Origin of the sequence: Streptomyces buecherae (assembly GCF_014295035.1) — a bacterium.
Classification (GTDB): Bacteria; Actinomycetota; Actinomycetes; order Streptomycetales; family Streptomycetaceae; genus Streptomyces; species Streptomyces youssoufiensis.
In genome coordinates, this window is sequence record NZ_CP060404.1 from 8,214,244 (window position 1) to 8,271,229 (window position 56,986).

Consider the following 56,986-nt stretch of genomic DNA (forward strand, 5'->3'; position numbering starts at 1 on the left):
CCCGGCCAGATGGTCGCCCTGGTCGGCTCCTCCGGCGCGGGCAAGTCCACCATCGCCCAACTCCTGCCCCGGCTGTACGACGCGGACGCCGGCGCGGTGCGCGTCGACGGCGTCGACGTACGGGACCTGACCGCCGCGTCCGTCCGCGAGACCATCGGCATGGTCACCCAGGACGGCCACCTCTTCCACGAGTCCATCCGCGCCAACCTGCTCCTCGCCCGCCCCGACGCCACCGACGAGCAGGTGTGGGAGGTGCTGCGCCGGGCCCGGCTGGACGGGCTGATCGCGGCGCTGCCCGACGGGCTCGACACCATCGTCGGCGAGCGCGGCTACCGGCTCTCCGGCGGCGAGCGGCAACGCCTGACCATCGCCCGGCTGCTGTTGGCCAGGCCGCAGGTGGTCATCCTCGACGAGGCCACCGCGCACCTGGACTCCACGTCGGAGGCGGCCGTGCAGGAGGCCCTGGCCGAGGCGCTGGAGGGCCGGACCGCCGTGGTCATCGCCCACCGGCTGTCCACGGTGCGCGCCGCCGACCTGATCCTCGTCATCGAGGAGGGCCGGGTCGTCGAGCGGGGCACCCACACCGAACTGCTGGCCCAGCACGGCCGGTACGAGCAGCTCTACCGCACCCAGTTCGCCGACACCGACACCGAAGCCGTGGCCGTGGCCGCCGACGGACCGACCACGCCGGCGGGCCCCGACGCGGCCGAGCCGCTGGCCACGGCGGCCCCGTGAGCGCCCGGCCCCGCCCGCCGCGCGGGCCACGGTCGCGTGGCCCGCGCGGTCGGCCCCACGAAGCCGGCGCCCTCCCCGTCACCGTGACGCGGAGGGCGCCGGCGCGTTCACGCCCGTACGCTCCCGGCGGTCCGCCCGCGCGAGGGCCGCACCGCCAGGAACCGTCCCACCAGGAACCGTCTCACCAGGGGTCCTCCCGTCACGGGGCCTCCCGTCACAGGCCCGCCAGTTCGGCCAGCGCCGCGGCCTGCGCCATCTCCTCCGCGCCGTCGGCGACCTCGCCCATCGCCGCGAACCACAGGGCGCTCTCCACCGTCCGCGCCACCGACCAGGCCAGCAGCCGCCGCGGGTCCTCACCCACCGCGTCCGCGACCAGGGCGTACCGATGGGCCAGCACCGGGGCCGGGTCGTCGCGCTCGAACGGCTCGTCCAACTGGGTGAGCAGCGGCCACGGGTCGTAGCCGGGGTCACCGACCATGGGCTTCGGGTCGATCGCCAGCCAGGGCCGGCGCTCGCTGGCCAGCACGTTGCCGGGGTTGAAGTCGCCGTGCACCACGACCTCGCGGGTCGCGGACCGTGGCAGCGTCCGCAGCAGGTCCACGCCGATGGCCACGAGCCCCGGGTCGTAGTCGGGCCGCAGCCGCGCCATGCGCTGCTCCACCAGCGTGGCCCACTCCCGGGTGACCGCCGCGAGCCGTTCGAGCCCGGCCGCGGGCGGCGGTGCGGACCACAGCCCGTTCAGCAGCTCCGCCGCGGCGGCGAGGCGGGCGTCGGGGGAGTGGCGGCCGTCCTCGCCCAGCTCGGTGCCCGGCACGCAGCGCTCCACCAGCAGCGCGTGCCGCCGCTCGTCGGCGGCCAGCAGGTGTACCGCGCCGTTGCCGCCCCAGGTGCGCAGCCCCGCCGCCTCGCCGGCCGCCTCGCGGTGCGGCCAGGTCAGCTTGAGCACGGCCGAGCCGCCGTCGGGCAGCGCGGCCGGCGCCACCCACGAGCAGCTTCCGCCGTGGATCGGCGGGCCGAGCCGCAGCGACCAGCGGTCCCGGAACTCCGCGATGAGCGCCGGCAGCTCCGCGAGCCAGGCCCGTCCGGACGCGGTCCTGGACATCTCGGTGACGACCGGCAGGTCGGCCGGTACCAGCGCGGACCCCGCGGCGTCGCCGGCACGGCCGCCCCGCGACCGGGCGACGGGGCCCGAAGCCGTGGACGGGGCCGTGGGTTCGGGGGCCGTGCCGGCGGGGGCGAGCGGGCAGGCGGGCCCGGCGGCCGGCGCCGTGACCGGCGGCACGGCCGGGCCGGCGACCGGGAGGATGGGGCCGAGGGAAGCGGAGGGTAAGGGAGGCGGTATCGACGCGGGCGACATGGGAGCAGGGTAAGCCGGCCCGGGGGAGGAGTTCGCGGGAGTTTTCGGCGGCGACAGCGTCGGCTTTCGACACGCGCACGAACCGCTCGTCGCCCCGCCCGCTGCCCACCCGGCCCGGCACACGGCTGTGCCTGCCGCGTACGGCCGCTCCCCGGTGACGTGCGTTTCGCCGCATCAGCGGAGTGCGTGCTCGCGCCTGCGAGGGCTCTCCCCAACGACGCCCATGCCACGGTGATCGGCATGCGGGCGGCGGAGCAGGTTGTCAGGGGTTGTGCTTGCGGTAGTGGTAGATCGACAGGGCGGCTGTTCCTCCGTCGCCTACCGCGGCGGCGATCCGGCGGGTGGCGCCACCGCGCACGTCGCCCGCGGCGAAGACACCGGGGAGGTTGGTGGCCAGGGGGGCCTGTTCCTTGCCGAGGGTGATGGTCGTGGTCTGCACGTAACCGCCAGCGTCGAGGTAGAGACCGAGTTTCTTGTCCCTCAGCCACTCGGTGTTGGGTTTGCCGCCGATGAGCACGAAGGCGGCATCGACGTTGATCGGAGTGCTGCTCGATGTGAGCGTCAGCTTTTCGAGGTAGGTTCCCCCCTCGTATTTCACGACTTCGGTGTTCTCCCGCATGTCGACCTTGTTCGCGGCCTTGTGTTTTTCCACCAGCTTTTTGATGTCCTTGAGCATGGGGGCGTTCGCGAAGGTGCCGCGGAGGATCAGGTAGATCTTCGTCGCGCCGCTGGTGGCGAAGATGTCGACCGCGCGCCCGGCGGTGTCGCCTCCTCCGATGACGGCCACGGTTTTTCCCTTGTAGTCGGGGCCGTCCGCGGGTAGTGCGTCGTAGTAAACGCCCTTGTACCGGAACTTCGCCTCGTTCTCTCCGCCTTGCTTCGGTGTCTGCATGCCGCAGGCGATGAGTACCGTCTTCGCCTTCACCGTTGTCGAAGTCCCGGCCTTATCCGAGTTCGCTGTCAGGGTGTACGGCTCGCCGTCGCCGGTGGGCTTGGCCAGCTTGGTGGCGGTATAGGTGTGCAGCCACGCCACCTTGTACTTCTCCGTGTGCTTCAGCCACTCCTGGGAGAGCTTGTCCGGCCGGATGCCGTCGGGGAAGCCGAGGTAGTTCTCGATCGTGTTGTTCGCGGTGGCGGCCGTGCCGCCGGGGGCGAAGTTCTCCACGATCACCGTTGACATGCCGTACAACGCGTGGGCGTTGACGGCCGCGCACATCGCCGCCGGGCCCCCACCGACGACCGCAAGATCATACGTCTTGCCGGGGACGTGAGCCGTGTAGTCGAGCAGCGCCTGTGCCAGATCGCTCAGCGTTGGTTTCACCAGCTTCGTGCCTTGTACGCCTTTCTTCGTGGGAACCACCTCGTACGCGGTGCCACCTTTGGGATAGACAGCGACGTGATTGAGAAGGAGGAACCGCTTCGCGCGAAAGACCACATCCGTCTTGGGGTCCCCGAACACTTCGGCCTTTGTCTCGCCGGGTGGGGTCGCGAGGTAGAGAACCTTTTCCGCTTGCTCCCAGAATGGGTCGTCCGAAGGCTCCTGCGGCGAGGTGGACGGAGACCGGGGAGCTACGACGACTTCCGCTGCCCCTTCCTCGTCGGCAAGGTCACGCAGTGCCCGCTCAGGCTCGTCGGCCAGCAGCAGACGCCCCTGTGCGACCCCTGCCAGGCTCTCGTCACGCAGCAGCTCCAGCCCCGAGAAGCCCCCGGGAAGTGCTTCTTCGGCGAACAGGACGACCGTTCTCCCCGAGACGTCGGCGAGGTCGCCCAGCGTCTCGCGGGCCTCCTGCGCGGTCGAGGCCCGTACGACGCGATAGCGGTGGTTGAAGTACTCGCCCAGTTGCGCGGCCAGTTTCTCGCCCCGTGGTAGGTCGGACAGCGCCAACACGATGACGTCGCGCTCATCGGTGGTCGTGAAGGGGTCCCTCGCCATGCCGCCACGTTCCCTTTGTCATGTCTTCCACGGTGTGCGCCTTCCCACCACCGATGCTCGGCCGCGGCCTGCGTCACGGCGAGCCAACCCGAGCCGTGTGAGTGACCGAGGCCCGTGCCGGCCTTCCTCTCCGCCGTGGTCACGACGGGCCGCACGGTCGTCGCCCGGATCGATCCGCGAGCGGTGCCTCGACCCCGTTGGCCGGGCGGTCTCCGGCCCCGCCCCGCCCGGCGCCCACGCCCGGCGCACCGGGTGGGGTGGCCCGGCGTGGCGACGGGCGGGGCGGGGCTGATCATGGAGGGATGACTGACTCGTTTGTGCGGGTGCGCGGCGCCCGCGAGCACAACCTCCGCGGCGTTGACGTGGACATTCCGCGTGATGCGCTGGTCGTCTTCACCGGCGTGTCCGGCTCCGGCAAGTCGTCGCTGGCCTTCGCGACCGTCTACGCCGAGGCCCAGCGCCGCTACTTCGAGTCCGTCGCCCCGTACGCCCGACGCCTGATCCACCAGGTCGGCGCGCCCAAGGTGGAGGAGATCAGCGGGCTGCCGCCCGCGGTCGCGCTGGAGCAGCGTCGCTCCGCGCCCACCACCCGCTCGTCCGTCGGCACCGTCACCACCCTGTCGAACTCGCTGCGCATGCTCTTCTCCCGCGCCGGCAGCTATCCGGAGGGCGTCGAGCGGCTGGACTCCGACGCGTTCTCGCCCAACACGGCCGCCGGCGCCTGCCCCGAGTGCCACGGCCTCGGCCGGGTGCACCGCGTCACCGAGGAGTCGCTGGTCCCCGACCCGGACCTGAGCATCCGCGAGGGCGCCATCGCCGCCTGGCCGGGGGCCTGGCAGGGCAAGAACCTCCGCGACATCCTGGCCGCGCTCGGCCACGACGTCGACCGACCGTGGCGCGAACTGCCGGCCGAGGATCGCGAGTGGATCCTGTTCACCGACGAGCAGCCGGTGGTGACCGTGCACCCGGTGCGCGACGCCGGCCGCATCCAACGCCCCTACCAGGGCACCTACATGAGCGCCAAGCGCTACGTGCTGCACACCTTCGCCGACTCCAAGAGCGAGACCCTGCGCCGCCGGGTGCGCCAGTTCCTGGTCAGCGCCGAGTGCCCGGCGTGCGGCGGGCGCCGGCTGCGGCCCGAGGCGCTGGCCGTCACCTTCGCGGGCCACGACATCGGCGAACTGGCCAGCCTCCCGCTCGACCGGTTGGCCCAGATCCTGCGACCGGCCACCGAGGCCGGTACGGCCGCCGGGCCCGGTGACGGCGCCGGCATCGCCGCCGAGGTCGCCGCGACTCTCGCCCGCGACCTGGTGGCCCGCATCGAGGTCCTCACCGAGCTGGGCCTCGGCTACCTCAGCACGGACCGCCCGACTCCCACCCTCTCCGCCGGCGAGCTACAACGGCTGCGCCTGGCCACCCAGTTGCGCTCGGGCCTGTTCGGCGTCGTCTACGTACTGGACGAGCCGTCCGCCGGCCTGCACCCGGCCGACAGCGCCGCCCTCCTCACCGTGCTCGACCGGTTGAAGGAGGCCGGGAACTCGCTGTTCGTGGTCGAGCACCACCTGGACGTGGTGCGCCGCGCCGACTGGGTGGTCGACGTCGGCCCACGGGCCGGCGAGCACGGCGGTCGCGTGCTCTACAGCGGCCCGGTCGCGGGCCTGGCGGACGTGCCCGAGTCCGTCACCCGCGACTACGTCTTCCCCACCGCGACACGGCCCGCCCCCCGCGCCCCGCGCCAGCCCGCGCGGTGGCTGACCCTGCGCGGGGTGCGCCGGCACAACCTGCGCGACCTCGACGTGGAACTGCCGCTCGGCGTGTTCACCGCCGTGACCGGGGTGTCGGGCTCCGGCAAGTCCACCCTGATCACCCAGGTGCTCGCGGAGGTGCTGACCGACCACCTGGGCGGCGCGGGCGACGCGGCCGACCCCGCCGCCGACGAGCCGGGCGCCGACGCCGACGACGCGCGGGACGCGGACGCGGCGACCTGGGCCCGGCCCGCGGCGGTCGAGGGCCTCGCGGCCGTCGACCGCCTGGTCCGCGTGGACCAGCGCCCCATCGGCCGTACGCCGCGCTCCAACCTGGCCACCTACACGGGCCTGTTCGACGCCGTGCGCAAGGTGTACGCAGCCACCGACGAGGCCCGCGCCCGTGGCTACCGCGCGGGCCGGTTCTCCTTCAACGTCGCCGGCGGGCGCTGCGAGACCTGCCAGGGCGAGGGGTTCGTCGCCGTGGAACTGCTCTTCCTGCCCGGCACGTACGCCCCCTGCGCCGACTGCCACGGGGCCCGCTACAACCCCGAGACCCTGGAGATCACCTATCGCGGGGCGAGCATCGCCGACGTCCTGGAGCTGACGGTCGACGCCGCGGCCGACTTCCTCGCGGACGTGCCCGCCGCCGTGCGCGGGCTGCCCGCGCTGCGCGAGGTCGGCCTCGGCTACCTGCGGCTCGGCCAGCCCGCGACGGAGCTGTCCGGCGGCGAGGCCCAACGCATCAAGCTGGCCACGGAGCTGCAACGCGCGCACCGGGGCCACACGGTCTACCTGCTCGACGAGCCCACCACCGGCCTGCACCCGGCCGACACGGCGTTGCTGCTGCGGCAGTTGCACGGCCTGGTGGACGCCGGCAACTCCGTCTTCGTGGTGGAGCACGACATGGCCGTCGCGGCCGGCGCCGACTGGGTCGTCGACCTCGGGCCCGGCGGCGGCGACCGCGGCGGACACGTCGTGGCCGCCGGCCCGCCGGCCACCGTCGCCGCCTCCCAGACCAGCGTGACGGCCCCCTACCTGGCGACGGCGCTGCGGAGCTGACCCCGCGCCGGGCCCCCGGCGCCCCCTCCGTACGGCGCTGGCGGCCCGTCAGCGTTCGATGGGCCAGCGCCCACGGCGCCGCCCGGCCGCCCAGCGCGGCGTGAACGCCCGTCACCAGGCGCGCGCCGACCGCTCCGTGCCCGCCTCATCCACGGCGACGGACGGATCGACCCTCCGTCACGCGGTGTCGGTATGAGAGGAAGGGAGATGAAGTGACCCAACAAAATGAGCCATGTGGCGCGTTATAGCATGATGTCCGTTATGAAGAGAAAACGAATAAGACCACTGGGCGCGGGAGCGACCGTGCTCACCGGTGTGGCCCTCGCGACGGTGCTGGGCCTCGGCTCCACCACGGCCTCGGCCGCGCCGCTGCCGGGCGGCCTCGGTCCCTGCGCGGGCCCGTCCTGCCCCGGCTCGGCGCAGGACCCGAACAACGGGCCGGTCGCCGGGTACGACGAGAACATCAACGTGTTCGTGGGCGGCGACTTCCGGGTCGGCGGCTCCGCCGCCGAGACCGAGGGGAAGATCGTCACCCTGGGCGACTTCTCGATGCACAAGACCGCCGGGTCCAGCGTCTACAACGTCGGCGTGGTCGGCGTCGGCTCGCGCGTCCCGCCGCCCAACGGCTCCGACTTCCTCACCGTCGGCGGTGACCTCACCGTCGCCGACGGGCAGCGGCTGCTCGCCGAGGAGGGCTCGATCTCCGGGAAGGTGACGTACGCCGGCGAGCGCAGCGGCAGGACCGAACCCGATGCCGTCCACGTCTCCGACGCGGCGGCCCCCTACGCGGGTCTGCGCGGCGCCCTGACCACGTCCAGCGGCTGCTACGCGCGCGTCGACGGCGCGGCCCGCCCGGCGACCGGCACCGCCGTCAACCAGGGCCACCAGACCCTCTTCCGCGGTGACGGCAGCTCCCGGCTCCAGGTCTTCAACGTCGACTTCGACCTCGTCTCCGCGAACGGCGGCGACCAGGGCATGGCCTTCGAGGGCATCCCCGACGGCGCCACCGTCCTGGTCAACATGGTCGGCGACAGCCGGACCATCAGCAGCTACGTCGGCCACGACGTCGGCCCCGAGGGCTTCCGCGAGCGACTGCTGTGGAACTTCCCCGACGCCTCGTCGATCACCATCAAGGGCAGCGCCCAGTTCCAGGGTGCCGTTCTGGTCGGCTCGCCGGGGAGCACCACGAAGGTCTCCGTACCGGGGATGAACGGGCGCTTCTACACGGCCGGTTCGCTGGACCACACCGCCTCCTCCGGCGCGGAGTTCCACGGCTACCCGTTCACCGGCGACCTGCCGTCCTGCGGCACCCCACCCACCCCGACGCCCACCCCGACCGGGCCGACGACGGAGCCGACCGGACCGACCGACCCGACCGGGCCGGGCGAGCCGGGCGAGCCGGGCCCGACGGAGACCGCGCCGACCACGGGGCCGACCGCCCCAACCGTCGAGCCGAGCGCGTCGGTCACCGGTCCGACCGGTCCGACCGGCGCTCCCGGCGGGACCGCCGATCCCACCGCGCCCGCCGGGGCCGGCGGCTCGTCCTCCGCCGGCGGGAGCGGCGGAGGCGACGGCACCGAGAGCGACGACGGGCAACTCGCGCTCACCGGCGCCCTCGGCAACCCCTGGGTGCTGGGCGCCGCGGTGTTCGCCATCGCCGCGGGCACGGCCTTGACGGTGCTGGTCCGCCGGCGGCGCCTGGGCTGAACCCGCCCCCGGGCCCGCCGAGCGGTGCCCGGGTGACGGACAGCGCGCGGGCGCCCGGCCGGAGTCCCACCTCCGGCCGGGCGCCCTGGTCGCGCGCGGTCGTACGGGTGAACGCCCGTCAGCCCGTCAGCCCTTCTCGCTCTTCCCGCCCGACCCGGTGGGGCCCTCCCCGGGCCCGGCCGGGGCGACCGCGGCCGACCTGGCCAGCTCCGAGTGCCGGTAGGAGTAGGCGAAGTAGACGATCAGACCGAGGCCGAACCAGGCCCCGAAGCGCACCCAGGTCTGCCACTGGAGGTAGGTGGTGAGCCAGATGGAGGCGCCCACGCCGATCAGCGGCACGATCGGCATGCCGGGGCAGCGGAAGGTGCGCGGCAGGTCGGCGCGCCGGTAGCGCAGCACGATCACCGCCACGCAGACGACGACGAACGCCAGCAGGATGCCGATGTTGGTCAGCTCGGCCGCCTCGCCGATCTCCACGAAGCCGGCGATCCCGGCCGAGGCGACGCCCACGATCCAGGTGACCCGGGTCGGCACGCGCCGCGTCGGGTGCGTCTTGGCGAACCACTTCGGCAGCAGGCCGTCCCGGCTCATGGAGAACCACACCCGCGTCACACCCAGCATGAAGGTGAACATCACGGTGAGGATGCCGATGATCGCGCCCACCGCGATGACGTCCGCGATGCCGCCGAGCCCCACGGACTTGAACGCCGTGGAGAAGCCGCTCTCAGCGTCCACCTCCGTGTAGTTCTGCATGCCCGTCAGGACCAGGCAGGCCAGCACGTACAGCACCATCGAGATGGCCAGCGAGTACAGGATCGCCTTCGGCATGTGGCGCTGCGAGTCCTTGGACTCCTCGGCCGCCGTGCTCATCGCGTCGTAGCCGAAGACCGCGAAGAAGACCGTGGCCGCCCCGGTGAAGGCCCCGCCGACGCCGTACGGGAAGAACGGCGAGTAGTTGCCGGTGTCGACGTGGAAGAAGCCCACGACGATCACGAGCAGCACCACCAGCACCTTCAGCGCCACCACGACCATCTCGAACCGGGCCGCGCTCTTGATGCCGAGGTTCAGCAGGTACGCCACGAACAGGCACAGGACCAGCGCGAACAGGTCCACCTTGTGACCGTCGCCGGTGCCCGGCGCGCCCAGCATCCAGTTCGGCAGGTCGGCCCCCATCTCTCCCACCAGGAAGGAGAAGTAACCGGAGATGCCGATGGCCACGACCGCCACGATGGCCGTGTACTCCAGCAGCAGGTCCCAGCCGATCAGCCACCCCACCAGCTCGCCGAGGACCGCGTAGCCGTAGGTGTAGGCCGAGCCCGCCTTCGGGATGAGCCCGGCGAACTCCGCGTACGAGAAGGCCGCCGCCGCGCTCGCCACCCCCGCGATCAGGAACGAGATCAACACGGCGGGCCCGGCCGTCCCGTTCGCGACGGTGCCCGCCAGGGTGAAGATCCCGGCCCCGATGATGCCGCCGACGCCGATCGCCGTCAGGTGCCACAGGCCGAGGCTCCGGCTGAGCTGCTCGCTCGCGGCGCCCTCGGCCTCCTCGATGGTCGCTATGGGCTTGCGTCGCAGTACGCCGTGCCCTGGTCGGAGTCTGGCCATGGTGTCCTCCCCGCCGACAGTTGACGGCGGATCATGATGGCCCAGCGCCGGGGAGGAAGATAGACACCGCTCCGTGGCAATTTCCGGTCTCCACCGGATGCCACGGCCCGCGCCGTCCGCACGCCACCACCCCGCGCCCCGGCCGCTGCCCCACCCCTCGCCGCGTACCGGATCGCGCCGCGCCGAGCCACCCACCCTCGCCCACCCGGCACCGGCCCGCCCACCGCCCGGAAAGCGGAACCGGCCCCGACCGGTCGCCAGGGGCCGCGACCCGGCCCCGCCGGGGGCCGCCGGCTGCCCGCCCTCCGGCGACGGATCGGCGTCCCCCGGCCACCCGCGCGTCACCGCACCCACCTCGGGCAGCCGTGCCGCCGCCATCGCCGGCCGACACCCGCCACCGGAACCCGCGCCGATCCCGCCCCGTCCCCGCCCCGGGACCACATCCGGGGACCGGTGCACGCGGGCGCCGGGCTCAGCGGCGCGTGGCGGGCGGCCAGACCCCGGGGGTCAGCACGCCCAGGACGTACGCCCGGGCCACCAGCGCCGTGCGGTTGGGCACCCGCCAGCGCCGGGAGAGCCGGGTGAGGTGGTAGTTGACGCCGTCGACCGTCAGGCCCAGGGCCTTGCCCATGGCCGCCGTCGTCGCCCCGGAGGCCGCCAGCGCCAACACCCGCTCCTCCACCGGGCTCACCTCGGCCCCCTCCGGCCGCGCGGGGCACTCGTCACCGACGCGCAACAGCACCAACAGCGCCGGCCGGTTGGGCGCGGCCTCACCCACCGGGTCGATGCTCAGCTCCCCCTCGCGCGCGGCCCCGTCCCCGCCCATCCGCCAGCACACCCGCACCAGGTAGCGGGACCGGTAGCCACGTCGCAGCGCCTCGCCCAGCCGCTCCAACTGCGCCCTGTCCCGCGGCCGGAACAGGTCGAGGAGGTTGCGCCCGTTGAGCCGGCCAGGGACTTCGCCCCACTGGTTGGCCATGGCCGGGTTGGCGATGAGTACCTCACCGTCGGACCGGCACACCGCGACCGGTAGCGGCAGCCGATCCAGCAGCGTCAGGAAGTAGTTGCCCCAGCCGCCCGTATGCTCCACCCCACCGCCCGTACCACCCGCGCCCCGCGCACCACCGGCACCACCCGCGCCGTCCTCGGCCATCGCCCCGCTCCACGCCTCGTTCGCAAGTGCGGCCCGTGAGAAACCACTGCACAATCATGCAGTGACCACGCGGTAGCCGGGCAACCGGGCTGGTGACGCTGGAGATATGACCGACACACACCTGCTCAGCACCGCAGGCCGCGCCGCGACGCCCAGCACCCAACCCCCGGCGCCAGCCGCGCCCCGACCCGCCGACACCATCCCGCTGGTGGACATCTCGGCGACCGGCCTCGGGCCGACGCCCCTGCAACAGGCCATGGAGCTGGCCCGCCACCACGGACCGATCTTCCGCCGCCGGCTGCACGGCCGCGACGTGCTGTTCGTCTCCTCCCTCGAGCTGGTCGCCGAGCTCGCCGACGAGGAGCGCTTCGCCAAGGGCATCTCACCCACCCTGCACAGCGTGCGCGAGTTCGCGGGAGACGGCCTGTTCACCGCGTACAACGACGAACCCAACTGGGCCAAGGCGCACGACATCCTCATGCCCGCCTTCGCGCACGGCTCGATGCGGACCTACCACGCGGCGATGCTCCGGGTCGCCCGCCGGGTCGTCGAACGCTGGGACCGGCACGCCGCCGCGGGCGCCCCGGTCGAGGTCGCCGACGACATGACCCGGATGACGCTGGACACGATCGGCCTGGTGGGCTTCGGCTTCGACTTCGACTCGTTCGCGCGCGAGACCCCGCACCCCTTCATCGACTCGATGGTGCGTTGCCTCCAGTGGAGCATGACCTCCGTCGGCCGCGCCCCGGGCGGCGACCACCGGGCCGTGGACGAGGCGTTTCGCGCGGACACGGACTACCTGGCCTCCGTCGTGGACGAGGTCATCGCCGCCCGCACCGCGTCCGCGTCCACGCGGCCGGCCGGCCAGCACGGCGCCGAGGACCTGCTCGGGCTCATGCTCACCGCCCGGCACCCGGCCGACCAGACCCCGCTCGACCCGGCCAACATCCGCAACCAGGTCATCACCTTCCTCATCGCCGGCCACGAGACCACCTCCGGCGCCCTGTCCTTCGCCCTGTACTACCTGCTCAAGGACCCGCTCGCGCTGCGCCTGGTCCAGCGCGAGGTGGACGAACTGTGGGGCGACGACCCCGACCCCGATCCGACCTTCGAGGACATCGGCCGGCTGCGCTTCACCCGACAGGTGCTGAACGAGGCGCTCCGGCTGTGGCCCACCGCGCCGGCCTTCACCCGCCAGCCCCGCGCGGACACCGTCGTCGGCGGCCGGTACCCACTCGCCGCCGACCAGCGCGTCACCGTCCTGATCCCGATGCTGCACCGCGACCCGGCCGCCTGGGGCGACAACGTCGAGCTGTTCGACCCCACGCGCTTCACGCCGGAGGCGGAGCAGGAGCGCTCACCGCACGCGTACAAGCCCTTCGGTACCGGGCAACGCGCGTGCATCGGGCGGCAGTTCGCGCTGCACGAGGCGACCATGCTGCTCGGCCTGCTCGCGCACCGCTACCGCCTGGTCGACCAGGCCGACTACCGGCTACGCGTCAAGGAGACGCTCACCCTGAAGCCGGACGGCCTGACCCTCACCCCCCGCCCGCGCACCGCCGCCGACCGGCGCGCGAACCGGTCCCTGTTCGGCCCCACCTCCGCCACCGGCCTCGCCGCACAGCCACCGGTCGAGACCACCCCCGAGCCCGGCGCCGGCCTGCCGCGCCGCGTGCGCCAGGGCACCGGCGCGCTGCTGCTGCACGGCAGCAACTACGGCACCTGCCGCGAGCTGGCCCACCACCTCGCCGACGAGGCCACGGCGCTCGGCTGCACCACCGAGGTCGCCGCGCTCGACGCGTACGCGGGCGAACTGCCCACCGACCGCCCCGTGGCCATCGTGGCGGCCTCGTACAACGGCAAGCCCACCGACGACGCGGCGCGTTTCGTCGGCTGGCTCACCGACGCCCCGGCCGGCGCCGCGCGGAGCGTGACGTACGCCGTGCTCGGCGTCGGCGACCGCAACTGGGCCGACACCTACCAGCACGTGCCCGCCCACGTCGACGACCGACTGGGCGCGCTCGGCGCCACCCGCCTGCTGCCCCGCGCCGAGGCCGACGCCTCCGGCGAACTCGCCGACGCCGTACGGGTGTTCACGAGTGGGCTGCGCGCCGTCCTGCTGGAGCGGTACGGGGACCCGGCGGCCACCGGCCAGGACGAACCCGCGGCGCGCCCCGGCTACACCGTCGCCGAGGTGCGCGGCGGCCCGCTGGACGCGCTGGTCGAACGCCACGGCCTGACCCCGATGACCGTCACCGAGGCCCACGACCTGACCGCGCCCGACCACCGCAAGCCCAAGCGCTTCCTGCGGCTCGACCTGCCCGCCGGTACGGGCTACCGCACCGGTGACCACCTCGCGCTGCTGCCCGCCAACGCGCCCGAGGCCGTGGACCGCGCGGCGCGCGCCCTCGGCGCCCGCCCCGACACCCTCCTCGACGTCCGCGCCACCCGCCCCGGCCGCACCAGCCTGCCCGTCGACCGTCCCATCACCGTCCGCGAACTCCTCACCCACCACCTGGAACTCGGCGCGCGAGCCACCCCGGACCAGCGCGCCACCCTCGCCGCGCACCATCCCTGTCCGCCCGAGCGCGCGGCGCTCACGGCCCTGCCCGCCGACGACCCGAGCACCGTCATCGACCTGGTGGAGGCCAACCCCGCGCTGCGCGGCGCGCTACCGTGGCCGGTCCTGCTCGACCTGCTGCCGCCGCTGCGCCCGCGCCACTACTCCATCTCCTCCGCGCCGGCCGAGCACCCGGGCAGCGCCGACCTGATGGTCTCCCGCCAGGCCGCCGGGGTCGGCTCCGGCTACGCCCACCGGCTGCGGCCGGGGGAGCGGGTGTGGGCGCGCGTCCAACCCTGCCGCGACGCCTTCCGGCTCGACCCGACCGACCCCACGCCGGTGATCATGGTCGCGGCGGGCACGGGCCTGGCTCCGTTCCGCGCGGCCATCGCCGACCGGGTGGCGGCCGGGCAGCGCACCCCCGCGCTGCTCTACCTCGGCTGTGACGCGCCCGATACGGACCTCCTGCACGCCGAGGAGTTGCGCGCGGCCGAGCGGGCCGGGGCGGTGGCCCTGCGCCCCGCCTTCAGCACCCGACCCGAGCTCCACGGCCGCTACGTCCAGCACCGCATCGCCGCGGAGGCGGAGGAGGTCTGGTCGCTGCTCGCGGCCGGGGCCCGGGTCCGGGTGTGTGGCGACGGCCGGGCGATGGCGCCGGGGGTGCGCGCCGCCTTCCGCGACGTCCACACCGCCCACGCGGGCGGCTCGGCCGCCGACGCCGAACGGTGGCTCGGCACCCTGATCGCCGAAGGGCGGTACGTGGAGGACGTCTACGCCGCCGGCTGAGCCCGCCCGGCCCGCCGGGGTCGGCTCAGTCGACCACGCTGGTCCGGCCGAAGATGGCCGCGTGCTCCAGCACGTCCTCCATCGGGTCGTCGATCTGCCCGGTGGAGATCAGCGCCACGACCGGCGCGTTGTGCGAGTCGGTGTGCGTCTCGTCGGCGTGCGCGACCCCGGCCGGCATCGCGGACACCAGCAGCGTCGCCCCCACGGCGGACAGCTTGAAGTTCATGTCGTCTCCTCGTCTTGACTGTTCATCGGACCATGCGTCGACCTGCGTATCCACTCGAACGGCCGCTAGGTCACGGCCGGACGCGCAACATCATCCGAACGATTGCGGTACCGACCGCGGACGAGGGCCGCTCGGGGCGCCCCGCCTTCGACGTCGAGCGGCGGTGCCACGCGGTGCGCGGCGAACGACAACGAGCCGCGCACCGCACCGGCGTGCGACGCCGTCGCGGTGCGCGCGGGGTGGGGCCGAACGGCGCGAGGCCCGCGCCCCCGCGCCGTCGGCTCAGCTCACGGCGGGACCGCTCAGCGCGGCGGACGGGCCTCATCGGCCAGCTCCCGCGGCCGGGTCGGCAGGTGTGTCACCAGCAGGGCCAGACCGGCCAACACCACCACGCGCAGCGCCGCGTCCAGACCGTTCCAGTCCGCCGACTGCCACATCGCGAACCACTCGCCGCCGATGGCCATGAAGCCCCCGCCGAACAGCAGCAGCACCATCACCAACCCGACCGTGCCCGCCCACCGGGCGCGCTCCGCCGCGCCGCGCCGCACGCCCACCGCCCACAGCGCCGTGGCCCACAGCAGCACGAGCGCCGTCACCACCTCCCAGCCGATGATCGCCACGTACGCGGCGTCCTGTATCGCCCGCGACTCGATCGCGCGGCCCATCAGGTCCTCGTCGCGGAAGGTGGTGTCCATCGCCAGCACGTGCCGGACGAACTCCCGGTTGGTGTCGAAGTCGACGATGTTTCCCACGGCGACCAGCGTCATGTACAGCGCGGTCACCCCGGTGAGCGCGGTCGCCGCGAGCGGCACCGGTCGGAGCCGGGTGGTGATGGCCATCGAATCCTCCCCTTGGTCTACCTCCTCAACTCCCGCCCCAGTGTGCGTCCGTGAGCTATCCCACGACACGCGGGCCCGCCTTCCCGGAGCCCCGCCGCCCGCTGTCCACCCACCACGGCGGGGACACACCCACCGTGGTGGCCGTGGGGCCCGTCCCGTACGCTGGCGCGCGGTTGCGACGGCAGGCGTGTCGGGCGGAGTCGACGAGGGTGGGGACATGAACAGGACGGCACTGCGGAGCACGGTCACCATCGCGGCGCTCGCGGCCCTGGTCGCCGGCGCGGCCCCGGCCGGAGCGGGCGAGCGCGCCGACGCGGACACCGCGTACTCGGCGACGACCTCGGTCGGCGTGCACAACGCGTACGAGAAGGACGCCTACCCCTACTTCGCGGACGCCCTCGACTCCGGAGCCGGACTGCTCGAACTCGACGTGTGGACCAACGCGTTCGGGCCCGGGTGGCGGGTGTCGCACAGCAACCCGCTCGGCAACGACAACAACTGCGCGGGCGCGGCCTCCCCGGCCGAGCTGCGCGGCGGCAAGCGGGACCAGAGCCTGCCGGGCTGTCTGGCCGACATGCGAGCCTGGCACGACGCGCACCCCGGCCACCGTCCGCTGCTCATCAAGGTCGAGCTGAAGGACGGGTTCAACGACAAGCGCGGCCGGGGGCCCGACGAACTCGACACGTTGCTGGGCGAGACCCTGGGCGACGCCCTGTTCCGGCCGGGCGACCTGGCCGCGGGCCACGCCACCCTGGACGAGGCGGTCCAAGCCCGGGGCTGGCCCGCGCGCGGCGCGCTGGCGGGCAGGTTCATCGTGGAGCTGATCCCCGGCACCGTCGAGGAGAACAACCCGCTGGACACGCTGTGGACCGACCGCGAGTACGCCACCCACCTGCGGGACCTGGCCGCCCGTGGCGAACTCGGCCGCGCCGCAGCCTTCCCCGCCGTGCACGGCGCGGCGGCGGGCGACCCGCGCGAGCGCTACCGCGACCCGGCCATCCGGCCGTGGTTCGTGCTCTTCGACGGCGACGCGACCGGCTACGCGGGCGATGCCATCGACACCGCGTGGTACGACCGGCGCCACTACCTGCTGATCATGACGGACGCCCACCGGGTGCCGCCCGCCATCGACGGCACCCGCCCCACCGAGGAGCAGGCCCGCACCCGGGTCGGCGAGTTGGCCGCGCGACACGCGAGCTTCGCCACCGCCGACTGGTACCCGCTGCCGAGCGTCCTGGCCACGGTCACCCCGCGCGGCTGACGGCACAGCACGGCCGGTGGCCAGCCACCGGCCGGCCCCGGTCCGTGTCGCGCGCGGTGGTTCGGCTACTCGCCCGGCTCCTCCAGGCGGAAGCCCACCTTGAGGCCGACCTGGTAGTGCTCCACCTTGCCGTCCTCGATCTGCCCGCGTACCTCCTTGACCTCGAACCAGTCGAGGTTGCGCACGGTCTGCGCGGCGCGGCTGATGCCGTTGCGGATCGCGGCGTCCAGGCCCTCGTGCGACGTGCCGACGATCTCGGTCACCCGGTAGGTGTGGTTGGACATGCTGATAACTCCCCGGTCACTGGGGTGCTGCTCGGTCTCCACCACCGTGCCCCACCCGCCCGCCCGGCGCGAGCCGGGACCCGCGCCCGGCACCATCCCGGCGCCGCGCGCGCCGGATCCCGTGGGACCGAGCCCGCTCCCCTCGCGGCCCGTGACCCGCCAGCCCCGGGTCGGCAACCCGGTCAGGGAACGACGGTCACCGGCCACCGCCCGGCCTTGACCAGCCGAATCGCCACCGAGCCCACGATCCGGTGCCCCGCCTGCTCCGAGGCGCCCACCACCACCGCGTCGGCCTTGAGCTGGTCGGCCACGGAGACCAGGCCGCTGTACGGGTCGCCGACGTGGGTGTGGAACTCCCAGCGCACCTCGAAGACGCCCCGCAGCCGCTCGGTGGCCTCCCGCATCTCCGCGACGAGTTCCTCCGCGACCTCGCCCGTGGTCTCGGCCACCGGCGCCCCGAAGGCGGCGCTCGCCGGCAGCACGGGCTGCACGTACACGACGGCGAGCAGCGCGTTCTGCCGCCTGGCCAGCCCCGCCGCGTACGCCACCGCGCGCCACGAGGACTGCGAGCCGTCGAGGCCGGTCACGATGACCTTCGGGCCGTCCGTACCGCGTTCGAATTCTCCGGGAGTCTTGTCCACCACGGGTGTGAGGTTAACGGTCGGTACGCCGCCCCCGATGGCCGGCCGGCGCGTGCGGCTCATCCGTGGGGCGCGGCCAGGCCCGCGACCACGCCCGAACACCACGCCACGCCCCTCACCCGGCACGCCCGCCGGCCTCGTACGCACCAGCCCGGGGCGCTCGGACTGGGCCGGGCGCGCGAGGGTGGGGAGGCGGCGCGTGAGCGCGGCGGGGGCTGCGGCCGGGCGCCCGGGGGCAGGAACAAGTGGGAGAGAGCGGCGGATGTCGCTCTCGTTCGCGATTTTGAGTTGCCTCAGCGCACCGACTCTTGTCAGCGTTGCCTTACGGGCGTGCCGCTGTCGTCGCGGCACCCGACGAGAGGTGGCCGCATGGACACCGCACCACTGGCCCACTCCCTGACACCCCTGGTGGGCCTCGTCGGCCCCGACGTCCCGTACGCCACCACGGTGGCCGCCTGGCCGGCCCTGGCCGGGGGCCTGGAGCAGGAGCTCACGCACGGCGCGGCCTGGGCCTACGCGCTGCTGGTCATCACCACCCTGCCGCCGCTGGTCCCCAACTCGGCCCTGCTGGTCACCAGCGGGGTGCTCGCCGCGCGCGGCAGCCTCGACATCGCGCTGGTGCTCTGTGTCGTCGCCGGCAGCGCCCTGCTGGGCGACGGGCTGCTGCACTGGTTCGGCGGCCGGTTCAGGGACCGGGTCAGCCACTGGGCCGCCCGCACGCCCCGGCGCAAGGCGCTCCTCGGATGGTCGGCCAGCCAGATACAGCGACACGGGGTGCCGTTCGTCATCGCCGTGCGCTTCCTGCCCAGCGGCCGGCTGGTCGGCGCGCTCGGCGCCGGCGCCGTCGGCTACCCGCTGTACCGCTACCTGATCGGCGCCGGAATCGCCGAGTCCATCTGGGCGCTCTACTCGGTCGGCCTCGGCTACCTGGGCAGCGCGGCGGCCCACGGCGAACTCCAGGCCATCGCCATCGGCTGCGGCATCTCCCTCCTGGTGGCCCTCGGCAGCGCCCTCATCCAGCTCCGGGCCCGCCACGGGGCCGGCCCCGGCGGCCCGTCCGGGCCCGACGACGGCCCCGGTGAACAGGGCTCACCTCCGCGCCGACCGTGACCCTTCTCGCTCGCCGGTAACTCCCGCACTATGCGATCCTCTTGGGGAACGGCCTGCTGAACGGCCCCGCTAGAGCACGGTGTGGCGAGAACGGGAGAAACGAATGCGCGGCACGTCCGTCGAAGACGGCGTACACATACAGCACGCGGCCGAGGTCACCGGCCGGCCCTACCCCAGGGTGCGGGCCGCCGCGACCGTGGTGTCGCCCCGATGACGGGCGGCGCGCACCGGGGCGACCTCCTCGCCATCAGCGACCTGCACGTCAGCTACGAGGACAACCGCGCCATCAGCGAGAAACTGCGCCCCGGCTCGGACGATGACTGGCTCATCGTCGCGGGCGACATCGGCGAGGTGTTCGGCGACATCGAGCGCACCCTGCGACAGCTCAGCGAGCGGTTCGCCAAGGTCATCTGGGTGCCGGGCAACCACGAGCTGTGGACCCACCCCAAGGACCCGGTGGAACTGCGCGGCGTCGCCCGCTACGACGCGCTGGTCCAGATGTGCCGCTCGCTGGGCGTCGCCACCCCCGAGGACCCGTTCCTGGTCTGGGAGGGCGCCGCGGGCCCGCTGACCATCGCCCCGGTCTTCACGCTGTACGACTACACCTTCCGGGCCAACCCCCGGCACACCCAGGAAGAGGCGCTGGCCGCCGCCTACGAGAGCGGCGTGGTCTGCACCGACGAACACTTCCTGCACCCGGACCCGTACCCGACCAAGGAGGACTGGTCCCGGGCACGAGTGGCCGAGACCGAGCGGCGGTTGGCCGAGATCGACCCGGCCGCTCCGCCGGTGCTCATCAACCACTGGCCGCTCACCCGGCTGCCCACCGAGGTCCTGTACTACCCGGACTTCGCCCTGTGGTGCGGCACCCAGCTCACCGCCGACTGGCACCGGCGCTTCAACGCCGCCGCCGTCATCTACGGGCACCTGCACATCCCGCGCGTGACCACCGAGGACGGCGTGCGGTTCGAGGAGGTCTCGCTCGGCTACCCGCGCGAGTGGCGCCGGCGCGGCCTGCCCGACAACCTGCTGCGCCCGGTGCTGCCCCGGGTCGCGCACTGAGCGGGAGCTGACCGACCGGAAGCCGAGCGAGGACGCGCCCGCCGCCGGCGGGCGCGCGGCACTGGCCGCCGGGTGAGAGCCCGGCGGCCAGCGCGCTCGCGGGAGACCGTCAGCCGGTCACGGCGCCACCGGCGTGGCGAGCGACAGCGCGAACCGCTCCGCGTCGTCCGTCCACCAGTGCCGCAGGCCGAGCCCCGCCGTGGACAACTCCGCGGCGACCCCGGCGCGGCGGAACTTCGCGGAGACCTCCGTCCGCAACTCCTCGCCGGCCGCGAAGGACACGGCCAGGTCGAGCGCGGGAATCTTCACGGTCAGCGCCGACGTGGCCCGCAAGCGCATCTCGATCCACTCGCGCTCCCGGTCCCAGTGCGCGACGTGCGTGAAGTCGGCGGGATCGAAGTCGGCCCCCAGCTCGCGGTTGAGCACCGACAGCACGTTCTTGTTGAACTCGGCGGTCACGCCCGCCGCGTCGTCGTACGCCGCCAGCAGCGTCTCCTCCTCCTTGACCAGGTCGGTGCCGAGCAGCAGCGCGTCGCCGGGCGCCAGCAGCGCGCGAACGGCGGCGAGGAACCCGGCCCGCTCGGCGGGCAGCAGATTGCCGATCGTGCCCCCGAGGAAGACCACCAGCCGTGGCCCCGGCGTCGTCGGCAGGGCCAGGACCTGCTGGAAGTCGGCGACCAGAGCGTGCACGGTCAGCCCGGGCCGCTCGGCCAGCAGGGCGTTTCCGGCCAGCTCCAGGGCGCTGCCGCTCACGTCCACGGGAACGTACGCCGCGAGGTCGGGCATCGCGTCGAGGAGCAGCCGGGTCTTCTCGGACGAGCCGGAGCCCAGCTCCACCAGCGTGCGGGCGCCGGTGGCGGCGGCGATCGCGGGAGCCCGCGCGGCCAGGATCTCCCGCTCGGCGCGGGTGGGGTAGTACTCGGGCAGTTGGGTGATCTCCTCGAACAGCTCGCTGCCGCGCGCGTCGTAGAACCACTTCGGCGGCAGCCACTTGGACGCGGCGGTCAGCCCGGCGGAGACGTCGGCGCGCAGTGCCGCGGCCGTCGCGTCGTCGGGCAGCGTGCGGGTGAGGGCGAACGGGCTCACGGTGACGACTCCTCGTGCTGCGGCGACAGGTGCTGGGGCTTGGCGGCGTGCGGCGGGTGACCGGTGCCGGGCGCGACCGGCTGGGGCCGGCCGGCCCCGCGGGCCGTGGGTCGCGCCGACGGCGGGGGAGCGGACGGCGACCGGTGGGGCGCGCCGGGCCCCGGCCCGGGCGGAGCCCCCGACGCGGTGGCGCGCGCACCACCGTCCGGGCCCGGGGGGCCGCCGGGGGCCGCCCGGTGCTCGATCGGGGTGAGCCGGACGCCGGACCGGCTGGCCGTCACCAGGGTCCGGTCGGGCACCTCGACCCAGCGCGGATCGTCGTCGTACGGCTCCGACGCCACGACCACCGCACCGCCCGACGCCAGCCCGCGAAGGTCCGGCGCCCGCTGGCCGGAACGCTCCCCGGCCGGGCTGGCGGTACCGGCGCCGGCCGGCGCCGGCCCGGTGCGGTACCACAGCGAATCGCCCCAGGTGGTGGCGGCGATGGTGGCCCCGTCGGTCAACAACAGGTTCAACCGCGAACCGGGTGCCGCCGCGTCCAGCGCCACGACCGTCTCGGCCAGTGACTGGCCGAGCGGCGTGCCCGCGCGCAGCCGGCGCAGCGCCAGCGCCCACACGAACGCCGCGTCGTTGCGCGCCTCCATGTCGAGCAGCGCCTCCGGCTCCAGCGTGCCCACCAGCGGGGCCACCGACCCGGGCCAGCCCCGTACGGACCCGTTGTGGCTGAACAGCCACGGCCCGCCGCCGAACGGCGCGGCGGCGGCCTCCCCGTCCGCCCCCGGTTCGGTCGCATCCCGCACGGCGCCCAGCAGCGCCGTGGTACGCACCACCCGAGCCAGGTCCGCGAACGACGGGTCCGCCCAGATCGGCCCGGACCTGCGGTAGCGGGCGGGCACCGGATCCCCGGCCGCGTACCAGCCGACGCCGAAGCCGTCCGCGTTGACCGTCCCGTGCCGCTGCCGGCGCGGCTCCCACGACTGCCGCACCAGGGAGTGCGCCGGCTGGGTGAGGAGCGTGCCGATCGACACCTCGTCCCCGAGGTAGGCCAGATGACGACACATCAGCGCCCCACCTCCCCGCCCCGGCTCTCCCGGGCCCCCGTCACCGCTGCTCCGGCCGCGCGTCGCGGGCGGTGCGGAAGCCGGCGAAGATCTGCCGCCGCACGGGCAGGTCCCAGTTGCGGAACGTGCCCCGGCAGGCCACCGCGTCCACGGCGAACGAGCCACCGCGCAGCACCTTGTGCGCGTCCCCGAAGAACACCTCCGAGTACTCCCGGTACGGGAACGCCACGAAGCCGGGGTAGGGCAGGAAGTCGCTGGCCGTCCACTCCCACACGTCCCCGATGAGCTGTCGCACACCCAGCGCGGAGGCGCCCAGCGGATAACCGCCGACCGGCGCCGGGGACAGGTGCCGCTGGCCGAGGTTGGCGTGCTCGGGCGTGGGGTCCGCGTCCCCCCACGGATAGCGGCGGGAGCGGCCGGTGGCCGGGTCGAAACGGGCCGCCATCTCCCACTCGGCCTCGGTGGGCAGCCGCCGCCCGGCCCAGCGTGCGTAGGCGTCCGCCTCGTACCAACTCACGTGCACCACCGGCTCGTCCACCGGCACCGGCTCGACGACGCCGAACCGGCGCCGCAGCCAGGTGGCGCCGTCACGGCGCCAGAACAGCGGCGCGGTCAACCCGTGCTCGCGCACCAGCTCCCAGCCGCGCGGGTGCCACCAGCGGGCCTCGTCGTACCCGCCGTCCTCGATGAACCGCAGATACGCCCCGTTGCTCACCGGAACCGTGTCGATGCGGAAGGCGGCCAGTTCCCTGCGGTGCGCCGGACGCTCGTTGTCCAGCGCCCAGGGCTCGGCCGAGGTGCCCATGGTGAACTCGCCGCCGGGCACCAGCACGTCGGCGGGCAGGGCGGCGGCGTCGACCGGCGCGCGCGGCGGCTCGGGAGCCGTGAGCGCGGCGGAACCACGCCGCAGCTGGTGGGTGATGAGCATCGTCTCGTCGTGCTGCTGCTCGTGCTGGGCGATCATCCCGAACGCGAACGCGGCGTCGACCAGCGGCCCGCCGTGCAGCGGCGCGCGCTCCAGCACGTCCAGCACCCGGCCGCGCACGTCGGCGGCGTAGCCACGGGCCTCGGTCGGCGAGAGCAGCGGCAGCGTGGGGCGCTCGGAGCGCGGGTGCTCGAACGCGTCATAGACCGAGTCGATCTCCGGCCGCAGCGCCTCCCGCCCGGCCACGGTGCGCAGCAGCCACTGTTCCTCCTGGTTGCCGATGTGGGCCAGGTCCCACACCAGCGGCGACATCAGCGGCGAGTGCTGGGCGGTCAGCTCCTCGTCCGCCACGCAACTGGTCAGCAGCGCGGTGCGCGCACGCGCGGCGGTCAGCGCGCCCAGGGCGCGCGCCCTGAGCAGCTCCGGGTCGTACGCGGGCTCGGCGGACGCGGCGAACGTCCCGGACCCCGGTTGGATGCGGGTCATGAGCGGCCTTCCTTCCCGGAGAGGGAGTCGAGCAGATCGTCGGCGGGACATCGACCCCGGGCGACGTAGCGGGCGCGGAACTCGGCGACGGCGGCACACACCTCGGGCGTCGCGCCGATCCGGGGCAGCGCCTCCTCGGCCGCGGCGAAGCAGGCCACAGCGGCGGCGTGCAGCTCCGGATCGGTCAGCCCCCGCTGGGCGGCCCGCTCCCACAGCGGGTTGCGGGGCGCGGGAGCCACGCCGGCCGTGTCGCCGAGCGGCTTGACCGCGCGGTAGGCGGCCTCGGCCGCGGCCGGATCGTCGAACAGGGCCGCCGTCACGGCCAACGGCACCATCCAGCCGTCCGCGCCGGGCTGCGCGTCGATCATGCGCAGCTCCAGGTGACCGCGCGGGCGGACCGGCGGGAACAGCGTCGAGATGTGGTACGTGACGTCCTCCAGGCTCGGCGGCCGGGGCCGACCGTCCCGGACCCAGTCGCGCAGCCGCAACTCGTCCACCGGCACCTCCCACGGGCCCGTCCCGCCGTCCGTGCCCCGGATGCACATCACCGGGGCCTGGAGCACGTAGGCCGTCCAGGCGGCGCGCGGCTCCGCGTCCGTGGCGGGCGCCTGGGTACGCCCCGGGTCCATCGCAGCCCACGCGGCCTGCCGGGTGGAGCGCCAGCCGGTGGGCCGGCCCTGGTCGAGGGGGGAGTTCGCGAAGGCGGCCACCAGCACCGCGCCGAGCAGGTGCGCGAGCCGCCACCGCCGCCCGTACCCGAGCGGCCCCGGCTCCTCGTGGCCCGCGTCCAGGCAGACCTGCACGGAGGCCGACCGGCACATCATGGTGCGGCCCGCCGGGCCCCAGCGATCGAGATAGCTCTCCATCGCGTGGTAGCGGGGCAGGTTCAGCAGGCGGCGGGGCGGACGCCACGGGTCGTGGCCGTGGCCCGCTATGCCGAGCCCCATCGGGGCGAGGAAGGCTCTGACCGCGCTCAGGTCCTCCGCCATCTCCTGGACGCAGGAGGTGAGCGAGGAGGCCGGGCGGGAGCTGAGTTCGAGTTGGCCGCCGGGCTCGAAGGTGAGAGCCGATCTCAGCGGCAGGGTCCGCAGCCCCTCGGTCACGGCCGTCAGCCGGGCCGGGTGCAGCGGTTGTGCGGGGTCGTGCAGGTCGTGCAGTACCCATTCGAGTTCGACGCCCAGTCGAGTGGGTGGTCCGGTCTTGAAACAGATGCCGTGGACGAGTGCTTCGACCTCGTCCTCGGTGACCGTCTGCGCTCTCGACGGTCGTAGTTGTTCGGGCATGTCAGGGCCTCCCGTCCGCCGGACCCGCGAGTCCGGCTCGGTGTGAGGGCTTGTCGCCCCCACACCACCTAAAGCCACGCGACGAACGCGCTCAAGGGGGCGTTCGACACTTCCCAACCCGCCGTGTGAGCACCACAGCTCATCGTACGGTTGTGGCCGCCAAACCTCTCGTGACGTCCGCTGTCCTCCACCCCGTCTACCCCCATCCGCACCCGTTCACCGCGGTGCGGGGTGTTTGCGCGAGCCCGGACTCCGGGGTCTCGCGCGGTCCGCGGACGAGCCCCGGCCCTCGTACGCCGACGGAGTGTGGCAGGACGAGGGCCGGGGCTCCGGATGGGACGGACGCGCGGGTGCCACACCCAACCCGGGGCGGTCCGGACTGGGCTCGGGGTGGCGCACAACCCGGGAGCGGGCGGAGGCCAGGGTGGGACGGCGGGCCTCGGCGCGGGAACGAGGGTGTGTCGGGAACCCGGCGGGGGCGGGGAGCGCGGGTGTCAGAGGCGGAAGAGGTCGGTGAACGGCTCCGCCGCGTCCCCGGCCGACCGTCCGAACGGCGCGTCGAAGTCCCACACCAGGAACAGCAGGAACGCGATCAGCGCACTGAACAGCCCGGCGAGCACCAGCTCCCGCGCCGAGCGCCGGATCTGCAACGTGAACACCATGCCAACGGCGACCATCGCCCCGCCGATCAGACCGAACCACACCACACCCGGGATGGTGGCCCCCGCGCTCTGACCGCGGGCGCCGCGCGCGTCGTCGGCCAGGGCGACCTGGTCGGCCAGCGGCTGGTACGTCTGGGCCATCCGCTCGTCGCGCGGCGTGGCCTCCACCACGGCGTGCCGCAGCTCGCGCATCAGCGCGTCGCCCCGCTCGGTGAGCTCGCCCTCGTCGAGCATGTGCGGGAACTCCTCGTCCACGACGTAGCGCACGTACGCGGTGACGCTCGCCCTGATCCGCTCCCGCTCCGCCGCCGGGTACACGTGCACCCGCTCGCTCACCTCGTGCAACGCCTGCGCCTCCGCGCGCACCGTGTCCCCGGCGGCCCCCTTGGCCTCCCAGACCCCCGCGATCGCGAGGCCGAGGACGATCGCGTACACCACGCCGATCATCATCGTCATGTACTCGATGACGTCCGGCGTCTCGGACGGGTCGTCGTCCTCGCCGATACGGCGTTGGTTGAGGATGACGATGACGAGCACGACCGCACAGGCGGCGGCCATCGCGAGGGCCAGGACCAGCCATTCGGACATGGGTTTCTCCGTACGTCGACATGCGCGGTGGCGGGACAGCGAGGGCGGGTCGGGCCGCGGGGGGCCCGACGCGGGTGGTTGGTGTGGTGTGGCGGCCGGGGGAGCGGGGCTCGGCCCCGCCGCCGCTAGCGGCCCCGCCCCCGGCCGCGGCTGGAGGAGCGCGAGCGCAGCGCCGCGGCGGCGAGCACGGCCGGCGTGGTGAGCAGCAGGGTGAGGGTCACCGTGGACAGCCCGCCCGGCGGCTGGTGCCGCGGCGCACGGTGGTAGGCGCGCGCCTCGACGGCGCTGGGCGCGGGTGAGGCCGTGGGCGGCGGGGCCGGGTCGCGCGTCGCGGGCGCCTGCGGCGTGGGCCGTAGCCGCGGGGGAGCGGGCCGAGGTGGCGGCTGGGCTGCCCGGCTGGGCTCCGGGTCGGACGGCGCGGGTGGCTCGGGCGGCGCGGGCTGGTCCGGGCGGTCGGTGGCCGGTGGCGTGGGCACACCAGGCGTGGGGCCCGGCCGGGGCGGCGTGGGGCTCGGCGCGGGCGGTGTCGGGCTCGGCTCCGTCGGCGTGGGACGGGGCTCGGACGGGGTGGGAGTGGGTGTGGGCGTGGGAGTTGGGGTCGGCGTGGGCGTGGGTGTGGGTGTGGGCGTTGGGGTGGGGGTCGGCGTGGGGTGTGGCGGGCAGGGCGGTGGAGGGCAGTGGCAGCAGCCGTGGCGGATGGTGAGCGTGATGCCGCCGGCCGTGACGACGACGCACAGGCCGCCATGGCGCGCGTGCACCGATACGGCGCCGTCGGCGACGGCGAGGTCGAGACCGAGGCCCGGGCGTTGGCCGGGCCGGGGGGACGCCTGGGCGTGGCGACGCGGGGGCGCGAGGGGCGGCTTCGTCGCGGCGTCACCCGCTGGTTCCGCGCTGGTGGCGTGCGCCGCTGTCGGTGTCGACCGCGCGCCGACCGTACGGGCGTCCCCGACGACGCCCTCGCCTCGCGCAGCCGCCGCCTCGGAGGAAGCGAGGATGACGGCCGCGCAGCCGACGCCCAACCGAGTTGCCCAGTGTCTGCGATTCACGTCGCCATGCTGCGCGCGTCACTCACATGCCGCGCCGAGCTGTTTCCAGGTTCCCCCGATGTGCTGAATCGGCGTCAGAAAGGTTTGCGCTGGCTCGTCTCACCTATCCTGGCGAATTTCCAGGTGAAGGCGTGTCTCACGGCCTACGAGTCGGACGTGTCCACCTCTCGCGACGGGGCAGTGAGTTGGCCAACGGTGGCGGCGCCGCGCGAGGGGAGCCGGAGCCGATCGTGTCCGCTGTTCCCGTTCCCGTTCCCGTACGTGTGCGTGTGCGGTCTGCGGCGCATGAGGGCGGCAGGGGCTGTTGTGGTGCCGCTGTTTTGGCCGGTTTAGCCCGTCGTCCCCGCGCCGTCCCGTGGATAGCGTCCCCTCGAAAGCCGCGTCAGCGGTGAGTCCGCGCACCGGTGGGCTGATCGTTCAAGGAGATCAGCCACGCGAGGTCATGGGCACCGTCTCGGTGCCCAACCGACCAGCGGAGAGCGCCCACCCGAAAGGAGAACCACGATGGCGTGGATCGTCAGCAGCCTCCGGGCTTTCAGCGGTGAGAAGCGTGCCTGCTGGCACGGATACTTCTTCGGATACGGACAACAGGACTAACACCCCGGTCTCGCCGCGGAAGACGCGGAAGACCTGGCCCTGTCGGCGCGCCTCGCGACGACCGCACAAGGAGGACGGCGATGTCCTGGATCATCAAGGCCATGCGAGGGCTCAGCGGAGAGATGCGGGCACGCCGGCAGCAGTACGGCGACAGGTACGGCCGCACCTCCTGACCCCCTTCCCTACGGGGAGGGGGGTGGCACCGTACTTTCCTGCCCGCGCAGAGGGGAACCCGGCCCCGTGTTCTTGCACAGGAAAAGCCTCTGGCCCCACCTCCTGCGATGGGAGAAAAGGGCGGCCGAGACCGACCGGCCGTTCAGGCTCCGCTTCGGAACTCTCTTTATCGGCCATGCGGACGCGGCCCGAGAGGTGCTGCTCGACTCGGCCGACAACTACCTGTCCCAGTCCGGGTTCTTCCGTATCGGGCCGACGCCTCTTTCGGCGGAGTTGAGAGCACGGGTGTCGCGCGAGCTCGTCATGGTGCTGTCCCGCCACGCGCGCCCGTCGGCCTTCGCTCTCGACGCCGCTCTCCAGCAGGTGGGCGATGGCCGTTGTCGCCTGCGGCACCAGCGGTGGGGGGTCGAACTGATCCGCCGGTACTTCGCCCCCGTCATCGCGGACCAGCGCCACACCGAGATCAACTCGCTGGTGGACGCCTATGTGACGGCGAGCGTCATCGGCGACGACATCGTCGGTCACCTCGTGCGAAGGCCCCACCACACGGTGCCCGCCGTACGGGCCGGCTTGGCCGAACACCTCGGGCGGCTACCGGCACGGGAGTCGAGCCCTACGGATCTGGTCGACATCGTGCTCGGACTGGAGGGGGAACTGTCGCTGGCCGACCGCGCGCAGTTGCTCCAGCGACTCGTCCTGTCCACGGTGGGCTTCACCGGCGTCGCCCTCGAATGGATCGTCCTGCTCGGCGTCCAGTACGGGTACAACACTCCAGCCGTGCGCCCGGAAGATGTCCGGTCCCTGGTCAGAGAGGCGCTGCGGCTGTATCCCGCCGCATGGCGCCTGGTCCGGGTGGCGGCCGTCAACCACGAACTCGCCGGCCTCTCGGTCCGCGCGGGCGAACACGTGCTGATCGGCACGCACGCGATTCACCGGGCCGGGTCCGTGTGGGACGAGCCGTTGGCGATGCGCCCCACGCGCTGGGAGGAGACAACCGAGAGGCAGCGACAGTCCTACCTCCCCTTCGGCAAGGGGGAGGCGATGTGTCCAGCCAGCGGCTTCGCGCTCAAGGCGCTGGAGCACCTCGGCTACCTCATCCTGCGCGATTACCAAGGCAGCGTGCGGTTGCGCCGGAGCGCGCCACACGCCCGTACGCTCCTGGCGCCACCCGCGGGCTGGACCCACCTCACCAGCCGCCGATGACCCGACGGGCACCCGCCCGGCCCCGACCGCCCTGAGGACGGCGGAGCCGGGACCGGGCCGTCGCGCCCGCACGCGGCGCCTAGCGAACACCCTTCGGTAGGGCGCGCTCGATGATCGCCTGGGTGTCCGCGCCGAGCGGCAGCGTGCCGAAAGCGTGCCCCCAGTCCCCGTCGAGCCGCGAGGCGCAGAACGCGTCGGCCACCGCCGGGTCGCCGTGCCGGACCAGCAGCGCGCCCTGGAGCACCAGCGTCATCTGCTCGGCGAGCCGTCGGGCCAGCACCTGGGCCCGTACCGGATCGATGAGTTGGCCGAGCAACCCTCGTACGCGCGTCACCGCGGCGTCGAGCCGCGCGTCGGCGCCGGCCGCCGCGTCCACCTCAGCCAGGAAGGCGTCCGCGGCGCCCGGTGTCTTCGCCAGCGCCCGCAGCAGGTCGAGGGCGGCCACGTTGCCCGAGCCCTCCCAGATCGACAGCAGCGGGGCCTCGCGGTAGAGCCGTGGCATGCCGGACTCCTCGACGTACCCGTTGCCGCCCAGGCACTCCAGCGCCTCCGCCGCGTGGCTGCTGCCGCGCTTGCACACCCAGTACTTGCCGGCCGCGAGCCCCACCCGGCGCAGCGCACCCTCCCGCTCGTCGCCGGCCTCCGCCCGGTCAAGGGCGGCGGCCAGCCGCATGGCCAGCACCGTGGCGGCCTCCGACTCGATCGCGAGGTCGGCGAGCACGTGCCGCATCAACGGCTGGTCGATCAACTCGGCGCCGAACGCCCGCCGGTGCGCCGCGTGATGCACGGCCTGCCGCAACCCCGAACGCATTCCGGCGGCCGAGGCGATGACGCAGTCGAGCCGGGTGACGTTGACCATCTCCACAATGGTGCGCACCCCGCGCCCGGGCTCGCCCACCGGCCAGCCGACGGCCTGCTCGTACTCGATCTCGGCCGACGCGTTGGAACGGTTGCCCAACTTGTCCTTGAGCCGCTGCAGACGCAGCGGGTTGCGGCTGCCGTCGGGCAGCACCCGAGGCAACAGGAAACACGTCAGCCCCTCGGGCGCCTGCGCCAGGGTGAGGAACACATCGCTCATGGGCGCGGAGGTGAACCACTTGTGCCCCGTGATCACGTACGTGCCGTCGCCCGTCGGCGTGGCCGTCGTGGTGCCCTGTCGGACGTCGGAGCCTCCCTGCTTCTCGGTCATCGACATGCCCGCGATCAGGCCCCGCTTGCCCAGCGGCGGGCGCAGCCCGAAGTCGTACGTGGTCGAGGCGAGCAGCGGCCCGTACGTGGCGGACAGCCCGGGCTCGGCGCGCAGCGCGGGGATCGCCGCGTACGTCATGGAGATCGGGCAGCCGTGGCCCGGCTCGGCCTGCGCCCACAGGTAGAACTTCGCGGCCCGCACCAGGTGGGCGCCCGGTCGCTGGTCGGTCCACGCCACCGCGTGCTGGCCGGAGGCGACCGCCTCGGTCATCAGGTGGTGCCAGGCCGGGTGGAACTCGACCTCGTCCACCCGGTGCCCGTACCGGTCATGGGTGCGCAGCACCGGCGGGTACGTCTCGGCCTGCCGCGCCCACTCCAGAACCTCGGCGGACCCGGCCCGCGCGCCCAGCGCGCGCAACTCCGGCTCGGCCCACCCGCCGCCCTCCCGGTGCACCGCGTCGAACAGGGCCACCTCGTCGGCGGTGCTGAAATCCGTCAGCGGCGGGGGCTGGTTGAGGACTTCATGGGTGGGGCTCACAGTGACCTCCGGGCGGCGCGACCGAATCCCTTACACTTCCATGATGCGTGACGCAGATCTGTAACGCACGGGGTGCGGGCGGCGGTTTCTGGTCGAATCTCCTCGGGCGCGTGCCGCGGGGCGAGGCGGTCGCGGCCTGGCGGGTACGGACGGGATGGGTGAGGACATGGACCAGGTGGGGCACGGCGCGGTCGAGCGCGGCCACGACAGCGGCACGGGCGGGCCGACGCGCGAAGCGGACCGGCCGGCCCTGCGCCCGCTGACCGCGCGGTCGATCGTGCTCAGCACGCTGCTGGGCCACCACCCCGCCGAACTGCCCGCGCGCGCCCTGGTCCGCGCCGGGCAGGTCTTCGGCACCGCCGAGGGCACCATCAGGGTGGCCCTGACGCGGATGGTCGCCGCGGGCGACCTCCAGCAGCGCGACGGGACCTACCGGCTGTCGGCACGGCTGCTCGCCCGACAGGCCCGGCAGGACGACAGCCGCGCCCCACGGCTGCGCCCCTGGGCCGGCGAGTGGGAGATCGCCCTGGTCACCGGGGAGCGACGCTCCGCGGCCGAGCGCGCCGCGCTGCGGCAGGCGATGGCCACCCTGCGGCTGGCCGAACTGCGCGAGGGAAGCTGGCTGCGCCCCGCCAACCTGGAGCGCCCCCGCCCACCCGCCGCGGCCGACCAGTGCGCCTGGCTCACCGGCACCCCCGAGGACGCCCCGGCCCCGCTCGCCGCCCGCCTGTGGGACCTGGACGCCTGGGCGCGACAGGCCCGTTGGCTCCTTTCCACGCTGGCCGAGACCGACCGGCTGGCCGACCGCTTCGCGGTAGCGGCGGCCATCCTCCGCCACCTGCTCACCGACCCGGTCCTCCCGACACCCCTGCTGCCCGACCACTGGCCGGGCGACGCGCTCCGCGAGGCGTACGCCGCCTTCGAGGAGGAGTTCCGCACGACGGTGCTCGACCGGGTGGACTGAGGCGCCCCCGGCCGGGGTCACCATCGCCGGAGGTCGAGCAGTCTCAGCGGGGGTGGTTCCGCGCTCGGGGGAGCGCGGAACGCGAGGCGGTCGCGGGTGCTAGGCGCGCTTACCGGGCCAGTGCGAGCAGTTCGTCGATCGCCACCGGATTCCCACCGCCGCCGCCGAGGTGGGCGATGGCCGCGAACGGGGCGATCACCTGGCTCCAGGCGTACAGCCGGTCGCCATCGAGCCCGGAGGCCGACGCCACGCGCGCGCAGCCGGCCAGAACCAGCCGAAGCGAGGCGGACACAGCCCTTGAGTCGAAGCCCCGAGTCGACCGGCTGTCCCGACCCCGCCCCGGCGGCCCGGACGTCCCGGGTCGAGGACCCTAGAAGTCCACCCAGGTCGCCTCGTCCGCCCGGGCCACTGACTCCTGTTCGAACTCGCGCTCGTACGCGGTGCGGATGTCCTCGATCGGGCCGTCCTGGGCGCTGGCCTGGGACCTGGGGTAGAGCAGGATCAGCTCGTAGGAGCGTTCGCGCTGGATGGTGCCGTGCCGGTCCCGCCACTGTCCGCGGCCCTCCTGGAGGGTGAGCCCGGCCGGGAAGCGCGGCGTGATCCTACGGTCCACGAAGGCGCGGAACTGCCGGTCGGTGACGGGCGCGCCCCCGTCGGCCCGGGCGGTGCCGAAGAAGAGCCGGGTCTCCACGTACGCCGCGCCACGGTGTGCCGTCGCGGCGCCGGTCGCCGGTGACGCGGAGCCGTCGTCGCGCGTGGCGTAGGCGACGGGCGCGCCCAGCGCGAGGACGGCCGCGCTGGCCAGGGCGGCGAGCCGAAGGCGGGGCTTGGTGATCGACATGACGAGGTCCCTTCACTGGGCGGGAGGCGGCGCGTGCCACCGCGTGGAGTGTGGCGCTCCGCGCGTCGGCTGGAACACCCGGCGGTCGCCCGTCAGCCACAGACCTCGACACCGATCTGGGCCCTCCGCCTTCGCCGACGACGGAACCACGCCGCGCGTGTCAGCGTCCGTCCAGGCATTCGCAAGATCGTGACCGCTCACGGAGGACTCGGCCCATGACCGGAAGAGCTGCCCGCTATCTCTACCTCGCGCGGCACGGGGAAGCCACGCCGGACGAGAGCGAGCTGACGGTCAACGGACGCCGACAGGCCGTACTCCTCGGTGAGCGACTTCGGCGCAGCCCGCTCTCGCTGGTCCTGCACGGTCCACTCGCACGAGCGGAGCAGACGGCCCGACTGGTCTGCGAGCAACTCGACGGCGTGCCCGTCCGCTCGTCGGAACTGGCCGGGGACTACGTCCCCCACCTGCCGCAGCGCGCGGAACTACCGGCGGAGTCGGCCGACGCCATGCTCGCGCGCCTGTCCCAGTTCCCGGCCGAGGAGCGGGAGCGCGGACCGGCGCTGGCCGAGGCGGCGCTCGCCCGCTTCGCCGCACCCGTCGACGGGGACGAGCCTCGTCACGAGCTGGTCGTCACCCACAACTTCCTCATCGGCTGGCTCGTACGAGCCGCCCTCGACGCGCCCCCGTGGCGCTGGATGGGCCTCAACCACGCCAACGCCGCACTGACCGTCATCCGGTACGCGCCGGACAGACCCGCTTCCGTGCTGTTCTACAACGACACGGGGCACCTTCCCGCGCAGCTCCGCTGGACCGGCTTCCCGCCTGACCTCCACGTCTGACGGGTGGGGCCGGGGTACGAGGGAGAGGTGCCACCGTCGAGGGCACCTCGTGGACACCGACGGTCAGCGCACAGAGCGCCGCTGTGTCCTCGTGCCGAACGCGGGGCGGACGGGTTGCCCCACTCGTAGGGGAAGGGGACCGCGCAGCCTCGCCACGTACCACCGGTACGCCCGCGCCTCGGCCGAGGCGCCCTCGACGACATCGAGCCAGTCGCGGTAGAGACACATCAGGTCCACCGGATGCGTGTCGTGCGCCATGCTGGTGAACAACCCATCGGAAACGCCGTCCCGCACGATCCTCCAGCGGTCGCACCCTCTGCCGTGGCGCGGGCCTCGGGCAAGCTAGACGAGAGGAACCGGTGCTCCGGAACGGGGCCGGGGGCAGCCCGCGATGCGACCCGCGGTGGGTCGCGGGTGCGCCCCGGTGAGGGCCCGCCGCCTCGTCCGCGCTCACACCCGCACCGAGGCGTACGCGATGGGCCCGCCCGTTACAGCCAGCCGCGCTCGCGGGCGACGCGGGCCGCGACGTGGCGGTTCTCCGCGCCGAGCTTGGTCGCCGCGGCCGACAGGTAGTTGCGTACCGTGCCCGGAGACAGCGCCGCCCGGGTCGCGATCTCGGCGACCGGCGCTCCGTCCGCGGCCAGGGACAGGAGTTCCGTCTCGCGCGCGTTCAGCGGCGACGCGCCGGCGGCGATGGCGTCCGCCGCCAACTCGGAGTCGACGTAGCGACCCCCCTCGCGCACCGTACGGATGATCTCCGCCAGTTGCCGCGCCGAGACCGTCTTGGGGACGAAGCCGCGCACCCCGGCGGCCAGCGCCTGCCGCAGCGCCCCGGCCCCGGCGTGGCTGGTGACGATCATCGCCGTGCACTCCGGCACCGTCTCGCGCAGCTCCGCCGCCACCGCGACGCCGTCTGGACCGGGCATCCGCAGATCCAGGACGGCCACGTCGGGGCGGTGGGCGCGAGCCATGGCCAGGGCCTCGTCGCCCGAGCCGGCCTCCGCCACGACGGCGATATCGTCCTCCAGCGCGAGCAGGGCGGCCAGGGCGCCGCGGATGAGGTGCTCGTCGTCCGCCAACAGGATTCTGATCACGCGGACGCCTCCCAGGGGATGCTCGCGGTCAGGCGGAAGACGCCGCCCGGACGTCGTTCCGTGGACAGCGCGCCGTCCAACTCGGCCAGGCGCTCGCGCAGTCCGGGCAGGCCGGCGCCGCCGGCCGCGGGCCCGGCGCCCGCCCCGTCGTTCTCCATCACCAGCACCGCCGAACGCGCCGGCGTCGCGCGCACCGACAACTCGCAGTGCGAGGCACCGGACGCGTGCCGGAGCACGTTCGTCGTCCCCTCGCGCACCACCCAACCCAGCGCCGACTGCACCTCGGTGGGCAGCCGCGCCGCCGGGCCGTCCTCGATCCGGCAGTCGATCCCGGCCGCTTCGAGTACGGAGCGGGCGCCGGCCAGCTCGGTGTGCAGGTCGGCGGTTCGGTAACCACGCACCACCGCGCGGATCTCGCGCTGCGACTCCCGCGCGATGCGCTGCACCTCCTCCATCTGTTCCACCGCCTCCTCCCTTCCCCGGCGCGCCAGTTGGGCCGCGAGCTCGCTCTTGAGCGCGACCACGGCGAGGTTGCGGCCGAGCACGTCGTGCAGGTCGCGGCCGAAGCGCAGCCGCTCCTCGGCCACGGCGAGGCGGGCCTGCGTCTCCCGGGCCGCGACCAGCTTCTCGATGAGGTGGACGCCCCCGCCCGAGGCGCGGAGCGTCACCGCCATGAACGGCACCAGGAGCAGGCTGGCGCCGGCCACCAGGACCAGCGGCCGGCCGCTCAGCCCGGCCACCGCCGCCCCTGCGATCGTCATCACCGCCACCGCTGGGACCAGCACGACGCTGGTGCGCGGCGCGAGCGCCAGGGCCGGCGGGCCGGCGTAGAACATCAGCAGCCACAGCAGGTACGACTCCAGGTCGTTACCCGCGATACGGCCGTCGGCCAGCAGCGCGCAGCCCAGGCCGGCCATGGCGAGGGTGATCGCGGTGTACAGCCCGACGAGCGGGTCCGGGCGCGGGGCCGCGCCGAGATAGTGGCGCAGGGCCGCCCGGGTGAGCAGCGCGTGGACGGCGACGTGGGCCGCGCCCAGCGCCGCCACCAGGGCCAGCCAGCGCCCGCCGGCGTCCGACGTCGCGAGCCAGAACGCCCACAGCCCGGCCTCGAAGAGGGCGAGGAAGGTGATGCTGGAGAGCGTGTAGCGACGGTAGCGCTCGGGCCCTCCCGGGCCCCCGAACCGCTCCACCCACGCGTCCACGTTCAGGCTTCCCGGCACCGTCACCTCGCTCGCCGTCCTCAACTCCGTGACCCCCAGCGGAACCACCGACGCACAGCAAACACCGCCAGGCCCGTCCACACCAAGGCGAGGCCGACCGCCCGGACCTGCTCGACGCCGCCCAGGTCGCCGGTCCAGCCACCTCGCAGCAGGTCCATCACCGGCGAGAACGGCAGCCAGCCGGCGACGTCGGCCACCGGGCCCGGCAACAGCCCGCGCGGCGCGAAGACCCCCGAGCCGCCCATGGTCAGCAACAGGAACGGCAGGTACGTCACCTGCGCGCTCTCCGCCGTCCGGGTGAACGCCGCCGTCAGCGCCGCCCCGACGACCAGCATCGCCATCCCGATGACCAGGCCGAGCACCACCAGGTGCCAGGCGACTGGCGCACGCGCGTCCAGGAACACGGTCATCCCGGCCCCCAGCAGCGCGGACTGCGCCAGCGCCAGCCAGAGCGCCGGCAGCGCGCTGCCGACGAGGATCTCCCCGTCGCGCAGCTCGCCGGTGCGCAGCCGCTTGAGCACCAGGCCCTCGCGGCGCACGACGTACACGCCGACCAGGTTCGTGTAGACGGCGAAGAGCAGCGCCATCGCCAGCGCGGCGGGCAGCATGACGGTGGCCACCGACAGGCCGGTGCCGCCGAGGTCCAGCCTGTCGACCATGCCGCGCATCGCGAAGGCCGCCGTGCTGGGCAGGAACACCACGGTCACCAGGGACGCCTTGCTGCGCAGCAGCAGCGTCAGCTCGGCCCGACCGAGGGCGGCCATACGGGCCGTGGCGGAGCCCCGCGCGGGCGCGGCCGGGCGCGGGGGCGTCGGGGCGGTGCGTGTCGCTGGCGTCAGCACCGTGCTCCCTCGCTCTCCAGGCCGCGCGCGATCTCCATGAACGCCTCCTCCAGCGTCGCCGAGCGGGCGTCAAGACCGCGCAGCTCCACGCCCTCGTCCCGAGCCCACGACAGCAGTGCCGTCGCCGTGCGCTGCAGGTCGACGGTCTCCAGGTGGACCCTCGGACCGGCCGACTCATGCCCGGTCACGCCCAGTGGCGCGAGCGGCGGCAGCTCGCCCAGGAAGCGGTCAGGGGGCAGTTCGAAGCTGATCCGCGCGGGCCGCTCGGCGACCACGTCGGACACCCGGCCCGAGGTGGCGATCACCCCCTCGTGCATGATCGCCAGCCGGTCGGCCAGTTGTTCCGCCTCCTCCAGGTAGTGCGTGGTGAGCAGCACCGTCGTGCCCTGCTCCGTCAGCCCGCGGATCAGCTCCCAGGTGTCGCGGCGGGACTGCGCGTCCAAGCCGGTCGTCGGCTCGTCGAGGAACAGCACCTCCGGCCGCCCCAGCAGGGCGAGCGCGAGGTCCAGGCGACGGCGCTCGCCACCGGAGAGCTGCCTGACCCGTACCTTCTCGCGCCCCGCCAGGCGCACGGCCTCCAGTGCCTCGTCCACGGGGCGGGCGCCGCTGGTGCAACCCGCCCACATCCGCGCCGTCTCCGCGACCGTCAACTCCGTCGGGAATCCGCCCTCCTGAAGCATCACGCCGATGCGGGGCCGGACGGCGGCGCGTTCGCGGTACGGGTCGTGGCCGAGCACGCGGACGGACCCGGTGGCGGGGGCGGCCTGCCCCTCCAGGAGTTCGAGGGTGGAGGTCTTCCCGGTACCGTTGGTGCCCAGGAGGGCGAACAGCTCACCGCGCGCGACGGTGAGGTCGATGCCGCGTACGGCCTCGAAGTCCCGGTAGCGGCGCCGCAGGTCCGCAGTTTCGATGACTGGTTCCATGCGATCCAGGGTTCCGGCGAGCCGGGCCCGGTAGGAGTGCGGTCTGTCACGAGGCCGCATGACATCTGTCATGCGGGCCCCGGGCCCCGGGCCCCGGGCCCCGGGCGCGGTGGACGATCCGCGCCCGGCCCCCGTGTCGGCGGTCCGCGCCCGCGCGCACCGCCGACGACCGGCGGGCGGGCGGTGACGGCGGGGCTTACGTCTGGTCGGGGGCGGGCAGGCCGATGGGGTTGGGGAACCGCAGTGCGGTCGCGCACGCCCGGGCCAGGGGCGTGAGCAGCGGTATCAGCCGCTCGGGGTCGGCGCCGCCCGGGTCCTGCCAGGGGCGCTGGGCCGCCCGGTTGGTGGCCTGCTCGATCTCGCGCAGCGCCTGCCGGCCCCGCTCCGTCGTCGCGCCGGCCGCGGTCAGCAGACCGCGCCCGCCCAGCCGCTCGGCCGCCGCGGCCCACTCCTCGTCGGTCCAGCCCCGGTACGGCTGCAGCTCGGAGCGCGGCAGGTCGGCCCCCGCGCGCAGGACGAGCACCTCACAGCCGTCCAACCCCGCCGCCACCAGCGCCGCCACGTGCCCGTCGCCCCGGTGCTCGCGCAGCAGCGTCGCCGCGTGCCAGAGCCGGGCCAACGGGTCGTCCGGCAGCGGCAGCGCGGTGTTCGCGGCGGCCAGCACGCGCCCCGCGCAGTCGAGCCGGGCCGCCACCTCGACGAGCTGGCCGGCCGCCCGCTCGGCCGCCGCCTCCTGCCCGGCCAGCAGGCGTCGCAGCGCCGTGACCGCACCGGCCTGCCGCAGCTCCAGCGCCCGCCGTGGCGGAGCCGTCTGCCACACCGCGGGCAACGCCCTGGCCACCATGGTCGGCGCGAAGGTGAAGAACGCGGCCGTGATCGGCTCGGGCCCCACCGCGCCGAGCGGGGCCGCCCGGCCCGCGAAGTAGCCCGGCCAAAAGCCCCGCAGACCGGCGGCGTCGAACCCGGCGTGCGCGTCGGGCGCGAAGTAGCTCACGGCGTGCAGCGGCTCGATGAGGGGCCACAGGGTGCCGGCGATCCGTTCCGCCTCGCTCATGTCTCCACCTTTCTCGTCTTCCTCGTGTAGGGGACGCGCTCCGCCCTGGCCGCGGGGACGCCTCCCGCGCGGTCCGCCGGGACGGTCCCGGGGGCGGGTGGCCTCGCCGGCTCCGGCACGCACGACGTGCGGCGCAGCAGGGTCAGGAACCGCCCGGCGAAGACCGGATGGCCGGCCGGCGACGGATGCAGCCGATCCGTGCCCTCCGGTTCGAGCAGCAGCGGCACACAGCTCGGCCCGAACACCCGCGGCCCGTGCAGGTAGTGCAGCCGGCTGTCGCCGTGCTCGCGCAGCATCCGCACCGCCTGCCGCACCCGCTCGCGGCTCTCCCGCACCGTCAGGCCCGACGGCCCGGCCACCTCCTCGCGCTCGGGGGCGACGATGGTGGACATCACGCCGAACGGCGTGTCCGGATGGCCGTCGCGCACGGTGCGCACGAAGCCGATCAGGGCGGCCGTCAGCGACGCGCCGCTGTGCGTGCCGAGGGTGTGGACGTTGATGCCGACGCACACGGTGAGCAACTCCGCTGGCAGGTCGCGCATCAGCCGTGCGGTCATCGGCTGGAGGTAACATCCCGCTCCCAGCGCCAACGAGGTCAGGTCCCAGCCGGCCCGCCGCGCCACCAGCGCCGGCCAGGTCCGACTGGGCGAGTGCGCGCCGCGGCCCAGCGATATGGAGCTGCCGTAGTGCACCCAGCGCGGCCGGTCGCCGGGCGGGTCGGCCGCCACCGTCGCGCCCGCGGCGAGGGTGAGGCCGCGCAGCCGGAACCGGTGGTAGTAAGGCAGCCACAACTCCACGACCGGCAGCGGCCCGACCGGCGCGCCCCGGGTGGGTCCGGGCCGCGCTGTCAGCCCCGACACGCGGAACTCCGCGTCCCCACCGTGCGTCTCCAGCGCCACCGACGCCACGGGTCGGCCGTCGCGCAGCACGTCCAGGCGGGCTCGCTCGGGCGGGCCCGCCAGCCGTGGCGCCGGGTCGGCCTGGTAGCGGCAGTGCAGCCAGGGGCTGTCGGTGCGGAGTGTGACGCGCACCCCCGCCGGCATCGCGGCCCGCCCGACCCCGCCCTCCGGCAGGTGCAGCGCGGCCTCCTCGTACGGCAGCCGCCAGGGCGCGGTCCACCGCGGGGTGCGCTCCAGGGAGACCGCGCCCCGGTAGCGCAGCAGCGGGTCATCGTGGGCGAGTGACCGCGCGGCGGGCTCGCTCATCGCGGCTCGTCCACGGTCACCATCGCGGCGAGCGCGCGCACCGTGTTCCCGTCGCGGGCGGTGCCGAACAGGCCCGGCCGCTTCTCCCACAGCGCCTGGGTGAGCCTGGACTGCCGCACCCCGCCCGGGTAGTGCACGTGGGCCTCGCGCTCGCCGACGTGGAACTGGTCCGGTGCGTACGCGGCCGGGTCGAGGCCGGCCAGCCGCGCGTGGTCCACCGGGCCGGAGAGGAGGGTGACCAGCAGCCGGGCGGGGTCGATGTCGCGGCCGGAGAAGGGAATGCGCGCGGCGACGCGGCACGGTTCGGCGCCCTCCAGGACCAGCACGCGCACATCGAGCGACAGCCGCTCGGCGATGGCCCGCTCCAGTGCCTCGCCCCACGCGGCCGGGCCCGCGCCGCCCGCAGGCGGCACGAACACCGCGTTGCCGCTCCGCGGATACGCGCGCACCTCCGCGCACCCCAGGTCAGCGAGCGACTCCCGCGGGGTGGGCATGGGCACGCGGCGATGCTCACCCACGCTGATGCCGCGCGACAGCGCCAGGTATCTGGTCACCCGCCCACCGTAACGGCGACCACTGACAGTGACCGATGGCAGGCGGCGTGGGCGATGCGGTCGGAGGCGGCGTTCGGCCCGGGTCCGACGTGCCGTGCGGACCCGGGCCGGGAAACAGCGCGCCGCCTAGATGTTGACGCCGTGTGCCCTGAGGTAGGCCACCGGGTTGATGTCCGAGCCGTAGCCGGGCCCGGTGCGGATCTCGAAGTGCAGGTGCGGGCCGGTGCTGTTGCCGGTGGAGCCGGAACGACCGATGCGCTGCCCGCCGCTGACGGGCTGCCCCTCGCGCACCACGATCTGCGACAGGTGGGCGTACTGGCTGTATCTGCCGTCCGCGTGCCGGATCACGACCTGGTACCCGTACGCGTCGCCCCAACCGGAGGAGACGACGGTGCCCGGGCCGACCGCCCTGACCGAGGTGCCGATCGAAACCGGGAAGTCCACGCCCGTGTGGTAGCCACGGGACCAGCTCGAACCGGCTACCCGATACCCGGTGGTGACGCCCACGCCGCTGACCGGCGCGGTGTAGCCGCCGGTCGCGGGGGCCGGCCGCTTCCGCTGCTCCGGTACGCGCTCCGGCGTGTGCCGTGGCTTGGGCGCCGGCTTCTGGGTGGGCTTGGGCGCTGGTTTGCTCACCTGCTGGCGACTGTCGTCCTTGGGGCGCGGCTTCACCGAGGGCCGCTCGGGTGCCTTCGGCGCGGGCTTCGGCCGCGCCGTGGGCGGCGTCTTGGCCTGCGGGCGCTTGGGTTGGGCCGGCGCGGCCGAGCCACCCTTCAGGGACAGCCGCTGGCCCGGCAGGATCAGGTTCGGGTCCTGGCCGATGGTAGGCCGGTTGGCCTCGTACAGCCCCCGCCAACCCCCGCGCACGTCGTGCTCGTCGGCGATTCCCGAGAGCGTGTCGCCGCTCACCACCACGTACGGCCCCGCCTTGGGGCCGCGGCCGGGCAGCGAGGTGGGGGTCGTCTCGACCTTGCGCTGCTGACTTGCCGCCGTCGTGACCTGCCCCGTCGTCGCGGGGGCGGCCTTGGCCTGGGGCTGCGCGTCGCCCCGCGTCAGAACGGAGCCGGAGCAGTTGGGCCAGGCCCGCGGGCCCTGGGCGGCCAACACCTTCTCGGCGACCGCTATCTGCTGTTCCCGCGTGGCCAGGTCGGCGCGGGGCGCGTAGGCCGCGCCGCCGTACTCCTGCCAAGTGCTCTGCGAGAACTGGAGCCCGCCGTAATAGCCGTTGCCCGTGTTGATGTCCCAGTTGTTGGTGCTCTCACATCGGGCCACCTTGTCCCAGGCTTCCTGGGTGGCGGCGCTCGCTCCGGCCGCCGCGACGAGCGGCAGGGCCATGCCCGCGCCGCTGGCGGTGACGGTGAGCGAGGCACGGGAGACCCGGTTGGGCTGATGACGGCGATGGCGACCACGTACGGACATAGCGTTCCTCTCGCTGCACCCGTGGACGGGTGTTCGGCGCGCCACAGCGTAGGGCCGCCGCCGAACCGCTACAAGAGGGCATTCGCCCGCCGTTTCGCTACCCCGCGCGCCCTCCTCACACCGCGCCCCGGGGCGCCGCCGCGCGCGCCGGCCGACCGCGTCCGCTGACCGACCCGGAGCGCCGAACACATACCAGGTCACCGCCTGTTGGCCACCGGGCCAGGCCCCGTGTCGGCGACGGCGCGCACGGCCGGGGTCGCGCGGGGCCGGTGGGGAAGTCGCGCCGCGTCCGCCGCGACGGGGCGCTGTTCCCCAGGCGTACCGACTGGTTAGTCTGCGCTCGGGCGGGCCCTCGCGCCCGCCCGCCCATCGACCGATCGCGGGAGGCCAGCGCATGCGAGCACGGCGGGTGTACGAGAGCGGCGATCCGCGCCGCGGTACGACACCAGGGACGTTCCCCGAGTCGCGCGCGGCACTGCCAGCGCCGCGGGCCGCGCGCCCCGACCGGCCCGCCGCGCCCCCGTGTGCGGGCCGCAGCCCGGCCGGTCCGGCACTGCGCCAGGTCGTCCACGCAGCGGTTCGCGGCGTTCCGGTTCGCGACCTGGCGCGGACCCGATGAGCCCCGCGGGGGCCAGCCCCGACACCCCACACGCCACCTCGCCCCAGCCGGTAGGGGTGGCCGAAGTCCGGCGCGCGGTGCGCCGGTTGCTCGCCACGCACGACCCGGCCACCACCGCGCGGATCGACTTCCTCCGGGCCCAGTTCGACGCCGGCCTCGCCTGGGTGCACTATCCGGTCGGGCTCGGCGGCCTCGGCGCGCCGCGCGCGCTGCAGAGCCTGGTCACCGCCGAACTCGCCGCCGCCGGCGCCCCCGACAACGACCCGCGCCGCATCGGCATCGGCCTCGGCATGGCCGCCCCGACCATCCTGCGCTACGGCACCGAGGAGCAGAAGCACCGGCTGCTGCGCCCGCTGTGGACCGGCGAGGAGGTGTGGTGCCAACTCTTCAGCGAACCCGGCGCCGGCTCCGACCTCGCCGCGCTCGGCACCCGCGCGGTCCACGTCCCCGCCCGGGGCACCGACCAGGGCACCGACCAGTGTGCCCCGGCGGGCGCGGACGGCGCGCGGGCGGGGGAGTGGCTCGTGGACGGGCAGAAGGTGTGGACGTCCCAGGCCCACCTCGCGCGCTGGGCCATCCTCATCGCCCGCACCGACCCGAACCTCCCCAAGCACCGCGGCATCACCTACTTCGTCTGCGACATGACCGACCCCGGCGTCGAGGTGCGCCCGCTACGCCAACTCACCGGCGAGGCCGAGTTCAACGAGGTCTTCCTCACCGGCGTGCGCATCCCCGACGACCGGCGCCTCGGCGACGTGGGCGAGGGCTGGCGGGTGGCGCGGACCACGCTGATGAACGAGCGGGTGGCCATCGGCGGCGGCAGCGTGCCCCGCGAGCACGGCATGATCGGCGTCGCCGCGCGCGCCTGGCGCGACCACCCCGAACTGCGCACGCACGACCTGCACCAGCGCCTGCTGCGGCTGTGGGTGGAGGCCGAGGCCGCCCGGTACGCCGGGCAGCGGCTGGGCCAGCAACTCGCCGTCGGCCAGCCGGGCCCCGAAGGGTCGGCCATGAAGCTGGCCTTCGCCCGGCTGAACCAGGAGATCAGCGGCCTGGAGGTGGAGCTCATGGGCGAGGCGGGCCTGGCGTACGACGACTGGACCATGCGCCGGCCCGACCTCGTCGACTTCACGGCGCGCGAGGCCGGCTACCGCTACCTGCGGGCCAGGGGCAACTCCATCGAGGGCGGCACCTCCGAGATCCTGCTCAACATCATCGCCGAACGCGTGCTCGGCCTGCCGCCCGAGCCGCGCGCCGACAAGGACGCCGCCTGGAAGGACCTCCCCCGATGACGCACCAGGACCCGGCCCCGACGTCACCCCGGCCGGCCACCGCCCCGACCGCCCCCGACCTGCTCTACCGCGAGCACGAGGAGGACCTGCGGTCCGCCGTGCGGGCGCTGCTCGCCGACCGGCTGCCACCCGCGACCGTGCTCGCGCACATCGACGCGGGCCGCGCGTACGACGCCGGGCTCTGGCAGATCCTCGCCACCGACCTGGGCCTGGCCGGTCTCCTGGTCCCGGACGCGCTCGGCGGGCAGGGTGCCGGTGCCCGGGAAGCCGCCGTCGTCCTGGAGGAGTTGGGCCGCGCGGTGGCCCCGGTGCCGTACCTGACCAGCGCCGTCATCGCCACCGAAGCCCTGCTGGCCTGCGTCGGGGCCGGCCCCGGGGGGCGCGACCCACGAGCCCGCCGCCGTGCCGGGCCCGCGCGCCGACGCCACGCCCCGGGCAGCGACCCGGCCCGCTGGCCGGCCCGAGGATGCCGAGGAGCCCGAGGTCGCGGTGGCCGCCGAACTGCTCGCGGCGCTCGCCACGGGGGAGCGGATCGGGGTGCTCGCCGTGCCGCTGTCCAGCGCCCTCGGGACGCCACACTCCACCGCCGTGCGCGCCGTCACCGCCGCATGCGCCGACACCGCCGTGCGCGCCGACGCGCGCGCCGCCCTCACCGGCGAGGTCACCAGCGTCGCCGACGCGCTCGCCGCCGACGTGCTGCTGGTCCCGGCGCGTGGCCCGGCGGGCGCGGGGCTCTACGCGGTGGACGCCGGCGCCGCCGGCTCGTCGGGGCTGCGCCTGGAGCCGACCACCGCGCTGGACCCGACGCGCCCGCTCGCCCGGGTCGGCCTGGACGGCACGCCGGCCCGCCGCGTCGCCGGGCCCGCCACGGCCGACGCGGCGATCGGCCGGGCGCTGCGGGCCGGGGCCGGGCTGCTGGCCTCCGAGCAACTCGGGCTCGCCGAGTGGTGCCTGGCCGAGACCGTGCGCCACACCGGGGGACGGCACCAGTTCGGCCGCCCGGTCGGCTCCTTCCAGGCGCTCAAGCACCGGATGGCCCGGATCTGGCTCGACCTGGTCTCGGCCCGCGCGGCGGCCCGCGCCGCCGCGGACGCCCTGGCCACCGGCGCCCCGGACGCGCCGGTCGCCGTGGCCGTCGCCCAGGCCCACGCCGCGCGCGTCGCGGTGCACGCCGCGCAGGAGTGCGTCCAACTGCACGGCGGCATCGGCATGACCTGGGAGCACCCCGCGCACCTGTACCTCAAGCGCGCCAAGAGCGACGAGATCGCCCTCGGCACGCCGGGCCGCCACCAGGAGGCGTTGGCCGACCTCGTCGACCTGCCGGCCCCACCCGCCTGAGCGGCCGGGCCGCACCGCGTCGACGGGGCGGGCCAGCGCGCCGGAGGCCGCCGGCCCGTGGCCGCGCTCGCCGCCCCGGGCGGTGGCTGGCCACGGGCCGGCGGGTCAGCCGTCCGAAACCGTCCGTTCCATGGCGTGGTGTGGCCAGGCGCGCACCCCCTCTGGGCCTTCGCTTCGACATGTTGTTTAATTGCGACCGTTTCGCAGTAACGGTTGATCTTCAACAGAGGTGGGGCATGACGGCCCGGACGATACGGACCCTGACCGCCGCGACGACGGCGGGCGTCCTGGCAGTGGGCGCGGCAGCGTGCTCCACCCCGGACAACGGCAAGAGCGGCGGCCCCAGGGACGCGGCGGTCGTCGGCATCGCGTACGAGCCCGACACGCTCAGCCCGCTCCTCGGCTACGGCAAGGACGGCAACTCCAAGATCTTCGACGGGCTGCTGACGCACGACGCGAAGATGCGGCTCAAGCCCGCCCTCGCGGCCAGGCTGCCGCAGGTCTCCGGCGACGGCCTGACGTACACCTACACCCTCCGCGACGGCGTGCGCTTCAGCGACGGGGAGCCGTTCGACGCGGACGACGTGGTCTTCACCTACCGCACCATTCTCGACAAGAAGACCAACAACGCGTCCAAGACCGAACTCGACGCGATCAAGAGCGTCGAGAAGAAGGGCGACAAGACGGTCGTCTTCCGTCTCAAGTACCCGTACGCGCCGTTCGCCGAGCGCACCGTGCTGCCCATCGCGCCGGAACACGTGGCGAGCAAGCAGGACGTGAACACGGGCTCCCTCACCACCAAGCCCATCGGTACCGGGCCCTACGTCCTCAGTAGCTGGAGCAAGGGCGAGAAGCTCGTCTTCAGGGCCAACCCCACCTACTGGGGCGGCGTGCCGAAGGTCAAGAAGTTCACGATGGCGATCATCAAGGACGACGACGTGCGCGCCACCCGGCTGCGCTCCGGCGACCTCGACGGCGCCATCCTGCCGCCCAACCTCGCCGCCACCTTCAAGAGCGACGACGACCTGCGCACCCTGACCGCCAGGACCTACGACTACCGCACCGTCACGCTGCCCAGCGACAACCCGGTGGCCGGTGACCGCGCCGTGCGCCGCGCGCTCGACGTGGCGGTGGACCGCAAGGCCATGGTCGACGGCATCCTGGACGGCGCGGGCAAGGAAGCCTACGGACCGGTCCCCACCGACAGCGAGTGGTTCACCAAGGGCACCGAGCGCCGCCACGACCTGGCGGCGGCCCAGCGCATCCTGGACGAGGCGGGCTGGAAGCCGGGCAAGGGCGGCGTCCGCGCGAAGAACGGCAAGCGCGCCTCGTTCACCCTCTGGTACCTCAGCGGCGACAAGCTCCGCCAGGACCACGCGCTGGCCTACGCCTCCGACGCCAAGAAGGCCGGCATCGAGATCAAGGTGCAGTCCGGCACCTGGGAGGTCATCGAGCCGCGGATGAAGCGGGACGCGGTCCTCGCGGGCGGCGGCAGCCCGGCCGACCCCGACTTCGACCAGTACACGCTGCTGAACTCCGCCCTGGCCGGCGACGGCTTCAACAACATGGCCTTCTACGACAACCCGGACGTCGACAAGGCGCTCGCCGAGGGCCGGCGCAGCGGCGACAAGGCCAAGCGGAAGGCCGCGTACGACACCATCCAGCGCGAACTGGTCGACGACCCCGGGTACACCTTCCTCACCCACATCGACCACCTCTACGTCCTCGCCGACCGCTGGCAGTCGCTGACCACCCAGGTCGAGCCGCACGACCACGGCCTGGCCTCCGGCCCGTGGTGGAACGTCGAGAAGTGGCGGCCCAAGAAGTGACGCGGACCCGGCGCCCGGGCCTGCCGTGGCTGCCGATGGCGCGGCTGGTCGGGCGCCGGGTGCTGTTCGCGGTGCCCGTGCTGTTCTGCGTGACCTTCGGCGTCTTCGCCATCGCGGCGGCCTCGCCCTTCGACCCGGTCAAGGCGTACGCCGGCACCGCGGGGCTCACCGCCTCGCAGGAGAACCTCGACCAGTTGCGCGCCAACCTGGGCGCCGACGACCCGTTCACCGTCCGCTGGTGGGACTGGCTGACCTCGGCCGTCACCGGCGACCTGGGCGACTCCAGCTCGCTGCGGCAGCCCGTCGCCGAGGTCATCGCGGAGCGCATCGGCTGGTCCACGCTGCTGTGCGCGGTCGCCTTCACCCTCGCGGTGCTCGGCGGCACCGTGCTCGGCGTGCTCGCGGCCCGGCGCCGGGGCGGCCTGTTCGACCGCGCGATCACCTTCGTCTGCTACACGCTGGAGGCCGCGCCGCCGTTCTGGCTCGGGCTGCTGGCCGTGTGGCTGTTCGCCCTCAAGCTGGACGCGCTGCCCGCCGGCGGGCTCACCGACACCGCGAGCGAGGTCGCCACGGCGGGCCAGGTCACCCACCACCTGATCCTGCCGGCCGCCGTGCTCGCCGTCTCCCAACTGCCGTGGTTCGTGCTCTACGTACGCCAGGGCGTCGGCGACGCGATGGACGAGGACCCCGTGCGCGGTGCCCGCGCCCGTGGGCTCAGCGAGCGCACCGTCCTCTTCGGCCACGCGCTGCGCTCGGGACTGCTGCCGGTACTCACCCTCGTCGGTTCCCGCGTCCCGGAGCTGATCACCGGGGCCCTGCTGATCGAGACCGTCTTCAGTTGGCCGGGCATCGCCTCCGCCACCGTCGAGGCCGCCACCAGCGTGGACTTCCCGCTGCTCGCGGCCCTCACCGTGCTCGCCACGGTCGCGGTGCTCGCCGGCAACCTGCTCTCCGACCTGCTGTACGGCCTCGCCGACCCCCGGGTGGGCTTCGATGGCTGATTTCACGCCCACCGCCGAAGCCGCCCCGCCCACCTCGGTGGAGCGCGGCTCGCCCGCCCCGCGCTGGCGGACCGCTGCCGCCGGCGCCCAGCGCGGCAGCCGCGCGCTGCGGGTGCGCGTCAGCGCCGGGCTCGTGGCGGTCGTCGTCCTGACCGTGCTGCTCGTGCCGCTGTTCTTCCCGCTGGACGAACAGGCCGTGCACCTGGCCGACAAGCTGCGCGCACCCTCGCTCGACCACCCCTTCGGCACCGACGACGTCGGCCGCGACCTGCTGCTGCGCTGCGTGTACGGGCTGCGCGTCTCCCTCCTGGTCGGGGTCGTCGCCGCGCTGGCCGCCACCGTGATCGGCACCGCCGTCGGCGCGCTCGCCGGCGCCGTCGGCGGCTGGACGGACCGGGTCGTGATGCGGCTCGTGGACGTCTTCTCCTCGGTGCCGCACCTGCTGCTCGGCATCTTCATCGTGGCCATGTTCCAACCCGGCGTCTGGCCGGTGGTCATCTCGGTGGCGCTGACGCACTGGCTGTCCACCGCCCGCATCGTGCGCGCCGAACTCCTTTCGCTGCGGTCCCGCCCCTACGTGGAGGCGGCCATCTCCGGCGGGGCGTCGCGGCTGCGCGTGACGGTGCGTCACCTGCTGCCCGCGGTGCTGCCGCAGGCCGGACTCGCCGCCGTACTGATGGTGCCGCACGCCATCTGGCACGAGTCCGCGCTCTCCTTCCTCGGCCTCGGCCTGCCCAGCCACAAGGCCAGCCTGGGCGCGATGGTGCAGAGCGCCCGCAGCTCACTGCTCGCCGGCGACTGGTGGCCCACCCTCTTCCCCGGCCTGCTGATCATCATCCCCACCCTGGCCATCGCGGGCCTCGCCGGCGCCTGGCGGGAACGTATCAACCCGCGCCGTCGATCGGAGCTGACGCTGTGACGGGCCCCGACCGGTCGACCCCGGTCCTCGCCGTGAACGGCCTCTCGGTCCGCTTCCGGATGCGCGGCGGCCGGCACATCGCCGCCGTCTCCGACGCCACCTTCGCGCTGCGGCCCGGCGAGTGCCTGGCCCTGGTGGGGGAGAGCGGCTGCGGCAAGTCCGTACTCGCCTCCGCGCTGCTCGGGCTGCTGCCGGGCAACGCGGAGACCGCCGGCACGGCCCACCTGGCCGGCCCGGCCGACGCGGAGCCCGTCGAGCTGCTGACCGCCGACGAGCGCCTGCTCTCCCGCGCCATCCGGGGGCGACGGGTGGGCCTCGTCCCGCAGAGCCCGTCCGCCCACCTCACCCCGGTGCGCACCGTGCGCGCCCAGTTGGAGGAGACGGTACGGGAGCTGACCGGGGTTCGCCGCCCCGAGTTGCGGCGCGCGGCGCGGGAGGCGGCAGACCGGGCCGCGTTCCCCGCCGACCACCTCGACCGCTACCCGCACCAGCTCTCCGGCGGCCTCGCCCAACGCGCGGCGACCGCCCTGGCCCTGGTGGGTGACGCCGCGCTGCTGCTCGCGGACGAGCCGACCACCGGCCTCGACCGCGACCTCGTCGACCGTACGGTGGACGAACTGCGCCGCCACATCTCCCCGACGCCGGCCCCGGCGCACCAGACGGCTCCCACCCACCAGGACCCCGCGCCCGCCGCCGCCCCGCCGACCGCCGGGGCCGGCGAACACCGAACCGCCCGCCGCCGCGCCGACCAGCGAACCGGCGAACACCGAGCACCGGGCCCGCGCGCTGCTCATGATCACCCACGACCTGGTCGCGGCGGAGCGCATCGCCGACCGCGTCGCCGTGATGTACGCCGGCCGCATCGTGGAGATCGCCGACGCCCGCGACTTCTTCGGCGACCCGGGCCCCCGCCACCCGTACGCCAGGCGGCTGCTCGACGCCCTGCCCGAGCGTTCCTTCACACCCATCCCCGGCATGCCCCCGGAACTCGGCGACCTGCCGGCCGGTTGTGCCTTCGCCCCCCGCTGCGACCAGGCGACCGAGCGGTGCGCCGCGCTCCCCGCGCTCCTGGACGACGTGGCCTGCCACCACGCCCCAGCCCGCGCACAGCACACCGCCACGCGCGCGGAGCAGCCGACCGACGCCGCCCCGGGCGCCGCCGAGCCACGCACCGATGAGGCCCCCCATGCTTGAGCTGCGCGACATCACGGCCGGGTACGACCGGCGGTCCCCCGTCGTACGCGGGGTATCGCTGCGCGTCGCGGACGGCGAGGCGGTGGGATTGCTCGGCCCCAGCGGCTGCGGCAAGTCGACCCTGGCCCGGGTGGCGGCCCTGCTGCACCGGCCCGACGCGGGGCGCGTGGTACTCGACGGTGAGGTGGCCCGAGGCTGGCGCCACCGCGCGCCGCGCGCCCAACGCACCGCCTACGGCGTGATCTTCCAGCAGCCACGGCTCTCGGCCGATCCGCGGCTGCGGCTCGCCGACCTGATCGCGGAGCCGCTGCGGGCCACGGGCCGGGGCCGCGAAGCGGTGGCGCGCACCGGCGAGATGGCGCACCGGGTCGGCCTCGGCGACGACCTTTTGACCCGTCGCCCGCACGAGGTCAGCGACGGCCAGTTGCAGCGCGCCTGCCTCGCCCGCGCGCTCGCCCTGCGCCCGCGTTGGCTGGTCTGCGACGAGATGACCGCCATGCTCGACGCGTCCACCACCGCCGCGCTGGTGCACGTGGTGGAGGAGTACCGGCGCGAGAGCGGCGCGGGCCTGCTCGCCGTGGGCCACGACCGCGCGCTGCTCACCCGGTGGTGCGACCGCACCGTCGGCTGGGCCGAGCTGTCCGGCGCCGACGCGGACTGACGTGGGCCCGATCGCCCGACGCGCCCGCGGGCACACCTGTGGCCGTGAGGTCCGGTGCCGTCGCCCGGGCCCCACGGCCACACGGTCGGTGTCGGCCGGCGCCAGTCGCTGACGGCCGGTCCGAGCCGCGTCAGAGGCCGATCTCGACGTCCTCCAGGATGCCCAGCGCGTCCGGCACCAGGACGGCGGCGGAGTAGTACGCGCTGACCAGGTAGGACGAGACCGCCTGCTCGTTGATGCCCATGAAGCGGACGTTCAGGCTCGGCTGGTACTCGTCCGGGATGCCGGTCTGGTGCAGGCCGACGACGCCCTGGTCCGCCTCACCGGTGCGCATGGCGAGGATCGAACTCGTGCCCGTCTCGCTGATCGGGATCTTGTTGCAGGGCAGCAGCGGCACCCCGCGCCAGGCCCGCACCGACGAACCCATGAAGTCCACGCCCGTCGGGTACAGCCCGCGGCTGTTGCACTCGCGGCCGAACGCGGCGATGGTCCGCGGGTGGGCCAGCAGGTACTGCGTCTTCCGCCGACGCGAGAGCAGTTCGTCGAGGTCGTCGGGGGTGGGCGGGCCGGTGCGGGTGTGGATGCGCTGGCTGAGGTCGGCATTGTGGAGGAGGCCGAAGTCGCGGTTGTTGATCATTTCGTGTTCTTGGCGTTCGCGGAGCGCTTCGACGGTGAGTCGCAGTTGTTCTTCGATCTGGTTCATGGGTTCGTTGTAGAGGTCGGCGACGCGGGTGTGGACGCGCAGGACGGTCTGGGCGACGCTGAGTTCGTACTCGCGCGGCGCCAACTCGTAGTCAACGAAAGTTCCTTCGAGCACCGGTTCGCCCGAGTGGCCCGACGCCACCGCGATGTTCGCCTCACCCCGCCGGTTGGTCGGCAGCTCGGGACGGGCCGCGAACGCCTCGGTGTGCTCCGTGAGCGCGGCGTGCCGCTCGGCGACGGTCTGGAACGCCTGCCGGGAGAGCGTGAGCACCGTGCACCGGGTGACGGCCTTGACCGTGTACTCCCACACGGCGTCCTGGTCCACCGGCACCCGGTCGCCGAAGTAGTCGCCGTCGGCCAGCACGCCGAGCACGGTCTCGTCGCCGTACTTGCCGGTGCCGACCTTGTTGAGCTTGCCGTGCGCGATCAGTACCACCTGGTCCGCGCTCCGGCCCGCCTCGACCAGCACGCTCCCCGCGTCGTACTCCCGCTGCTCGAAGGCGCCCGCGAGCGCCTCAAGCGCGGCGGAGTCCGCGAACCCGCGCAGCAGCGGCAGCTCCCCTAGCTCCGGCGGGATCACCCGGACCTCGGCACCGGTGGTGACGAACTCGACCCGGCCGTCCCCGACCGTGTACGTGAGTCGCCGGTTCACCCGGTACGTGCCGGCCTGGACCTGCACCCAGGGCAGCACCCGCAGCAGCCAACGCGTCGAGATGCCCTGCATCTGCGGGACGGTCTTCGTCGTGGTGGCCAGGTTGCGAGCGGCTGCGGTGCCCAGGCTGAGCTGCTGCTCGGCGCCTGCCGCCGACCCCGTTTCCGCGGAAGTCGTCATTTCTTGGAACAACCTTTCGTAAGGTTTCGTGATGCCGGAAGTGACCGCTGGAGATGTCTGGCGAGGCGGTTCAGCGGCCGATTTCCACGTCTTCGAGAATGCCGAGCGCGTCCGGCACGAGAACGGCGGCGGAGTAGTACGCGCTGACGAGGTAGGACATGATGGCCTGTTCGCTAATTCCCATAAAGCGAACGGAAAGCCCTGGTTGGATTTCGTCGGGCAACGCGGTGGGCTGGAGACCGACCACGCCCTGCTTTTCTTGACCGGTACGCATCACGAGGATCGAGGTGGTGCCGCTCTCGCTGACGCCGATCTTGTTGCACGGCAGCACGGGCACGCCCCGCCAGGCCGGCACGGCGTGGCCGCCGTAGTCGATGCTCTGCGGGTAGATGCCCCGCGCGTTGAACTCCCGACCGATGGCCGCGATGGCCCGCGGGTGGGCCAGGATAACGCCCGGGTCCTTCCAGACGGTGGCCAGCAGTTCGTCGAGGTCGTCGGGGGTGGGTGGGCCGGTGCGGGTGTGGATGCGCTGGCTGAGGTCGGCGTTGTGGAGGAGGCCGAAGTCGCGGTTGTTGATCATTTCGTGTTCTTGGCGTTCGCGGAGCGCTTCGACGGTGAGTCGCAGTTGTTCTTCGACCTGGTTCATGGGTTCGTTGTAGAGGTCGGCGACGCGGGTGTGGACGCGCAGGACGGTCTGGGCGACGCTGAGTTCGTACTCGCGCGGCGCCAACTCGTAGTCCACGAATGTGCCACCGAGCACCGGCTCGCCCGCGTGACCCGCGGCCACCGCGATCTCGGCCTCACCCTGCGCGTTGCGCGGCAGCTCGCCCTGGCTCACGAAGCGCTCGACGTGCGCGCGCAGTTCGGCGTCCTCGCCGACCAGGCCCTGGAACGAGGCCCGGCTCAGGGTGAGCACCGTGCCGCTGGTCAGCGCCTTGAGCGCGAACGGCCACGTCCGCTCGGGCCCCACCAACCCGTCGTCGCCCACGTGGTCGCCGTCGGCCAGCACGCCGAGCACGGTCTCGTCGCCGTACTTGCCGGTGCCGACCTTGTTGAGCTTGCCGTGCGCGATCAGCACCACCTGGTCCGCGCTCTGGCCCGCCTCGACCAGCACCTCGCCCGGGGTGAAATCGCGCTGCGTGAAGCGGTCGGCCAGCGCGGTGAGCACGGCATCGGCGCCGAGGTCGCGCAGGAGCGGCAACTCCCGCAGCTCCGGCGGGATGACCCGCACCTCGGAACCCGTGCTGGAGAACGTGACCCGGCCGTCGCCCACCGTGTAGCTCAACCTGCGGTTGACGCGGTACGCGCCGCTGGACACGGGGATCCACGGCAGCACGCGCAGCAACCACCGCGAGGTGATTCCCTGCATCTGCGGAACCGTTTTGGTCGTCGTGGCGAGATTCCGCGCGGCTCGCGTGCTCAGGCTCAGTTGCGACTGCTGGCCCGCCGCGCCGGCCGAACTCGATTCCACTGACGTCGTCATTAAATGGTCACCTAACCCCGAAACGGACATGCGGAGGGGGTACCCCCGAAGCAGTCCCGAAGCTATCAGCGGATTTAAGCGGTTGCATTCACTCGAAAGAGTGGCATAAATCTATGAGTTAAATCGCGGTAAATACTCCAATCCCATTGGGGATGGCTCGCTCAACGCCCCCTGACGGGTTGTTACGCACCGCCGGACCTGGCGTTCCCGGTTCACGCGTCACCATCGTGGCCGAGCCTCCGCCGTCCAGATTCACCGCGTCGTCGGCGCCCAGGGCGAGCATCAGTTCGGCCAACTCGGCGATGGTCAACCCCGCGCGGTATTCGGGCCGGCCGTCCAGCGACAGCAGATACACGCGGTGCCCGCCCGCGCCGATGCCGGCCGCCGAGCGCACGGCGGGCGTGGCGTCGTCCAGGCCCGCCAACGGCTGCTGGCCGCGCGCGATCGGATAGCCGCCCACCGCGAACGCCAACGGGCCCGGTCGGCTGGCGGTCAGCGCGTGCCGCACCGACACCCGGTCACCCACCCTGAGCCCGCGCAACGACGCCGCGCCCGCCTCGCGCCCCACCAGCACCACCGAGTCCGCGGCCACCGGCCCGCCGCCCGGGGTCTCCGCCACCTGGCTCACCCGGCCCTTGCGTACCGTCACCTCGTACGTCTCGGCGCTGCACGGTGCTCCCCGGTCGGTGTCGGTGCCACACGTCGCCCGCACCCGGGAGGTTTGACCCCACGCCGCGGTGAAGGCCCCGATGCCGTTCTCCGCCAGCGCGTACTGGTTCAGGCCACGCAACGCCAACGAGCCGTGCGGCGTACGGACCGTGCCGCGCAGGCTCAGCCGGTCGAGCCGCGCGGTGCGGTTCCTGCCGACCGCGATGACGTCCTCGGTGCCCGTGCCGGGCGGCAGCTTGGGCCCGAACCGCTGGCCCAGCGGCACGGCGCCCTTGAGCCGGTGTCCCGCGGCGATGGCCGGCCCCACCGGCGCGCCGGTCGCCTCGACGCCCGGGTGCTGGCTCTCGTTGATGTTGAAGAAGTCGCCGTTGACCGCGGCCACGGCGCCCCGCCGGCCGGCCAGTTGTGACAGCGGCGCCCGCGCCCCCACCGCGCCCGGGTGGACGAGGTCGAGCGAGAGCCCCGGGGTCCGCAGGTCGATCGAGAGCAGGTGCCCGTAGGCCGTGCCGTGCGAGGAGTCGACCGAGAACTCCCGGTACTCCACCCCGGGCGCGATCGTCGCGCGCTGGGTGAAGCGCGGCCCGGCATCGGCCGCGTCCGCCACCGGCGCACTGACCAACCCCCCACCCAACAGGGCCAACCAGGCGACCACCACGCCCAGTGCCGCGCGCCCACCACTCAACCGTGTCCTCATGCTCGCCCCATTCCCTGCCTCGGCCACCCATCGCTACCGAAGGCATCCCCACATGGCGCGGCGGAGGCCCAGAACGGCAGGGAAATGGCTGACGACCACCTGCGGAACTCTCCGCGCGTCACTGTCGGACGACCCCGGCGCGACCGATACTCACTGGCGTCCGTCGTGCACCCCCGGCCCCGCGCCGGGGCGAGAGCCAGGAGGCCGCCATGCCCCACAGCACCCGACGAGCGTTCGTCGTCACCCTCGGAGCCACCGCGCTCGCGGGCGGCATCGCCGCGCCCGCGTACGCCGAGACACGGGGCGGCCACCACGGCGGCAAGCCGCCGCTGCGCCAGGCGCACGCGCACAACGACTACGAGCACCCCCGCCCCCTGCACGACGCGCTGGCGCACGGCTTCACCAGCGTCGAGGCCGACATCTGGCTGGTGGACGGTCAGCTCCTGGTCGCGCACGAGGAGGCGGAGCTTGACCCGACGCGCACCCTGGAGCGGCTCTACCTGGACCCGCTGCTGCGCCGGGTGCGGGCGGGCGGCGGACGCGTCTACCCGGGCCACCGCCAGTCGTTGCAACTGCTCATCGACATCAAGAACCAGGGCGACGCGACCTACCGGGTGCTCTCCAGGCGGCTGCGCCGCTACCGCTCGATGCTGAGCTTCACCGCTGGCGGGCGGGTCTTCGAGGGCGCCGTCACCCCGGTCATCTCCGGCGACCGGGCCGCCCGGCCGGCGATGGAGGCCGAGCGGGTGCGCCACGCCTTCTACGACGGCCGCCTGGACGACCTCGGCACCGGAGTGCCGGCCTCCTTCATCCCGCTGATCAGCAGCAACTGGACGCACAGCTTCACCTGGTCGGGCGTGGGCCCGATGCCCAGGGCCGAGCGCGCCAAGCTGCGGCAGATCGTGGACACCGCCCACGCGCGACGCCAGCGGGTGCGCTTCTGGGCGACGCCCGACCAGGCGGGCCCGGCGCGGGACGCGGTCTGGAGCGAGCTGCTGGCCGCGGGCGTCGACCACCTCAACACGGACGACCTGGCCGGCCTGGAGGCGTTCCTGCGCGCGGCCCGCTGAGCCCGGCTCAGCGCGCGCGGACGGGGGACGACTTCGTCGGCACCGCATCTATGGCGGACGTTCCTACGCTCATCGGCCCATCGTAGGAGCGCGGGGCGCGGCTCGCCGGCCGGCGCCCGCCGGAGCGCGGGCGCCGTGCCGGGGCCCCGCCGCGGGGGTGGCGAAAATTCGCTGGCCCCACGGCGGGGCCTCGCGCATGCTGACCGCCATGCAGATCAACGTTGCCACCGCCGACGACTGGCCGGCCATCTGGCCCTTCCTGCGGGAGATCGTCGCCGCCGGCGAGACCTACACCTATCCGCGTGACCTGAGCGAGGAACGGGCGCGCGAGATGTGGATGCTCGCCCCGCCGAGCCGCACCGTGGTGGCCGTCGACGACGAGGGCACGGTGCTCGGCACGGCGAAGATGAACCCGAACCACATGGGCCCCGCCGCCCACATCGCGAGCGCCAGCTTCATGGTCGACCCGCGGGTTTCCGGGCGCGGCATCGGCCGGGCTCTTGGCACCTACGTCCTGGACTGGGCCCGCTCCGAGGGCTTCCGCGCCATGCAGTTCAACGCGGTCGTGGAGACCAACACCCGGGCGGTCGCCCTGTGGAAGTCCCTGGGCTTCACCGTCATCGGCACGCTGCCCGAGGGCTTCCAGCACCCGACCGAGGGGTTCGTCGGGCTGCACATCATGCACCGCGCCCTGTGACCACCGATCGGCGCCGGACGGGTCCCGCGCGGCGGGATGGCCCCGGGGCGGCGCGCCCCGGCCGGCCGCCGACGGGCGCGCCGAGGGCCCGGTGGGTAGGCACCCGCACATGACGACGTCCCCGCCCA

46 protein-coding genes and 3 pseudogenes (2 of these 49 running past the window's edge) are annotated in these 56,986 nt (G+C 74.0%); 21 read left to right on the forward strand and 28 right to left on the reverse strand.

Annotation, left to right across the window (positions count from 1 at the left end; genetic code table 11):
* Positions 1-735, forward strand: the final stretch of a protein-coding gene (locus tag H7H31_RS32555) for an ABC transporter ATP-binding protein (protein ID WP_187061536.1). Its footprint begins 1,215 nt before the window's first position; 735 of the gene's 1,950 nt are visible here — the last part of the coding sequence; its start codon lies beyond the left edge, outside the window; its stop codon occupies positions 733-735.
* 214 nt (positions 736-949) lie between these two features.
* On the opposite strand, the gene H7H31_RS32560 is transcribed toward H7H31_RS32555, so the two are convergent.
* Together H7H31_RS32560 and H7H31_RS32565 are read right to left on the reverse strand one after the other, a co-directional pair.
* On the reverse strand, positions 950-2,092 hold the full coding sequence (locus H7H31_RS32560) for an aminoglycoside phosphotransferase family protein (protein ID WP_232110202.1): 1,143 nt from the start codon (positions 2,090-2,092) through the stop codon (positions 950-952).
* Positions 2,093-2,354: 262 nt separating this feature from the next.
* Positions 2,355-4,025, reverse strand: coding sequence for an NAD(P)/FAD-dependent oxidoreductase (locus tag H7H31_RS32565; RefSeq protein WP_187061537.1), 1,671 nt, complete (start codon positions 4,023-4,025; stop codon positions 2,355-2,357).
* Between the two features lie 302 nt (positions 4,026-4,327).
* On the opposite strand from H7H31_RS32565, the gene H7H31_RS32570 reads away from it, so the two are divergent.
* Positions 4,328-6,832, forward strand: coding sequence for an excinuclease ABC subunit UvrA (locus H7H31_RS32570; RefSeq protein ID WP_187061538.1), 2,505 nt, complete (start codon positions 4,328-4,330; stop codon positions 6,830-6,832).
* Between the two features lie 261 nt (positions 6,833-7,093).
* Complete coding sequence (locus H7H31_RS32575) at positions 7,094-8,539, forward strand: choice-of-anchor A family protein (protein ID WP_187118193.1); 1,446 nt, start codon at positions 7,094-7,096, stop codon at positions 8,537-8,539.
* Positions 8,540-8,665: 126 nt separating this feature from the next.
* Here the strand turns inward: H7H31_RS32575 and H7H31_RS32580 are convergent, their stop codons facing one another.
* Positions 8,666-10,144 (reverse strand): amino acid permease, encoded by a 1,479-nt coding sequence (locus H7H31_RS32580; RefSeq protein WP_187059700.1) that lies wholly within the window; start codon positions 10,142-10,144, stop codon positions 8,666-8,668.
* A 472-nt stretch (positions 10,145-10,616) separates the two neighbouring features.
* Positions 10,617-11,297, reverse strand: a complete 681-nt coding sequence (locus H7H31_RS32585; protein ID WP_187060717.1) for a helix-turn-helix transcriptional regulator — start codon at positions 11,295-11,297, stop codon at positions 10,617-10,619.
* A gap of 106 nt (positions 11,298-11,403) precedes the next feature.
* On the opposite strand from H7H31_RS32585, the gene H7H31_RS32590 reads away from it, so the two are divergent.
* The gene (locus tag H7H31_RS32590; protein ID WP_187060718.1) at positions 11,404-14,643 is read left to right on the forward strand and encodes a cytochrome P450; all 3,240 of its coding nucleotides are present in this window, start codon (positions 11,404-11,406) and stop codon (positions 14,641-14,643) included.
* A 25-nt stretch (positions 14,644-14,668) separates the two neighbouring features.
* Here the strand turns inward: H7H31_RS32590 and H7H31_RS32595 are convergent, their stop codons facing one another.
* Both H7H31_RS32595 and H7H31_RS32600 read right to left on the reverse strand, forming a co-directional pair.
* Positions 14,669-14,869, reverse strand: a complete 201-nt coding sequence (locus tag H7H31_RS32595) for a hypothetical protein (RefSeq protein ID WP_187060719.1) — start codon at positions 14,867-14,869, stop codon at positions 14,669-14,671.
* A 302-nt stretch (positions 14,870-15,171) separates the two neighbouring features.
* Entirely contained in the window at positions 15,172-15,708 is a 537-nt protein-coding gene (locus H7H31_RS32600) for a DUF2165 domain-containing protein (protein WP_187060720.1), read from the reverse strand.
* 217 nt (positions 15,709-15,925) lie between these two features.
* Between H7H31_RS32600 and H7H31_RS32605 the strand changes: the two genes are divergently transcribed.
* Positions 15,926-16,969: a phosphatidylinositol-specific phospholipase C domain-containing protein gene (locus tag H7H31_RS32605; RefSeq protein WP_187060721.1), complete on the forward strand. Its 1,044-nt coding sequence runs from the start codon at positions 15,926-15,928 to the stop codon at positions 16,967-16,969.
* A gap of 65 nt (positions 16,970-17,034) precedes the next feature.
* Here H7H31_RS32605 and H7H31_RS32610 read toward each other — a convergent pair whose 3' ends face one another.
* Positions 17,035-17,253, reverse strand: a complete 219-nt coding sequence (locus H7H31_RS32610; RefSeq protein ID WP_187060722.1) for a dodecin — start codon at positions 17,251-17,253, stop codon at positions 17,035-17,037.
* 182 nt (positions 17,254-17,435) lie between these two features.
* A complete protein-coding gene (locus tag H7H31_RS32615) occupies positions 17,436-17,897 on the reverse strand; it encodes a universal stress protein (RefSeq protein WP_187088360.1) in 462 nt (153 codons plus the stop codon).
* Positions 17,898-18,263: 366 nt separating this feature from the next.
* On the opposite strand from H7H31_RS32615, the gene H7H31_RS32620 reads away from it, so the two are divergent.
* Together H7H31_RS32620 and H7H31_RS32625 are read left to right on the forward strand one after the other, a co-directional pair.
* Positions 18,264-19,004: a DedA family protein gene (locus H7H31_RS32620; RefSeq protein ID WP_187061343.1), complete on the forward strand. Its 741-nt coding sequence runs from the start codon at positions 18,264-18,266 to the stop codon at positions 19,002-19,004.
* A gap of 210 nt (positions 19,005-19,214) precedes the next feature.
* Positions 19,215-20,066 carry a metallophosphoesterase family protein gene (locus H7H31_RS32625; RefSeq protein ID WP_187061344.1) on the forward strand — a complete coding sequence of 284 codons (852 nt, stop codon included), beginning with the start codon at positions 19,215-19,217 and terminating at the stop codon, positions 20,064-20,066.
* 117 nt (positions 20,067-20,183) lie between these two features.
* On the opposite strand, the gene egtD is transcribed toward H7H31_RS32625, so the two are convergent.
* The 6 genes and pseudogenes from egtD to H7H31_RS32655 all read right to left on the reverse strand — a co-directional run bounded on the left by egtD (position 20,184) and on the right by H7H31_RS32655 (position 26,633).
* Positions 20,184-21,152: an L-histidine N(alpha)-methyltransferase gene (gene egtD, locus H7H31_RS32630; RefSeq protein WP_187061345.1), complete on the reverse strand. Its 969-nt coding sequence runs from the start codon at positions 21,150-21,152 to the stop codon at positions 20,184-20,186.
* A 206-nt stretch (positions 21,153-21,358) separates the two neighbouring features.
* Positions 21,359-22,213, reverse strand: a pseudogene (gene egtC / locus H7H31_RS32635) (ergothioneine biosynthesis protein EgtC); the annotation flags it as partial.
* Between the two features lie 40 nt (positions 22,214-22,253).
* Positions 22,254-23,624, reverse strand: coding sequence for an ergothioneine biosynthesis protein EgtB (gene egtB, locus H7H31_RS32640; RefSeq protein ID WP_187061347.1), 1,371 nt, complete (start codon positions 23,622-23,624; stop codon positions 22,254-22,256).
* Positions 23,621-24,907 (reverse strand): ergothioneine biosynthesis glutamate--cysteine ligase EgtA, encoded by a 1,287-nt coding sequence (egtA, locus tag H7H31_RS32645; protein WP_187061348.1) that lies wholly within the window; start codon positions 24,905-24,907, stop codon positions 23,621-23,623. The genes egtB and egtA overlap by 4 nt, the downstream gene beginning before the upstream one ends.
* A 494-nt stretch (positions 24,908-25,401) precedes the next feature.
* Entirely contained in the window at positions 25,402-26,157 is a 756-nt protein-coding gene (locus tag H7H31_RS32650; protein ID WP_187061349.1) for a bestrophin-like domain, read from the reverse strand.
* 125 nt (positions 26,158-26,282) lie between these two features.
* On the reverse strand, positions 26,283-26,633 hold the full coding sequence (locus tag H7H31_RS32655; RefSeq protein ID WP_187061350.1) for a hypothetical protein: 351 nt from the start codon (positions 26,631-26,633) through the stop codon (positions 26,283-26,285).
* A gap of 1,536 nt (positions 26,634-28,169) precedes the next feature.
* On the opposite strand from H7H31_RS32655, the gene H7H31_RS32660 reads away from it, so the two are divergent.
* A complete protein-coding gene (locus H7H31_RS32660) occupies positions 28,170-29,177 on the forward strand; it encodes a cytochrome P450 (protein WP_232110203.1) in 1,008 nt (335 codons plus the stop codon).
* Positions 29,178-29,256: 79 nt separating this feature from the next.
* Here H7H31_RS32660 and H7H31_RS32665 read toward each other — a convergent pair whose 3' ends face one another.
* A complete protein-coding gene (locus H7H31_RS32665; protein WP_187060264.1) occupies positions 29,257-30,903 on the reverse strand; it encodes an acyl-CoA dehydrogenase family protein in 1,647 nt (548 codons plus the stop codon).
* A 154-nt stretch (positions 30,904-31,057) separates the two neighbouring features.
* Here H7H31_RS32665 and H7H31_RS32670 point away from each other — a divergent pair, with 154 nt between their 5' ends.
* Positions 31,058-31,867 (forward strand): PaaX family transcriptional regulator C-terminal domain-containing protein, encoded by an 810-nt coding sequence (locus tag H7H31_RS32670; RefSeq protein ID WP_232110204.1) that lies wholly within the window; start codon positions 31,058-31,060, stop codon positions 31,865-31,867.
* 109 nt (positions 31,868-31,976) lie between these two features.
* Here H7H31_RS32670 and H7H31_RS32675 read toward each other — a convergent pair whose 3' ends face one another.
* The gene (locus H7H31_RS32675; protein WP_232110205.1) at positions 31,977-32,159 is read right to left on the reverse strand and encodes a hypothetical protein; all 183 of its coding nucleotides are present in this window, start codon (positions 32,157-32,159) and stop codon (positions 31,977-31,979) included.
* Between the two features lie 78 nt (positions 32,160-32,237).
* Entirely contained in the window at positions 32,238-32,708 is a 471-nt protein-coding gene (locus tag H7H31_RS32680; protein WP_187060565.1) for a DUF3574 domain-containing protein, read from the reverse strand.
* A 215-nt stretch (positions 32,709-32,923) separates the two neighbouring features.
* On the opposite strand from H7H31_RS32680, the gene H7H31_RS32685 reads away from it, so the two are divergent.
* Positions 32,924-33,547 (forward strand): histidine phosphatase family protein, encoded by a 624-nt coding sequence (locus H7H31_RS32685; RefSeq protein ID WP_187060566.1) that lies wholly within the window; start codon positions 32,924-32,926, stop codon positions 33,545-33,547.
* 488 nt (positions 33,548-34,035) lie between these two features.
* On the opposite strand, the gene H7H31_RS32690 is transcribed toward H7H31_RS32685, so the two are convergent.
* The 8 genes from H7H31_RS32690 to H7H31_RS32725 form a co-directional block, all read right to left on the reverse strand.
* Positions 34,036-34,641, reverse strand: a complete 606-nt coding sequence (locus tag H7H31_RS32690) for a response regulator transcription factor (protein ID WP_187060567.1) — start codon at positions 34,639-34,641, stop codon at positions 34,036-34,038.
* On the reverse strand, positions 34,638-35,867 hold the full coding sequence (locus H7H31_RS32695; RefSeq protein ID WP_232110206.1) for a sensor histidine kinase: 1,230 nt from the start codon (positions 35,865-35,867) through the stop codon (positions 34,638-34,640). The genes H7H31_RS32690 and H7H31_RS32695 overlap by 4 nt, the downstream gene beginning before the upstream one ends.
* Before the next feature lie 14 nt (positions 35,868-35,881).
* Positions 35,882-36,703: an ABC transporter permease gene (locus tag H7H31_RS32700; protein WP_332112650.1), complete on the reverse strand. Its 822-nt coding sequence runs from the start codon at positions 36,701-36,703 to the stop codon at positions 35,882-35,884.
* The gene (locus H7H31_RS32705) at positions 36,697-37,626 is read right to left on the reverse strand and encodes an ABC transporter ATP-binding protein (protein WP_187060569.1); all 930 of its coding nucleotides are present in this window, start codon (positions 37,624-37,626) and stop codon (positions 36,697-36,699) included. Before H7H31_RS32705 ends, H7H31_RS32700 begins: the two co-directional genes overlap by 7 nt.
* 196 nt (positions 37,627-37,822) lie before the next feature.
* Positions 37,823-38,680 (reverse strand): SCO6745 family protein, encoded by an 858-nt coding sequence (locus H7H31_RS32710; protein ID WP_187061798.1) that lies wholly within the window; start codon positions 38,678-38,680, stop codon positions 37,823-37,825.
* Complete coding sequence (locus H7H31_RS32715; protein WP_187061799.1) at positions 38,677-39,885, reverse strand: GDSL-type esterase/lipase family protein; 1,209 nt, start codon at positions 39,883-39,885, stop codon at positions 38,677-38,679. Before H7H31_RS32715 ends, H7H31_RS32710 begins: the two co-directional genes overlap by 4 nt.
* Complete coding sequence (locus H7H31_RS32720; protein WP_187061800.1) at positions 39,882-40,439, reverse strand: DUF1697 domain-containing protein; 558 nt, start codon at positions 40,437-40,439, stop codon at positions 39,882-39,884. Before H7H31_RS32720 ends, H7H31_RS32715 begins: the two co-directional genes overlap by 4 nt.
* A 126-nt stretch (positions 40,440-40,565) precedes the next feature.
* Complete coding sequence (locus tag H7H31_RS32725; protein WP_187061801.1) at positions 40,566-41,858, reverse strand: transglycosylase family protein; 1,293 nt, start codon at positions 41,856-41,858, stop codon at positions 40,566-40,568.
* 615 nt (positions 41,859-42,473) lie between these two features.
* Here H7H31_RS32725 and H7H31_RS32730 point away from each other — a divergent pair.
* From H7H31_RS32730 to H7H31_RS32770, 8 genes and pseudogenes are all read left to right on the forward strand, one after another.
* Complete coding sequence (locus H7H31_RS32730; protein ID WP_187061802.1) at positions 42,474-43,769, forward strand: acyl-CoA dehydrogenase family protein; 1,296 nt, start codon at positions 42,474-42,476, stop codon at positions 43,767-43,769.
* Positions 43,766-44,128 (forward strand): annotated as a pseudogene (locus tag H7H31_RS32735) (acyl-CoA dehydrogenase family protein); the annotation flags it as partial. The gene H7H31_RS32730 and the pseudogene H7H31_RS32735, both read left to right, overlap by 4 nt.
* Before the next feature lie 43 nt (positions 44,129-44,171).
* Positions 44,172-45,107 carry an acyl-CoA dehydrogenase family protein gene (locus tag H7H31_RS32740; RefSeq protein ID WP_187061803.1) on the forward strand — a complete coding sequence of 312 codons (936 nt, stop codon included), beginning with the start codon at positions 44,172-44,174 and terminating at the stop codon, positions 45,105-45,107.
* Positions 45,108-45,343: 236 nt separating this feature from the next.
* Positions 45,344-46,936: an ABC transporter substrate-binding protein gene (locus H7H31_RS32745; protein ID WP_187061805.1), complete on the forward strand. Its 1,593-nt coding sequence runs from the start codon at positions 45,344-45,346 to the stop codon at positions 46,934-46,936.
* Between the two features lie 35 nt (positions 46,937-46,971).
* Positions 46,972-47,937 (forward strand): ABC transporter permease, encoded by a 966-nt coding sequence (locus H7H31_RS32750; protein WP_176165793.1) that lies wholly within the window; start codon positions 46,972-46,974, stop codon positions 47,935-47,937.
* On the forward strand, positions 47,930-48,856 hold the full coding sequence (locus H7H31_RS32755; RefSeq protein ID WP_187061804.1) for an ABC transporter permease: 927 nt from the start codon (positions 47,930-47,932) through the stop codon (positions 48,854-48,856). The genes H7H31_RS32750 and H7H31_RS32755 overlap by 8 nt, the downstream gene beginning before the upstream one ends.
* Before the next feature lie 59 nt (positions 48,857-48,915).
* Positions 48,916-50,050, forward strand: a pseudogene (locus H7H31_RS35110) (ABC transporter ATP-binding protein).
* Positions 50,043-50,711, forward strand: coding sequence for an ABC transporter ATP-binding protein (locus tag H7H31_RS32770; protein WP_187064734.1), 669 nt, complete (start codon positions 50,043-50,045; stop codon positions 50,709-50,711). Before H7H31_RS35110 ends, H7H31_RS32770 begins: the two are co-directional and overlap by 8 nt.
* Positions 50,712-50,841: 130 nt before the next feature.
* On the opposite strand, the gene H7H31_RS32775 is transcribed toward H7H31_RS32770, so the two are convergent.
* The 3 genes from H7H31_RS32775 to H7H31_RS32785 form a co-directional block, all read right to left on the reverse strand.
* Positions 50,842-52,245, reverse strand: coding sequence for a family 2B encapsulin nanocompartment shell protein (locus H7H31_RS32775; protein ID WP_187064735.1), 1,404 nt, complete (start codon positions 52,243-52,245; stop codon positions 50,842-50,844).
* 70 nt (positions 52,246-52,315) lie between these two features.
* Positions 52,316-53,728, reverse strand: coding sequence for a family 2B encapsulin nanocompartment shell protein (locus H7H31_RS32780; protein WP_187064736.1), 1,413 nt, complete (start codon positions 53,726-53,728; stop codon positions 52,316-52,318).
* Positions 53,729-53,846: 118 nt separating this feature from the next.
* Positions 53,847-55,091, reverse strand: coding sequence for a phosphodiester glycosidase family protein (locus H7H31_RS32785; RefSeq protein WP_187064737.1), 1,245 nt, complete (start codon positions 55,089-55,091; stop codon positions 53,847-53,849).
* A gap of 209 nt (positions 55,092-55,300) precedes the next feature.
* On the opposite strand from H7H31_RS32785, the gene H7H31_RS32790 reads away from it, so the two are divergent.
* The 3 genes from H7H31_RS32790 to H7H31_RS32800 form a co-directional block, all read left to right on the forward strand.
* Positions 55,301-56,161 carry a phosphatidylinositol-specific phospholipase C/glycerophosphodiester phosphodiesterase family protein gene (locus tag H7H31_RS32790; protein ID WP_187064738.1) on the forward strand — a complete coding sequence of 287 codons (861 nt, stop codon included), beginning with the start codon at positions 55,301-55,303 and terminating at the stop codon, positions 56,159-56,161.
* Positions 56,162-56,369: 208 nt separating this feature from the next.
* A complete protein-coding gene (locus tag H7H31_RS32795; protein WP_187064739.1) occupies positions 56,370-56,858 on the forward strand; it encodes a GNAT family N-acetyltransferase in 489 nt (162 codons plus the stop codon).
* Positions 56,859-56,967: 109 nt separating this feature from the next.
* A protein-coding gene (locus H7H31_RS32800; protein ID WP_232110208.1) for a VOC family protein crosses the window boundary here: on the forward strand, positions 56,968-56,986 show its 5' portion. The gene runs 356 nt beyond the window's last position; the window shows 19 of its 375 coding nt (coding positions 1-19); it begins with the start codon at positions 56,968-56,970; its stop codon lies beyond the right edge, outside the window.

Excerpts from the sequence above, each read along its gene's own strand:
- H7H31_RS32620 (WP_187061343.1), top strand. The coding sequence starts at position 18,264 with ATGGACACCGCACCACTGGCCCACTCCCTGACACCCCTGGTGGGCCTC.
- H7H31_RS32610 (WP_187060722.1), bottom strand. The coding sequence starts at position 17,253 with ATGTCCAACCACACCTACCGGGTGACCGAGATCGTCGGCACGTCGCAC.
- H7H31_RS32785 (WP_187064737.1), bottom strand. The coding sequence starts at position 55,091 with ATGAGGACACGGTTGAGTGGTGGGCGCGCGGCACTGGGCGTGGTGGTC.
- H7H31_RS32580 (WP_187059700.1), bottom strand. The coding sequence starts at position 10,144 with ATGGCCAGACTCCGACCAGGGCACGGCGTACTGCGACGCAAGCCCATA.
- H7H31_RS32755 (WP_187061804.1), top strand. The coding sequence starts at position 47,930 with ATGGCTGATTTCACGCCCACCGCCGAAGCCGCCCCGCCCACCTCGGTG.
- egtA (WP_187061348.1), bottom strand. The coding sequence starts at position 24,907 with ATGCCCGAACAACTACGACCGTCGAGAGCGCAGACGGTCACCGAGGAC.
- H7H31_RS32595 (WP_187060719.1), bottom strand. The coding sequence starts at position 14,869 with ATGAACTTCAAGCTGTCCGCCGTGGGGGCGACGCTGCTGGTGTCCGCG.
- H7H31_RS32790 (WP_187064738.1), top strand. The coding sequence starts at position 55,301 with ATGCCCCACAGCACCCGACGAGCGTTCGTCGTCACCCTCGGAGCCACC.
- egtB (WP_187061347.1), bottom strand. The coding sequence starts at position 23,624 with ATGACCCGCATCCAACCGGGGTCCGGGACGTTCGCCGCGTCCGCCGAG.
- H7H31_RS32795 (WP_187064739.1), top strand. The coding sequence starts at position 56,370 with ATGCAGATCAACGTTGCCACCGCCGACGACTGGCCGGCCATCTGGCCC.
- H7H31_RS32670 (WP_232110204.1), top strand. The coding sequence starts at position 31,058 with ATGGGTGAGGACATGGACCAGGTGGGGCACGGCGCGGTCGAGCGCGGC.
- H7H31_RS32725 (WP_187061801.1), bottom strand. The coding sequence starts at position 41,858 with ATGTCCGTACGTGGTCGCCATCGCCGTCATCAGCCCAACCGGGTCTCC.
- H7H31_RS32650 (WP_187061349.1), bottom strand. The coding sequence starts at position 26,157 with ATGTCCGAATGGCTGGTCCTGGCCCTCGCGATGGCCGCCGCCTGTGCG.
- H7H31_RS32605 (WP_187060721.1), top strand. The coding sequence starts at position 15,926 with ATGAACAGGACGGCACTGCGGAGCACGGTCACCATCGCGGCGCTCGCG.
- H7H31_RS32780 (WP_187064736.1), bottom strand. The coding sequence starts at position 53,728 with ATGACGACGTCAGTGGAATCGAGTTCGGCCGGCGCGGCGGGCCAGCAG.
- H7H31_RS32625 (WP_187061344.1), top strand. The coding sequence starts at position 19,215 with ATGACGGGCGGCGCGCACCGGGGCGACCTCCTCGCCATCAGCGACCTG.
- H7H31_RS32590 (WP_187060718.1), top strand. The coding sequence starts at position 11,404 with ATGACCGACACACACCTGCTCAGCACCGCAGGCCGCGCCGCGACGCCC.
- H7H31_RS32565 (WP_187061537.1), bottom strand. The coding sequence starts at position 4,025 with ATGGCGAGGGACCCCTTCACGACCACCGATGAGCGCGACGTCATCGTG.
- H7H31_RS32775 (WP_187064735.1), bottom strand. The coding sequence starts at position 52,245 with ATGACGACTTCCGCGGAAACGGGGTCGGCGGCAGGCGCCGAGCAGCAG.
- H7H31_RS32560 (WP_232110202.1), bottom strand. The coding sequence starts at position 2,092 with ATGTCGCCCGCGTCGATACCGCCTCCCTTACCCTCCGCTTCCCTCGGC.
- H7H31_RS32715 (WP_187061799.1), bottom strand. The coding sequence starts at position 39,885 with ATGAGCGAGCCCGCCGCGCGGTCACTCGCCCACGATGACCCGCTGCTG.
- H7H31_RS32600 (WP_187060720.1), bottom strand. The coding sequence starts at position 15,708 with ATGGCCATCACCACCCGGCTCCGACCGGTGCCGCTCGCGGCGACCGCG.
- H7H31_RS32575 (WP_187118193.1), top strand. The coding sequence starts at position 7,094 with ATGAAGAGAAAACGAATAAGACCACTGGGCGCGGGAGCGACCGTGCTC.
- H7H31_RS32750 (WP_176165793.1), top strand. The coding sequence starts at position 46,972 with ATGGCGCGGCTGGTCGGGCGCCGGGTGCTGTTCGCGGTGCCCGTGCTG.
- H7H31_RS32745 (WP_187061805.1), top strand. The coding sequence starts at position 45,344 with ATGACGGCCCGGACGATACGGACCCTGACCGCCGCGACGACGGCGGGC.
- H7H31_RS32730 (WP_187061802.1), top strand. The coding sequence starts at position 42,474 with ATGAGCCCCGCGGGGGCCAGCCCCGACACCCCACACGCCACCTCGCCC.
- H7H31_RS32705 (WP_187060569.1), bottom strand. The coding sequence starts at position 37,626 with ATGGAACCAGTCATCGAAACTGCGGACCTGCGGCGCCGCTACCGGGAC.
- H7H31_RS32585 (WP_187060717.1), bottom strand. The coding sequence starts at position 11,297 with ATGGCCGAGGACGGCGCGGGTGGTGCCGGTGGTGCGCGGGGCGCGGGT.
- H7H31_RS32770 (WP_187064734.1), top strand. The coding sequence starts at position 50,043 with ATGCTTGAGCTGCGCGACATCACGGCCGGGTACGACCGGCGGTCCCCC.
- H7H31_RS32710 (WP_187061798.1), bottom strand. The coding sequence starts at position 38,680 with ATGAGCGAGGCGGAACGGATCGCCGGCACCCTGTGGCCCCTCATCGAG.
- H7H31_RS32570 (WP_187061538.1), top strand. The coding sequence starts at position 4,328 with ATGACTGACTCGTTTGTGCGGGTGCGCGGCGCCCGCGAGCACAACCTC.
- H7H31_RS32685 (WP_187060566.1), top strand. The coding sequence starts at position 32,924 with ATGACCGGAAGAGCTGCCCGCTATCTCTACCTCGCGCGGCACGGGGAA.
- H7H31_RS32680 (WP_187060565.1), bottom strand. The coding sequence starts at position 32,708 with ATGTCGATCACCAAGCCCCGCCTTCGGCTCGCCGCCCTGGCCAGCGCG.